Source organism: Aliiroseovarius sediminis (genome assembly GCF_022678485.1).
GTDB lineage: Bacteria > Pseudomonadota > Alphaproteobacteria > Rhodobacterales > Rhodobacteraceae > Aliiroseovarius > Aliiroseovarius sediminis.
Genome location: NZ_JALBYP010000039.1, coordinates 1 through 54,815, shown reverse-complemented (window position 1 = coordinate 54,815; position 54,815 = coordinate 1). Strand labels below are relative to the sequence as shown.

The following is a 54,815-nucleotide window of genomic DNA, read 5'->3' as shown; positions in this document are numbered from 1 at the left end:
TCCTCCGTCTAGACGCAGGTTTTGTCCCGTCATGTAGCTGCCATCTTCCGACGCGAGCCATGAGATGAGAGAGGACACCTCTGACGCGAAACCATAGCGTCCCATGGGAATACGCGCCTTGCGGTCTTCGGTTTCAGGCAAGCTGTCTATGAAGCCCGGAAGGACGTTGTTCATGCGGATATTCTCAGGCGCATACTTGTCCGAGTAGAGCTTTGTGAATGCGGCAAGCCCGGCTCGGAAAACGCCGGAGGTTGGAAAAAGCGGGTCGGGTTCGAAAGCCGCAAAGGTTGAGATGTTGATGATTGCCCCTCCGCCATGCTCCTGCATCACGGGTGTGACCAGCCTTGTCGGACGGATCACGTTCATCAGGTAGACTTCCATTCCTTGATGCCATTCGTCGTCGCTGATCTCGAGGACCGGCCCCTTTGGTCCGTGACCGGCAGAGTTCACCAATACATCAATACGGCCCCAACGATCCTTCGCACCCTCGACCAATGCGTTCAGCGCTTCTCCATCAAGATTAGAGCCCGTTACTCCAAAGCCGCCAAGTTCGTTGCCGAGCGCTTCGCCCTTGCCGGACGAAGACAGGATGCCAACTTTGAAGCCATCGTCCGCCAATTTGCGGGCTGCATCCGCACCCATGCCGCTTCCGCCGGCCGTGATAAGAGCTACTTTTTCTACTGTCATTTCGAGCATCCTTTCTTGGTTGACCCGAATATGATGATTTCTTGAACAAACTTCGATTCAGAATTGATGTTGTATGGCAGTAGAAATACTGTTGCAGAATGACTGAACTTCCCCCGCTCAACAGTTTGCGTGCTTTTGATGCAGCAGGCCGCCGCCTAAGTTTCCGCTCAGCCGCTGATGAATTGGGTGTTACGCAAGGGGCCGTTGCGCAACAGGTGCGCCAGCTCGAAGCGCATCTTGATGTGGTCTTGTTCGAACGGGTACCGAAGGGCCTGGCATTTACGCCGGTCGGGCGCAGCTATCACAACCGAATTACTGGAGTATTCGCAGACCTTCGGGCTGCAACTGCCGAATTGAAACCAGAGCCGAAAAAAGTTCTCATCAGTGTCACACCGACCTTTGCCGCGAAATGGCTGATCCCCAATCTACCGGACTTCACCGCAGCACACCCGGATATCGATTTGCGGATCGTGGCGACCGAAAGAGTTTCCAGCTTCCAAAGCGACGGGATAGACCTTGCAGTGCGCCAGGGATCGCCGCCGTTTGGCGCATCACTGGACGTAACGCTCTTGTTCAGGCAATCGCTGATCGCGGTCGCCGCGCCGAAGTTTGGGGACAAGGGTGACACTCCTCTTTATCCAGCAACCCTTGCCAAACAACCGAAGATCCATGACACCCACAACCAATGGCCCAGCTATCTTGCGCATTTGGGTGTAAAGGACCAGTCGCCTCGGCACCTTCGTCTGAGCCAAACGTCTCTTGCGGTCGATGCAGCCATCGCCGGACAAGGTTTGGCCTTGGTAAGCCGGTTTCTGGTGGCTCATGACCTTGAGGCAGGACGTTTGGTTGAGGTTGGTGCAGCTTGGGAGGTGGGCGGAAGTGATTTCTATGTCCTCATGCCGCGAACAGCCAAAAACAACGAGACCGTCATCAGTGTCGTAACGTGGCTTAAGGCGCGCTCAGCTGAAGATACCTGACCGCCTTGACACATGAGCGGCCATTCAGATCATTTGGACGAACGGCAGCAAGGTCCGCTCTGCCGACCTTCACCCTCCGAAAATGCTGCGCGATGGACGAATGACCGGTTCGACGAAGCTGCGCCGCAGCGCCCGGCTAAGAAGCGAACGGCAGCAACGGGCCGTCCTCGAGGGCAAGGGCCCACTACCCGAAAGCGGATGCTGCGGCGACCCTAACCTCCACCAATTACCCTTGTGCGAAGATCACGAGTTTGCCATTCGGGTTCCAATCAGTTGCCAAACGTCAAATGGTGCTTAGTTTTGAATTGATCAAGCCATCGTAGGAGAGCATCTTTGGATTGGGAAAGAGTTAACTCATGGACTTCAACTCTTTACACCATTCTGTATGCTCTGGAACAGGCGAGGAATGATCACTTTTCAAAGAAGGATAGCTTGACCGCCACTGTGCATGCTTGTGGCGATTGGGTCGATCCCGTTTGTTCGTTCTCGTCGCCACTTCTAGAAGAGGAATTTGGGAATTCCGTGATCACCTTTCGAAGGGATCCCACAGCTCACTTCAAGTCAAACGCTCAGAACACTGTCAAGATGCTGTTGCAGGACCTCGTAGTCATATTTGATGAAATGATGACCGAGGCGTTATCGGAGTTATCAGTGGGTGCCGGAGGTTACCCACAAAGCAAGGTAGAGAAGCTCTATACATTCGTGGAGCCCGAATACGAATGGTCCCGAGATGCATGTCTGGAGATGATTGCCGTTCGGAACGTGCTTTGTCACTCTGGCGGCCGTTGGAATGAACGGTCAATCAAAATAGTAGATGGGTTTGTGAGCCCACCACCGAGACCTGGTGATCGACTGCAAATCGGAACGCCCATGCTCTTTCGATATCGGAAAGCTGTGCGCACATTCCTGAATGAAGTGAAGAAATCGTTTCCCAAGTAAGACCGCGTCGCCTCAGAGAGGTCATCGTCACGATGCTTACTTCGAAACCCCTTCGTCCTACCGAAAAGGCGTCCGCGAAGGTCGGCTACCTCTAGCCGCATCGCAGCAACGTAGTTCTCTAGACAACGTCCGCATTGGGCCGTGAGAGACTTGGGCGATCGGTCAGTTCCGACCGCAACATTGCTTGTATTTGCGGCCCGACCCACAGGAGCATGGGTCGTTCCGCCCGGGCCGGGGACCGGCGTTGAACGGCATCTCGGAACGATTTGCGGGCTCCATGCGGGAAAGCTCGGGACGAGACTGATAGAGTATCGTCGCAACGCAGTTCGGGATCAGATTGGGTGCTTCAAGGTCGATTTCGTCGATCTCCTCATCCGTGAACTTGCTGTGGCCAGTGTATATTTCCTGAAGCGCCATCAAGAAGATCATCGTCGTCCGCGTCTCTTCGTCGGCCTGAGCGAGCAGTCGATCCCAAGCATCCGGTCTTAGCCCCATAGCGCGAGTGAAGCCATCGATCCAAGGCTCCCACATCACCTCATCACTGTTGGGGTCAACCTCGTAGATGGGTTCGATCCAAGGTGAGCGGGTCATCGCCTCCGCAACCGAGTTGTAGTGAGCCATGACCGCACCGACCGTGGCTTCGGCGGTTTTCTGATCGGGAAAATTTGCCTCACCTGTCTCTCCCCAGACATGGGACATCCATTCCGAGGGCGGGATCATATCCGGGCAGGCAAGAACACCGACTACGTAGCCATCAAGTTCACTGAGCGTCATGGGCATGTTCTCGATGGGCAGCGCATGCAACAGCGCGCTGAGACGCTCGAGTTCCTGATCGGACTGGTCCATAAATACCTCCCGGTGTTGCTCGGAATTTTTTACTCTGCGCGACGCCAACCCGCAATCCGCGCGAAGCCTGCTTCAAGCTCGGACAGGAAGATTGCTGCAGGCACCCCGAATGTCCGCAGTGGTGAAGCCGCGACGTAGCATCAGATCGTCGCGCCAACGTCTGCAAAGGGCCGTCACCGTCGCCCAAGCCGTCCCAGTCTCGCCAGCTGCGCCAGCATTTTTGATCCCGAGTCTGCGGATCCTGTGCCGCCTCCGGAACCCGTCTGTCCCATGCCTTGCCGCACTGGCATTTGCTGTACGCCAAAGAACTGCCGCGCCCTGAGGGCTGCGTATTCTGCGCCACTGGCCCCGCCGATGAGGTAGCGATTGTAGGCCTGCTGGCTTCCCATGGCGGCGCGGGCAAAGCTGTAGCCGCCGCCGAGGCCACCGGAGAGGGCGGGCATCATGATGTTGCCGGAGATCGCGCGGACGATGAAGGGCGTGGCGATAATGAAGCCCTTGGCCATGAGCACCATCATGAAGAAGGGGATGAGCGCGCCGATGTTTGAGGCTCCTTCGGGATCGCCTAGTTCACCGATGAGCGCGGAGGAAACGCCTGTGATCGTTGCGAACACGCCTGCGACGACGATGGGGTATAGCGCAAAGGAGATCAGCGCGGACAGCCAGCGCGCGAAATAATCCTTGGTGACCTCGAAGAGGGTCAGGAAAATCATCACCGGGGCGATCCCGATCAGAAGCGCGATCATCAGTCGGGAGGCCACGAGGATGAAGGCGGCCAGTCCGCCGAGGATTGAGAGCAGAAGCACACCGACGATGTCAAGCATGGCGCCAGCCATCCAGTTCAGCTCGGACCCGGCAGCGTTTAGATAGTCGCCCAGCTCCGCGATCAGCCGGTCGAATTCCTCCGCGAAGGTGCCTGAAGGGCCCGGGCTGCCGCCGCCGACGGAGGCCACGAGCGCGCCCGCGATACTGTCGATCCCATAGAGAATGGCAGATGAGAACGCGTTGAACTGCATCCAGTTGGTCGCGAATATCCCGATGAGCCCGATCTTGACCGCGAGCCAGAAGGCTGTGTGCCCATCCATGGCCCGGTATTGATAGATCATGTTGATTCCGACGAGGATCACCACCAACGTTGTCCCCAAAACCAGGAGCGTGCCGACCGTTGCCGCAACCGCACCAAACTGGGTCTCAGCGGCGGTGTCGAGATAGGCCTGGGAGGTTTCAACGAAGTAGGTGACGACACTCATCGCGGGATTGCCTTACCAATTGCCTGCGGCGTCGCAGATGGCCTTGGCGGCAGTTCGGGCGGCGTTGGCGCGGCGATTGTAGCCTTCCGAGGCTTCGAGCATTTCCCACCGTTCGTCGCTCGCGTAGCTCTCCCGAAACATCGCCTCGGCCGCGTCCCAGGACGGGAACCGGGTCGCGCAGTCGCAGTTGCCGATCTCGACGACCCGCTCGAGGTTCTGGGCGCGATAGATGTCCTGAACCAGAACCCGCTGATAGGCTTGGCGCAGGGGGATCTCCTGCATCCAGACGGGCTCGGCGGGCCGGTCCGGACAGACGTCAAAGCTGCGATCGAGGGTTGGCACTAGGTCGCGCTCGGCAACGGCGAAGGCAGGCGTCAGGCTTAGGGCCAGTGCGGCCAAGGCGAGGTGCTGCGCCTGCCTCATGCCGTGGCTCCAGCGGGTGTGGTTTCGCGTTTCAGGAAAACGGTGTGCCCGATATTGGCGAATTCCGAAGTGCTGATCGACACCACCTCCCACCCGTCTGCGCCCTTCTCGTTCAGGCTGGCCTGCATGTCGGCAAGGCTGGTTTTGCGGGTCATGGGAAAGGACAAGATATCGTATTCAAAGGTCTTCATGAGGAAGTTCCAATCTCAGTTGCGCCGGGGAGGTAGAATTCGGTGATGCCGCGTTTGCCGTCATGGCGGCCGGCCTGGATGATCACATCGATGGAATTTTCGATGTACTGGATCATGTCGGCATAGGTCATCGGGATTTCGGTCTTGAGTGCCGCGATCGCGAGCCGCTGCACGGCGAGTTGCGGGGTTTCGGCATGCAGTGTGGTCATGGACCCGCCATGGCCGGTGTTGATGGCTTCCAGAAAGGTCATGGCCTCCTTGCCGCGCACCTCGCCTAGGATGATCCGGTCGGGGCGCATGCGCAGCGTGGCGGTGAGAAGCACATCGGCGGTCTGGAATTCCGCGTCACGATTGGCGATGAGGGTCACGGCATTTGGCTGGGTCGGTAAAAGCTCGGCCGCTTCTTCGATGGTCACGATGCGTTCCTCGGCCGGTACGTGAGAGAGGATCTTGCGCGCGGCGACGGTCTTGCCGGTGGAGGTGCCACCCGAGACGATCATGTTGAGTTTATTCTCGACGCAGAAGGCAAGCGCATCATCGATCAATCCGGCAGCCACCACGGCGCGCAAGGCGCGCTTCTTTTCCACGCGCAGGTCTTCGAGCTTGCGCTCTTTTCCGTAGAGGAAATCGAGCGCAATGCCCTCGAGTGGCAGGCTCGAGAAGAACCGCAGGCTGATCGACATGGCCGAGAGCACGGCGGGCGGGGTGATGACCTGCGCGCGGATCGGGCGCCCCTTGTAGGTGATCGAAACCGAGACGATGGGGCGGTCCTTGCTCATCGTGGTATTGGCCGATGAGGCGATCTGGTTGCCGAGGTCCCTGACCTGAACGCCGGTCAGCCTCTGGTCTAGCGCGCGCATGAAGTGATCGCCCTGGAATTCGCCCCAACAGGTCCCGTCGGGATTGATGCAGATCTCGATGACGTCGTCGCGAGCGGCGGCGTTGATCCGGTCGAGCGAGGTTTCGAGATAGCTCAGAGACATGGGCTCAGAATACCTCCAGATCGCGGTCGACCATGACCGTGACGCGGGCGCCCTGGTCGACATAGATGACGGGGCCGATGGAGAGGTAATCGCCTATGACGCTGTCCGTGGCATCTGCCAGATCATCGCCAACGTCTTCGAGAGCGTCGGCGGCAGTCTCATCCTGGACTTCGGAGGCGGCGGCACTGGGTGCTGCGGAGATCAGCGAGATCAGGGCGGCCGACCCGAAACGCTCGGCGAAGCGTGTGTCCACGAAGCCGGTGACGCCAGAACGGCCCAGTTCATCACCTCCGAAGGAGCTGATCTGGACGGTCTGGTTGTCGGGCAGGATGATCCGGTCCCAGGCGATCGTGACGCGGCGCTGCGCGATATCGACGCCAGCGCGGTAGCGCCCGACGAGACGGGATCCGCGGGGGATCAAGAGGCGCACGCCATCGACGCTGTAGACATCCTCGGACACCACGGCACGGGTCTGGCCGGGCAGGGAGCTGTCAAGGGCGGTTTCCATGACGGCCTGGATCATGGTGCCCTGTAGAATCGTGTTGGAGGGATTGGCGATCACCTCGGCCTGCGTCACCGTCGAGGGCAGCGCCCCGTTCAGCACGAAATCCGTCACCTCGCCAAAAGTGCGTTCGGTCAGAGCCGTTTCATTCGCTCCGGACGTGCCGCCAAACGCGATGGTGGGCGAGGCGATGCGCCGCTCCTGGAAGGCGCGTTCCTCCGCGGCGCGGCGCTCCAGATCGGCCATGCGCCGGGCTTCTTCCTCCCGGCGCAGTCGCTCTTGTTCGCGTGCGCGCAACTCATCTTCCGTGGGGCCCGCTGGGGCAGGTTGGGGTCGGCTGGCCTCGAGTTGGGCCAGTTCCAGATCCATGCGGAGTTGCTCAAGGCTGCGATCCCGTGCCGTCAGTTCATCCTGAAATCGTTGCTGTGCGGCTTCAGAGGCGGCTTGCAGCGCAGCGATCTGGGCGGTCAGCGCGTCAATAGCCTCTGCGGCGGCGGTGTCTTCCTCGACGACCGGTTCGGGGGCGTTGCGCAATTCCTCGATCTGAGCCTGCAGCGCGGTGATCTGCGCCAGAAGCTCCGCGTTGGGCTCGACGGGGTCCGGTCCGACAAACACAACCTCGGGCTCGGGCGGGGGCAAGGTCTCGATAGCGCCAAAGCCGTCCCCCTCGTTTTGGAAGACGTCCGGAGTGGCCGTCGGCAAGGCTTCCTCTTCGTCGGGCTGTGAGAGGAGATAGAGCAGGGCACCACCTGCGCCGATGACGAGGACCACGATCAGCGCGAGAAGGGGCGACCGGCGCTGCGACGCCGTGGGGGCGCGGGCACTGCCTTTCTCAAGGGCGGCGAGGCGTTTTTCCAGCTCGGTGTTCTCTGTATCGCTCATGAGGTCACCTCCGCGGGCGGGATCGCCTCGATGCAGACCACCTCTTCGCCAAGTCGCAGGACCCATTGGCGGTTTACGCCGCTGACGCGGATCACACCGTCCTCAGGGGTTTGCGTGTTGACCGTGCGTTCACGGCCGCCCGCGTAGCGGAAGATCGCTGGCACAGGTGCGTTTCTTGGAAAGGCGAAATACGTGAACGTCCCGTCATCCCAGATGCGGGTTGGCGTGAACTCGGTCCGCGCGCTGGCACCGTAGTTGTAGTTCGGCGCTTGGGCCGCGATGGCCCGGGTCGGGCGCGCAGCGTCGTCTGGATAGCGGAACTGCACCACGTAGAAGGTTGGGCTGCGGACCTCCTCGACGTTGAAATAGTAGCTGCGCCTGTTCGTGTAGACCGTCACATTGGTATGGACGCCGCGCGCGACGGGCTTGATTGCAAATGCCTGACCGCCCGGGACGCCGTCGATCTCGAAGCCCTCGGTGTCGCCCGCGATGATCGAGCGGATGCTTTCACCCTCTCCAAACTCGATGGTGGTGACATGGGTGAGCGAGACGCTGAGGCGGTAGACCTGGCCTTCCTGGTAGGTGGCCAGCCGCACACGACTGTCATTTGGACCACCGCGCGGGATCGCTTCGGCAAAGGCAAGGCCGGGCAGCAAAATAAATATGGCAGCAACAAAGAACCTATTGATCAAACTAGTTCTCCAATCTGTCGGAGCGGATGGAATATTCGAGCACGGTAAACCCAAACGGATTGGTCCAGACCTCGTCGATGGAGCGACGGGTTTCGGGGCGGAACTCGAAGAGAAGCGTGGCGGTGAAGAGCCCGGTCTGGGTGCCGTTGATGGAGGTCAGCCGCTTGCGCAAGCGCACGGTGGCGCGGTTGGTGCCGATGCGACTGATGCTCAGGATTTCCACGTCGAGCCGGGCATTGGGGCCATAGACGGTCGGCGGATAGTTTTCATTTGCGCTGTTCCATATCTGGCGCAGCCTGCTCTCGGCGGCCCCGTCCGAGCGGCGCAGGACGCTGCGGATGCGCAGATCGTTATCGAGCTGATTGTAGATCTCCCGGTCGGTCACATAGCGGAAGACCTCCGCCTCGATGATCGCCTGGTTGGCGGTCACCGAGGAAGCGCCCACCGAGGCCTCGGGGAGTGCAAAGCCGGTGGCGGGATCATAGGGGACAACGACGGGGGGCGGATCGACATCGAGGATCGAGACAGCCGCGGCACTCAGACAGCCGATGATGCCGAAGACAAGGCCTATCAGGCCAAGACGCTGCCAAAGCCGTTCACGGCGCAGGGCACCGTAGACCAGCTCTTCCTCGATGATCTCTTGTTCACTCGCCACGCGTCACACCCCGCACTCACTCGGCCCGCAGCTCGGGCAGCGTGAAATCCATGAAGCGCTGCTCCTCGGCGATGGTGGCGGCATCGATCACGCCGCCGGTGCCATCGCCCACCGTTTGAATCGCTTCCAGCTGCCACATCGCCACGAGGGCGATGGCCAATTCAGCTGTCACGCGCGTGTTGAGATCGACGCTTTGCTTGAGTTCTTCCATGTCGTCGATGAGCCCGACGAGGCGGTCTACCCGCTCGAGCGATTGGCCGGCATCTTCATAGCTGTTCTGGGCGGCGGCTGAGACGAGTGCGCCGGTTGTGGCCTGCGTGGCCACACGGTTGGCCCCGGGATTGCCGCTGGTGGCCATTTCCGAGAGCGTGTCTTCATCGAAGCCGAGATCGGCCAGCACCCGGTCCATCTGGGTTTCGATTTCGCCTGCGCCGGAGCCCGAGAGGCCCGAGAAATCCCCAGTCTTGATCGCCTCAATCGTGGCTAGGATGTCCCCGAACTCCTGGTCGAGCAGACCGTTCAACTCGTCTTCCATTTCCGTCCGGATGATTTCGGGAAGCTCGGCAAGTCGGGTGAGCGCTTCATAGGTTCTTTGCAGCTCCGCGAGTTGATCCGTGAGAAGGCCGAGCTGTTCACGGAGCTGCGTCAGCTGCTCGTTTTGCAGGATCTCGTCTTCGATCATCTGCCGTAGCTGCTGGATGTTTTGCGCGATGTTCTGGGTATCGACGACGGGCACGCCTTGCGCGAGGGCAGGGGATAGGGCGCCAAGATGCAGACCAACCCCAAGTGTCGTGGCCAAAGCTGTCCTCAAGAGCAGATGTCCCATCATTCAATCTCCCTGATCGTAAAATCCATGAACGCGCCTTCGGCCATGCGGGCGCTGGCCTGGGCCAGCTCCTCGGCAGAAAGGACGCGGGTTCGTGCCGCCTGAAGCCGGATGCGTGCAGCGACGAGGCGCACGAGTTCGGCGCGGGCATAGGTGTTGAGTGCGATGCTTTCCTGCACATCCTCGGTCTCGGAAATCCGTTCGACGATATCGCGGATGCGCATGGCGGCTTGCCTGATCGCGGCGGGTGAGTTGCTGCCATAAAAGGCCGCGCCGTGCCCAGTGAGCGAGAGGTTGGCATTGGCCAGAAGCGCGGGGTCGATCGTGCCAAGCGCTTCGATCCCGCCAATACGGGTCAAATAGAGGTTATAGCGTTCGGGGATCACCTGGACGTAGTGCTGGGTCTCGCGGAAGGGTGGCACGCCGCCATACTCGAAAACCCGGCCGGGTCCGGCGTTATAGGCCGCAAGGGCGTTGATGATGTTGCCATCGAAGGTGTTGAGCTGTGTCGCGAGATAGCGTGCACCGCCATGCACCTGCAGGTAGGGGCTGTCATAGTATTCCGGATTGATGCCCAGATCGCTGGCGGTACCGGGCATGATCTGGGTGAGGCCAAAGGCGCCGACGGGTGAGCGGGCGCCAATCGTGAACCGGCTTTCCTGCCAGATGAGCGCCTGTAGGAGTGCGCGCCATTGGACCGGGGAGAGGCCCGCGCGGCCAACGCCGGCAAAGCCGCTGGTCTCCTGAGCCACGCGGATAATGAGCTGCTCGATGTTTTCCGCCGCATCCCCGAACATCTGCGCACCGCCGGGATTGGGATCAATGTCACCCGTGCCATAGACCGCCTCGACAGAGCGGGCTGGATCGCCACTGCCGCTTTCCAGGCCCGAGACCATCGCCGGCAGTCCTTGACCGCCGAAGCTGGTTTGGGCATCGAGGATGCGTTGCAGGGTTTCCAGCTGCTCCCGTTCGATCTCGGCGATGAGTTCGCGCACGGCAAGCTTGTCCGCCTGAACAGCCAAGTCTGCCTCGCGATCGCCGGTCTCGACGATGTCACGCGCGGTCAGCCCACTGTCATTGGTCGGCACGCCTTGAGACAAGGCGAGACCGGGCAGCAGGCAAAACGCCAGGATATGAGGCAGGCTAGACTTCAATGTCGCCCTCCGGGGTGCCAAGGGGCGTGAAGTCACAATCAGGCGCGACAGGTGCTGTGGACGCAAGGAATGTGAAGCAGTTCGCCTGCGGCTCCCGGTACTGGGTGCAGGAGGCCAGTGCGCCGAGCGCAGCCAAAGCGACAAGAATACGGATCATGAAAGCCTCCAAAAATCTGGGCGGTCGCGGTAATCGGAGCCGACAAGCGCTTCGCCCTTTTCCATGCCGCCAAGGATGGTGAGATTGGGTCCAAGCGCGCTCAGATCGGCATCGACGACGATCGAGCCCTGATCGTCGCGGATCAGCGCCAAACGGCTGTTGCTGCCCGTGTTGAGAAGGACGTCGAGCTCCTTCTCCGTGAGGTTCAGCATGGCGTAATCCGCAGGCTGCGCGCGGATATTGGGCAGCAGGATCTGCGTCGGAACGGCTTCGACGATGGTCTTGCCGGTCCGGGTGCGCTCAAGCTGGCTGGCATATTGCGTCATCATCACCGCGACGGTGTTCTGCTTGCGCGCAGTCACGAGCCAGTTCGACAACCGTTCGGCGAAATATGCGTTGTCGAGCGCCTTCCAGGCCTCGTCGATCACGATGATGGTGGGGCGGCGGTCCTCGATCTCGCGCTCGACCCGGCGGAAAAGATAGGACAGGACCGCCATCCGTTCCTTGTCGGCCTCGCTGTCGAGAATGCCGGTCAGATCGAAGCCCACGACATCGCCCTTGAGCGAGAACGTGTCCTCGAGGCTCTGCCCGAAGATCCAGCCGTAGCGGCCGTCTTCGGTCCACTCGAGCAGGCGCTGGTGCAGATCGCCGCCATCATCGGTGGACACAAAAAGCGATGCGAAATCCCGCCAGTTCCGCAGTGCCGGATTGGTGGCCTGGGCATTCTGGCGCACGACCTCCTGGATGCGGTTGGTCTGCGCCGGGGTCAGGGGCTTGTCGGCGCGGTAGAGAAGCGTCGCGAGCCAGTCCGAGAGCCAGGCCGTGCCGCGCGCATCGGTCTCGGTCCAGAGCGGGTTGAGGCCTGTGGGCTGACCGGCGTTCAGGGACGCGTAGCGCCCGCCACCCGCGCGGACCGCCATCTCCATACCAAGACGGTAATCGAAGACGAAGATCCGCGCCCCTGCGCGACGGGCTTGGGTCATCAGAAAGGCCGAAAGCACCGATTTGCCCGACCCGGGCCGCCCCATGATCAGGGTATGGCCGCTGGTCGGTTCTTTGTCGGGCGATCCCTGCTCGTGATAGGAAAATCGGTAGGCGCTTTGCTCGGGCGTAGGCAGATAGGTGATGACCCGGCCCCAGGGGGTAAGTGCTGCGGGTTTGCCGAGCTGCGTTCGGTGGAAGGCCGCGAAATCCGCGAAGTTGCGATTGGTGACGGCGCTGGCACGCACGCGCTTGGGCTGGTTGCCGGGATGCTGGCTGAGGTAATGGGCCTTTGCGGCGACCCGCTCACCGATCATCTTCACGCCTTCGGTCGCGGCGGCGTTCACGATTTCGGCGCTGAGCGTCTGCAGCTCATCCAGCGTTTCGCAGAAGAGCGTCACGACCATATGGTGTTCGCCGAAGCTTTGGCGCTTGGCCTCGAGATCATCGGCGGCGATATCGAGGGCTTCCAGGAGCGAGAGGGCCGCGTCCTGGCTGGCCTGCATCTGGCGCTTTTGCCGTTTGATGCGGCCCGCCATGAGGTTCGAATTGATCGGCGTGAAGGAGTGCGTCACGATCATGTCGACCGGCAGGTTCAGCATGTCGAACATGGTGCAGGAGGTGCCTTCCGAGTATTCCCCGATGGTGAAACTCTTGCCGTAGCGATGCCCCACGACGCCTTCGGAAAGCTCGAAATGATCGCCATGAAACGTCACGCGGGTATTGGCGACGTTGAAGGACAAAAAGCCGTAGGTGTTTGCCGGATAAAGCGGCAGCTCGGTGCCCGTGTTGAGAGCCCCCAGAAACCCCACCAACTCCCCCGATGCGGCCGACAGCAAGCGCGGTTTGAGCTCGGCGAGGCCAGACAGAAAGACGTTCACGGCCTCGCCCAGGCGCTGCTGGCGTTTGCGGGTCTCTTCTCTCAGGCGGTCCGGCGCGCTGCGGCTGAGGAACGGCAAGAGGCTTTTCGGGGGCGGGCGGTGAATGACGGTGAGCGTCAGTGTCTTGTCGCGAAGCCCGCTGGTTTCGAGTTTGGCGCGCCAGCGTCGGTCCACCTCGCCTGCGAAGCTGTCCTCACGAATTGGGTCGAGATCTGGTTTGATGGCCTTGGAGACCTTGTGGACGTAATAGCTGAATTCCGGCCCGAGCTGCGCGACGATGCGGGCAAAAAGTGCCGTCACCTTGTCGAGATAGGCATCGTCGGTCGTGTAGCTGTTGATCCCCTCGAGCCGGATGCACCGGAAGAGTTCGTTCACCCGGGTCCGCACGGTCTGGTCGTCGACGAGGCTCACATAGGGCAGCATATGCGCGAGGCGGGTCTCGCGCGCATACCAGTCCGGCGTCATTGTGCGGGGGGCGAGCGCAGCATCACGGGCGTCATCACGGGGCATAGCTGTCCCCGCCATGGATGCTGCGGTTTCGCGTGGGTGGCGTTTCCTGCAGCGCCGTCATCATCACGTCGATGAAACGCGGGTCCCAATCTGCGGCCTTCCACAGCACCGGATAAAGAAGGGCGGCCACGCCCAGCACCGCGATGTGCTGGACCCAGACGAACAAGAGCACCGAGCCAAAGAGCCAGACCATCGCGTACATGATGGGCAGGCCCAGAAGCTTCGGCGGGCGCACGAGGCCGAGAAAGAGAGGCGCGCGCTCAGCCACCGGCAAAGACCGCAGCAACGATCGTCGGGGCAGCCGCGACACCGGCAATGCCGACGAGAACCCAGAGCGCCTGGCGCAGGTCGATGATGTTGAAGAACCAGCTGAGGAAAACGCCGAGGACCGCGAGTGTGGCGATGACAACGCCGAGTGGGCCGGTCAGCGCATCGACAATACCCTGCAACAAGCTCTGGATCGGGGAGAGATCGATGCTCTGTGCAAGGGCGGGTTCGGCAATCAGCAGGAATAGCACCAGCGAGGCGACAAAGTGGGTTGAAATCTGTTTCATGAATTTGATCCTTCCAATCGGGCCACGACGGCCATGACGCGGGCCACGTGGTTCTGGGTTTCTCGGTAGGGGGGAACGCTGCCATACTGGCGGACCGCATCGGGTCCGGCGTTGTAGGCAGCCAGCGCCAGGTGCGGATCGCCGAACGTCTCCAGCATCATCGCGAGGTAGCGGGCGGAGCCGTCAAGGTTCTGCAGCGGATCACGCGGGTCGACGCCCAGATCACGCGCAGTTGCTGGCATCAATTGACCAAGGCCAATGGCACCCGCACTTGAAATCGCATCCTGCCGGTAGGCGCTCTCAACCTCGATATTGGCGCGGTAGAGAGCCAGCCAATCCCTCACGGAGAGCTCTGCGCGCCGCAGGCCCGGATGGCCGGCATAGCGCAGGGCCGTTGCCTCGATGCCTAAGAGAACGTCTGCGCGGGGCAGGGGTGCTGGCTGGGCGAGTGCCGCAAACCTCAGCGCGTCAGGTTCGGAAGCTGCTTCAGTCTCGCCAAGAATGGCCAAACCATCGGACGCCGATCCCTGACCAATGCCGTCATTGTAGTTCCGGGCAAAACCGCTCTGAGAGCGGGAGGGGGTCAGAGAGCCGTCGCTCTCCATGACCAGGACCATCTGTGCGGAGGCAGGTGCTGCGACCAGCCAGAGACAGACGAGGCTAGGTGTCAGCGCCCTTGTCTGATGGGACTTTGTCTGGCGGGGCGAATTTGTGCGTACGGCTTGTCCCCGCCTCAAGCGGCAGGTCGACATGCGCAAAGCCAAGGCCAATGAAGAATGACACCACGCCAGAGATCGTCTTGAACTCGCGGATCTTGATATCGTTGTAAGTCGTCCGCGTACGGGCGGTGACGAGGAGCTTTTCCACGCCATCATCAGAGACAACGCGCATGATCCAGACCCCGTAATAGCTGGGGCCCTTCTTGTGTGCCGACTCCTGGCACAGGATTTCTGCGCTATAGCCGCTTTCCACGAGCTCGCGGAACCTGGCTTCCGTAACCACATTTGGTGCTTCGATGTCCCAGTTCATGGCCCGGCTCACGCTTTCTCCAATGGCGCGACCCCAGGCATTCCCACTTGAAGCCCAGAGTTACGATAGTATACTATCAGCCGCAAGATGTAATATCGTGCTTTAGCTGTAGTTTGGTCACGCAAACACTAGTCACGGCCAGTGTCTGCGATCAAGGAGATAACAGGTTTGAGAAACCCAAGGTTGACAGGCCTGCTCCCATTGCAAGCTATGGTCCTTCTGATCTGCGTTCCCGGGCAGGTTTTGGCGGAATCCTGCTTCGCCCCGGCCCGTCCTTTCGTGCCAAGCGATTCGCAGGCAGCGCGGGACTATGCAGACATCATCCGTGGCGATTTCGAAGACTACATCCAGGATATCCAGAGCTACTTCCGTTGCCTCGACAGCGAACGCGCCCGCGCCTTCGAGGAAGCGCGCGAAGTCAGCGAGGACTACGGCCGGTTCCTGCAATTGGTAGGGGATTGATGGGCAACCTCGGGAGCATCAGACTTGCAGCCCATGGAAACCAGACGCCGATAACACCCTCATATATCTACTTTTTAGATAACAGATTTCATCCGCTAGCGACGTCACAAAAGGTATGTGACGCGTGGCAAAGACAATCAGAAGCACGGGACAGGTGGCACTCTGCCAAGCATTGGTCGACGCCCGCATCAAGGCGGGCCTCGGTCAGGAGGACTTGGCGGTCAAGCTCAAGTGCCATCAATCCCTCATTGCCCGCCTTGAAAGCGGTCAGCGCCGGGTCGACGTCGTCGAACTGGTCGTTCTGGCGCGCGCCATTGGCTTTGACCCCTTCAAGGTTCTGGCGATCGTTGAAGCCGCCACGGAGCCCGACCACCGGATTTGATCCATTTCATCTTTCGAGAACACGGGAGCTGACTTCTCCCGGTGTGAATTCGTTACCGCGAGGACGAACAGTAACCGATTTTAACGAGGCCCGGCACACGGTTGCAGCAAACGCTTTGGATCTGAGCTGCTATCCGCAACGCCAAATTGCAGGAAGTCAGTAAACAGTGAACGAAAATGAGGTCGAAGGCGTCGCGATCGCCAATTTGATTGCAGCCGATGAAGAAACCATTGTCGGCTGGGTATATCGCTGGAACACAGGTGCTCTGGCAATCCGGTGGGACATCCATGGCCCGCAGCGTGTCTCAAAGATTTACCCGGAGCTCTGCGATGCGGATAAAGCTCAAATTGACTTCGCGTCTCTCATGCAGCTGCCCTGTCGCAACGACTGACATGGTAGAATATGGCCTTTATGGCCCTCGATTGTGTGAGTGTGCCTGCGTTGCAGGTTTGATTTCGTACAAGGCTCTGCGGGACACCACCGGTTGAAGTCGTCGAGTTGGTTCAGAACAGTCAGACGGCGGCGGCGCTTTCTGCCCGGAACCGAGATCAAAACTTCATGGCGGGCTTTTGCGATATCAATCGCCACCAGGACAGGCTCGGCCTGTGCAATACTGGCATTGGTCATAGTCGGTCTCCCTTGCGGTGTGGTTTGTGCAAAACCACTGTAGGGACCTGAGCTCGGCTATGATCACCTGCTGCGCTATTTGGGGGCTGCGCAGGCAATCATAGCCTCTAAATCAACGCCATTCCGAAGGTGTTACGGCACTGAATACGTCAGTGGAACGCTAATGGAATGGGCCGAACAAAAAGGCATCGCCCTGGCCCATATCCAGCCCGGGAAACCGCAGCAGAACGCCTATGTCGAGCGCTACAATCGGACGGTCCGGCATGAATGGCTGGACCTCCACATCTTCGAAACTATCGACCAAGTGCAGCAGATTGCCACCGAATGGCTCTGGTCTTACAACAACGAGCGCCCCAATATGGGCAACGGCGGCATGACGCCCGTCCAGAAACTGAGAATGGCCGCGTAAATTCTACGACCAAGCCCCCGTAAAAACGGGGAGATTACCCAATCTGCCGCCCGCTCAATCCATCCTGAAAATGAGCACGACGGACCTTCAAATACAATTCCACGGTGAATATCCTCACGCCCTCCCAAAACAGAAAGGGCAAAAGTGGACGACTTTTACGCCGCCCGCGACAACACAATGCCGCCGCTACCGTGGCCGAGTATTGCTCTGCCGATTACAATTGCTCATAAAAGGGTGCAACTATACTGTATTAATCTACGTTTGTTACTTATTTTTCATGTGTTTTTATTAATATCGTTACAATAGCTGTCTATTCCGTACCCTGATGAAACTGCAATTAATATTGCAAAAATGGGTGTTGAAATGATTGCACGTATCAAGAATATTACAAGCGCAGGGCTGTTGGCTTTGCTGGGATCAACGACTTTAGCCGCGGCGGATGTGACCGTTGAATTCTGGCACAGTTTTGGTGGATCTTCTGGTGATGCGCTGAACCGTATCATTGAAAATTTTGAAGCGGAAAACGCTGATATCAAAATTGATGCGCAAGAGATCGGCAACTACAACGACATCGTCACGAAACTTCAAGCGGCGATCCCTGCGCGGCGCGCGCCTGATGCGGTGATCATGGAAGTCACACGATACGGTTTGTTCGCGGATCGCGATGTGTTGAAAGATTTGACAGCCTATGTTGACGCAGATCCACTCAAAGATGATCTGTTCAACTTCGCCCGCGAAGTCGGCGTGTATGAAGGCAAAAACTATATAGTACCGTTTAATTCCTCAACACCTGTTTTGTATTTCAACAAAGCGATTTTCCAACAGGCCGGCCTTGACGAAAATACACCTTTGAAGACTTATGATGACCTGTTGGCTGCCGCTCAAAAAATTACACAAACACTTGGCGAAGACGGCATTTCTGGTATCGCCGCTCCCGGACAATTTGCGCGCTGGGGTTTGGTCATGGACAATGACAGTGATCTGATCGATAGCGTTTCTGGTGATATTTTGCTCGATGCGCCAAATACGATCGAAGCCTATGAATTCATGGCGTCGCTGGTGCATGAGCACAAGGTTGCTTCGCCCGATGGCGTGACCCAAGAAAACAACGGTCGTGATGCATTTTTGGCTGGCAAAGTTGGTATGATGATCAACTCGACTGGCAACTACGGGCGTTCGACGTCAGCTTTGGGTGACGATTTGGCTGTCGTGCCGATGCCGTGCAATAAAGTCTGCGCCGTGCCAATCGGCGGGGCAGGGATCGGTATTTTGTCTACATCTGAACAAGAGGTTCAAGACGCGGCATATAAATTCATCAGCTTTGCGGCCTCTCCTGAATCCAATGCTATATGGTTTTCAGAGACAGGTTACATGCCGATCAATAAAAACACTGCAGAACAACCTCTTGCGATAGAAGCACTGGCTGAAAAGCCCGGCATCGATGTGGCTATCAACCAACTTGATGTTGCTCGCGGACGCCCTCGTCCTCCGGTCGTGACATGGATGCGCGCCTCTGAATATGATCTATGGCAAGCTATGGCATTGGGCCAACGTGAAGTACCAGACGTCTTGAACGAGTTTGCTGAACGCACGCGCGCAGAAGCTGATCGTCTTAAAAAATAATCCGGAACTCAACAAACAAGCGAGGCTCCAATGCGTTGGGGCCTCGTTTCATGATTTGGAAGGCCCCTTTATGTTGCGCCGTATGACGCCCTATCTTTTTGTGCTGCCGCTGCTCGGATTCATCGCGGTCTTCACCTACATCCCGATCGCTCAAAGCATGAACCTTAGCCTGCGCGAATGGGACTTTCTATCGCCGACCAAGCCTTATGTCGGGTTTGATAATTATCGCCTGCTTTTGGACAGTCGTGAATTTTGGAACGCTCTGCGTGTGACGGCGATCTTTGCTATTATATCAGTGCCGCTGCGTTTGCTTTTGGCACTGTTCATCGCCAATCAACTTTTACGTGAAACTTTGGTATCGCGCTTGATGCGAGGCGCGCTGTTTTTTCCATCTGTCACGTCGACCGTTGCCATCGGCGTGGTGTTTTCTTGGGTCTTTTCGACAGATTACGGCATGATGAATGCGCTGCTGTCGAGCTTTGGTCTGCCAAAAGTGGCATGGTTGCAAGAACCGCATGTTGCCTTGTGGGTGTTGATCTTTGTCAATACGTGGAAGCAACTTGGCTACGACATCATTATATATATCGCGGGCCTGCAAGCGATTGCGCCTGAACTGTATGACGCAGCGGCTGTTGATGGGGGGCGCAAGGCCCATGTCTTTCGCCGCATCACTGTGCCGCTTGTGATGCCGACAACGTATTTCTTGCTGATGATTTCAGTGATCGAAGCTTTTCAAGTTTTCACCATAGTTGACGTCATGACCAAAGGCGGACCTGCGGGGGCGACGGATTTGTTGGTCAATATGTTGTACCGCGTGGGGTTCAATCTGTTCGACATCGGTGTGGGCTCTGCCTTGGCGGTGTTGCTATTCGCATTCCTCATTACATTGGCGGTGGTTAAATCCCGCGTTATTGGGCGAAAGGTACATTATGAAGCCTGAAAATCCATTTGTGGCCGTCTTAGCGTTGGTCGCTGGGCTGCTGTTTTTGTCGCCTGTTTTGTATTCCATCTGGATGTCGTTTCAGACGGCTGATGCTTACTACACGGGCAATATCGACTTTACGTTTCGCAACTATGAGATGGCGATCGGACAATATAATTTTGCGCGCTATCTGGTGAATTCGGTGATCGTGTCCGGACTTGTGACGCTCATTGGTTTGGCAGTGGCTACCTGTGCCGCGTTTGCCTTTGCGCGCTATACATTTGCGGGAAGTAATCTGTTGTTTGGGGCTGTCGTGGCGACATTGATGATCCCAAGTCATATCACTTTGATCCCGAACTATCTAACGCTGGCTAAGGCGGGCCTGCTGGATACCTATGCGGGATTGGTTTTGCCTGCGGTATCTAATGGATTTGCGGCCTTTTTCTTACGTCAATTTATTCGCGGCATCCCGCGTGCGCTGGATGAAGCGGCCTATATGGATGGGGCATCGCCTTTGAAGGTGCTGTGGCGGGTGATCATTCCGCTGTCAAAGCCCGCTATCCTGTCGATGGGGCTCTATATTTTCATCTCGGAATGGAACAATTATATTTGGCCGCTTGTCGCGATTGGACGCGAAGATCTTTACACATTGCAGATCGGTTTGGCACGCCTGTACCGTGTGAATCCAGGCGAAGATATCATCGATTGGCCACTGGTTATGGCGGCCTCAACCATCACCATATTACCCGTTCTTGTTGGTTTCATCTTGGTCGAACGTCATTTGATACGCGGCATGATGATGGGAGCAGTAAAGTGACGCACACTAGGATTAGTAATATGACACGCATTGCATCGCATCGTGGTGGCACGCTGGAGTATGGCGACAGCACGCCTTTTGGGTTTCGTACAACGGCATCCCTGCCGCTGGACGAGGTCGAGTTTGACCTGCACCCAAGCAAAGACGGCGCTATCATGGTGCATCATGACCCGACACTTGACCGCACAACAGATCGTACTGGGGCGCTGAATACCCTTACAGAGGCCGAAATTCGTGCCGCAAACATCGACTATGGCATTGATGAACATCCCATATCGCTCAAAGAGCTTTGCGCGTTGTATCAACATAGTTCGGTGAATTTCAGGTGTGAATTTAAGCCAGATCAAAACGGCGCGCCTTATGCAAATTTTGTGCCGAAAGTGATCGAGAAATTGTTTCACAACGCCATGTTGGAACGTACAGTTTTTTCGTCTTTTTTGATTGCCAACCTCGATGAGGTCAAGCGCCACACAGCGCGTCCTTGTTTATGGCTTGTCAGTCCTGCGGTGCAGAAACAACTGGGAATGGCGACAGTGATTGACGTGGCAAAACAGCATGACATCCCTGAGATCGGATTGAACATTGATCACGTCAGTGAAGATGTGATGATGCAGGTAACGGATGCTGGTCTAAGCTTTGGGTGTTGGGCCGCACATACCGAACCCCAGATCAGAAAAGCGTTGGCTATGCGAGCCAAAGTGTTCACAACAGACCGCCCCAATCTGGCGATTGCGGTGCGCAAAGCATTTATGCAAGAGGCAGCCCAATGAGCGCGATCACTTTGAAAGACATTCGTAAATCCTATGCGGGTGGGCCACAGATTTTGCATGGTGTATCGATGGATATCCAGCACGGCGAATTCATTGTTATTGTTGGTCCTTCGGGATGCGGAAAGTCCACGTTGCTGCGGCTATTGGCGGGGCTTGACCCTTGTGAGCAAGGTGAACTTTTGATTGATGGCAAACGGGCGAATGACCTGCCGCCACAAGATCGCGATATCGGGATGATCTTTCAAAACTATGCGCTGTATCCGCATATGACGGTTTTGGAAAATATCGCTTTTGGATTAGAACTGCGCAAAGTGCCAAAAGTGGAACGCCTAAAACGAGCTCGATCTGTGGCGGAAACATTGCAGCTTACATCGTATCTGGATCGCAAACCTGGCGCGCTATCTGGTGGGCAACGCCAGCGGGTTGCTATGGGGCGTGCAATGGCGCGTGATTGTTCGACGTTTTTAATGGATGAGCCTTTGTCAAATCTGGACAATGCTCTGCGGGTTGCCATGCGCACTGAAATTAAAGACTTACACCGTCAACTTGGGGCAACGATCATCTATGTGACACACGATCAAACCGAGGCACTATCATTGGCTGACCGTGTCGCGGTGATGAAGGACGGGCATCTACAGCAGTTCGATACTCCAGATATGATTTACGATCAGCCGGTCAATCGCTTTGTTGCTGGTTTTTTAGGCTCGCCTGCCATGAATTTTGTCCCATCTGACTGTATTGATGATTGGGGTGGCGCGCGTGATATCGATGTTGGGTTCCGGCCTGAGGCCTTAAGCTTAAATCGCAGTCCTGTCAGCGGGCCTTCCATTGCTGCGCGCGTCGTTCTGACTGAAATGACAGGGGCGACTTTCATCGTACACTGCGAAAGTGAAGCTGGCCGACTGTCAGCGGTTGTGGCGCGAGGCGAAGAATTGCCGCATGAAGGGGATAAGATATGGCTGTCATTAGATCCTTCGCAAGTACTGTGCTTTGATGCTATATCTGGGGTTAGATTAGACCTTCCAGTGGTGCATCACAGTCAGATGCCCAAAACGCATGTGAAAGAGACTGCCTGATGCTCCGCAGCGGGGAAATTCATTTATGATTGATCGACGCAATCCCCCTACGGACCTCGCTCAACTTATCACTCAACATTTCGGAAAATTAACGGATGCTGATACGCGCCTTCTTAAGGCTTTAACCAGCGACCCGATCCGCGGGGCTGTCTGACGTCAGCACCTGTGGGACAGATTTGTTGGGTGGTGTCTCGAATCTGGTGGAAATTCTCCGGCGGCCGTCCTCCGAGCATGATGATTTGGGCCTGATCAGGCCGCGAGGTCAAGGCTGATCGGGGCGATGGGCTGAGCCAGCGTTTCCCAACCGTCCACTTTCCGCATCTGGATCTGGCTCGATGCCATCAGCGCCCAGAGCAGCATCGGCACGGTTTCGGCGCAGGGCAGCACGGTTTGGGTTTTGATGCGGCGGCGGAACTCCTCGTTCAGGCGCTCGATGGCGTTTGTCGTGCGGGCTGATTTCCACTGCGGCGAGTCCAGCCGGGTGAAGGTGAACAGCTGGTCTCCGGCCTCTTCCAGGCTGTCCGCCACCGCGCGGCATTTCAACCGCCATTTGCGCAGGAAGGCCTTGCGACGCTTGTCGATTTCAGCCGCATTTTCGGCATAGATCATGTCGCGATAATCCTCGGTCAACTCGTCCTGCATGGGTTTCGGGGCGTGGCCGAGAAGATTGCGATGCTTGTGAACCGTGCAGCGCTGGATCGGCAGGTCCTCTCCCCAGAGCGCGACAAGAGCGGCCTCAAGACCGGGGGCGCCGTCGACAATGACAAATTCCGGTCGCTTCAGGCCGCGCGCGTCGAGATCGCCGAGAAACTCGGCCCAGGCAGCCTTGCTTTCACCGCCCATATTCATGATCGAAAGCAGCACCTTCTGCCCGTCCCGGCGCACTCCAATGGCCGCCGGCACCGAGATGTTGGTGGCTTTCTTGTCAATGCGCGTCTTGATCACCGTGCCGTCGAGAATCAGCCGGACGATGTCCTCATTGGCCAGGTTGCGCGCCACCCAGGCATCCCAGTCGACCTTCACCTTGCGCCAGGCCCGGCTGACCACATCCTTGCTGACCGCGCCTTCGAATAGCCCATACAGCGCCCGTTTCACGCGCCGCGTGTTCGTGCCTGCCAGATAGACCGAGGCAATCAGCGCTTCAGCCTTCTTGGTCAGCCGCTGATAACGCGGCAGCGCCTTCGAGCGCCATTCCGTGGACTTGCCGGTCTTATCGACGGCGCGGGCACGCGGCACGCTTATCGTCTCGGTCCCAAACGTGCCAATCAACTGACGCTCCCGGTGGCCGTGCCGGTAGCCCGTGGGTTTGTCGGTGCTGCGGTCATAGCGGCAGCGCCCCAGAAACGCCTCCAATTCCTCTTCGAAAACCGCCTCGATCGTGGCGCGGATATTTTCTCGAAGGCGATCCTCGATCGGATCATGGCCCGTTTCATTGGACAGTAGCAAAAGCGTGGCAGTGTCAGTATTGTTCTTCATGGCGTGATCTCCCTGGCGGTGTCAGCCGCCGGTTGGGTGGGTTCAAGTCACCCGCAGATTACGCCACCTTCGAATTTCTACCACCTTCGCGACACGACCGACGTCGCTGCGGCGCAACAGTCAGTAATTGACCTGCTCGAAGCCGTAATTCCCGTCATAATCACGCCACTCCACAAAGACGGATCTGTGATAAATGCTCGGGCAGTGCTCGCGCCATCGCTCGAGACCGGCATGCGCAGCCGGAAGCGCTGCGGGTGACGACGCCCTCCACGAAAAGTCGCCCTGTGTACCGTAGGTTCCAAGCACGACGGTCGCGCTCCGATTGCAATCTCCATCCTCTCCGGATTCCCGTTGCCATGCATATCGTACATCGAACACGCGAATGGAGCGCACGAAATTGAATTCCGGCCCGCTGATATCGATGTCGGCGCGGTCTTCTACGAGATGGAGGGCGTAATCAGCCCTTACGAGGTTGTCCCAGGCCGCATTTGAACCTTTGGGCTCGAGCATGCCGCCTGCTGTGGCGGCCTGATCAAAGAGCGGGGCTGAAGAGTTTGATGCGGTTCCTGAACCACCATATAGGGCATCGAAGATCCGGTCCGTGGGGCGCGACCTGGCAGGCCCATCGTAAGACGCACCCATGGGGCAGCGCCAAATCTGCAGCGGTGGCTCCACTGGCCAAGGTGTGATGCGCCGGATGAACTCGGCCCGCGCACGTGCGCAGGGCACGGAAGCTGGCCATCCACCGGACAAACACAGTAGGATGGCACAATCGATCTGATAGGTTTGGGCGCGTGCTTGCGTCGCAACTGTTGGGCCGGTCAAGGCGAGAGCTAAAAAGGCCACCAGAGGGAGGTTTTTGAATTCGAAACGCATGGCAAGGACCCTTGACGATCTTCACCCAGCATACATACGAAAATATACTATTGCAACATTGGTGATGCGTATTGCGGTTGCGTTGGTCGGCAAGATCGCGATCTTACAGCCTCGCCCGTCGTCATCCACCACGTTGCGCGCGGCGCCAGTCCCACGGCATGTCAAAGCGTCCGGACCAGATATTGCGCCGTGCGGATCTGGCTTCGGTCTCATCGCGGATGTAGTCGCGGCTGTATCGGCGATAAGCCACGGCCCACCCTTCACGCACAAGCCAGGCGTTCAGATCGGTACCGTCTTGATGACAGGCCGCGCAAGCCGTGTAGTAGGGGACAGAAAGGGTCTACGGGTTCACGCCACAAGGTCGAAAGTGGCGATTGCCCCCCGCGGTCGGGGAGGTCGAACGCGGTGGGGTCGGGAATACAGGGCAAGCCTGCCGCAACCGAAAAGGACACACGGCCTGCTTTCGAGGAAACTCAGCGCCGTGTTACAATGTTTTCACGAGAATGATGAGAGATTGTTACAAACCCGACGTACGAGGGCGTATATCAGAATACAACAATGAGGATCACCATGATCAAAACTACAAGCATCGCGATCGGTTCCATACTGACTGCAACGACCGCAATTGCCGCCACTGATATCAGCTGGTGGCACGGTATGGGAGGCCGTAACGGCGAGGTCATCAACGAGATTTCGCAGCAGTTCAACGACGCACAGGATCAGTGCAACCTTACGCCGATCTCGCGCGGAACCTACGAAGAGGCATTGTCGTCGGGCATCGCCGCCTTCCGGTCGGGCGAGCAGCCCAACATTCTGCAGGTTTTCGACGCAGGTGCTGCGACGATCATCTCGGCCGAAGGTGCGACCATCGCCGCAGAGGACCTGATCCTCGACGCGGGCGAAGAGTTCGACCGTGAAAACTTCATCCCCGGCGTCCGGGGCTTCTACGCTGACTCGGACGGCAAGTTCATCGGCATGCCTTTCAACTCGTCGGCGCCGATCATGTACTACAACGCCGCAGCCTTCGAAGAAGCCGGTGTGCAGCCCCCGGAAACCTGGGAAGAGTTCGAAGAGATCGCGCCCGCGCTGAAAGAGGCCGGCTACCTGCCGTTGACTGCCTCGCAACTGACCTGGATGATGGTCGAGAACTTCAAATCGCGGAACAACCTGCAGTTCGCGACCAATAACAACGGGTACGACGCCGTGGACGGCACAGAGATCATCGTCATTGATGAAAATCAGGTGATGATGTTCGAGAAACTCAAGGAATGGGCCGACGAGGGTCTTTTCGGCTTCTACGGCGCCGGCTGGGGCGACAACCTGCGGCCCTTCGAAGAAGGCGAAAGCGCGATGTGGATCGGCTCATCGGGGTCGTTCGGCGGGCTTCAGCAGTCTATGTCGGACGACTTCTCTGCCGTATTCTTGCCTTACTGGGACAGTATCGAAAGCGCCGGCACGCAAAGCTTCATCGGTGGCGCCGCGCTGTTCGCGATGGCCGGGCATCCGGACGAAGAGAACACCTGCACCGCGCAGTTCTTTACCTTCCTGACCTCGCCCGAGGTACAGGTCTACTACCATAAGAACACGGGCTACGTGCCGATCACCGAAGCTGCCTACGAAATGGCGCGCGACGCAGGCTACTACGAAGAGCAGCCCGTCGCCGAGGTCGGCATCAAGCAACTTCAGCTGGAAGGCGGCGAGTGGACCTCGGGCTACCGCCTGGGCTTCTACCCGCAAATCCGCACCGTGATGGAGCGCGAGTTTAACCGCATCTTCTCGGGCGAAGTCGAAGTCCGCGAGGCCTTCGAGACCATCGAGGCCGAGGGCAACCAGCTGCTGGAACGTTTCGGCCGCACCGCGTCGAACTGATCCTGCCACAGCACTGGGGCGGAGCGTCTGCCGCTCCGTCCTTTCTTTCATTTCGACTTTCGGGAAACCCACGTGAGCAACACCCATTCATCCGCCCAAGCCCCGCGCCGGCCCTTCGCGCGGCTTATGCGCGGCCTTGCACGGGCCGGCGTCTCGTCGCCGCAGAAACGGGTCCAGTTCAACCGGCCACTGACGCCGTGGTTGTTCCTGGCCCCGCAGCTAGCCGTGGTCGTGATCTTCTTCTACTGGCCCTCGGTCGAGGCAGTGCTGTCGTCGTTCTACATCGAAGACCCCTTCGGCTTCGGCGCGACCTTCGTGGGGACGGAGAACTACACCGACGCGCTGACCAATTCGCGCTACCAGGCGACCGCCGTTTTCACGGCGTTCTTTTGCGTCGTCGTCACCGCTCTGTCACTGGGCATCGGTCTTCTGCTTGCCGTGAAGGCCGACAAGGTGATCCGCGGGGCGGGACCTTACAAAACGGTGCTGATCTCGGTATACGCCATCGCGCCGCCGGTCGCAGGGATGATCGGCATGATGATCTTTGACCAGCACATCGGGCCGATGACCGATCTCTTCGCCTTCTTCGGCCACGACCTGCGGGTCGGCGTGAATTACTGGGACACCGCGATCGCGGTCACCACAATCTCGGTCTGGAAACAGATCCCCTACAACTTCATCTTCTTCCTGTCGGGGTTGCAGACCGTGCCCGTCTCGGTGTGCGAAGCCGCGCTGATCGACGCGCGGTCGGGCTGGCGGCGGTTTCGTGATATCGTGATGCCACTTCTGGCGCCCACCGCGTTCTTCCTGCTGATCATCAACATCACCTATGCGATGTTTGACACCTTCGCGATCTTCGATGTGGTGGTGAAGGACAAGCCCGCCAACAACCCGATGACGCTGGTCTACAAGGTCTATCTCGACGGTTTCAAAGGTAACGACATCGGCGGATCCTCGGCCCAGTCGGTGATCCTGATGGTGGTCGTCGCGGCGCTGACCGTGGTGCAGTTCCGCTTTATCGAACGCCGCGTCCACTACGGGTGATGAAATGCAACGTGTGAAACCTTTCGACCACCTTGTCCTCATCCTTGGCGCGCTCTTCATGGCGCTCCCAGTGATCGTGGCGTTCATGTCCTCGACCCACTCAGCGATCGAGATCCATAGCAGCGGCCTTTACCTCACGCCCGGCGACGACGCCGCGCAGACCTACACCAAGGTTCTGACAGCGCGTGGCGGCTTCACCGGTGACGTCACCGGCCTTCTGATGTTGGGCAACTCGATGATCATGGGGATCGGCTTCGCGGTGGGCAAGATTGTGCTGTCGATGAGCGCGGCCTATGCGCTGGTCTATTTCCGTTTCCGCTTTGCCACGCTTATGTTCTGGGCGATCTTCACCACGCTTCTACTGCCGCTCGAAGTGCGGATCATGCCGTCCTACCAGGTGATGTCGACGCTGGGACTCCTGAACTCCTACACCGGGCTCATCGTGCCGCTACTTGCGTCGGCGACCGGCACCTTTTTCTTCCGGCAGTTTTTCAAGTCCGTCCCAGACGAGCTGCTCGAAGCCGCACGGATCGACGGGGCGGGACCGTGGAAGTTCTTTCTCGACGTGTTGGTGCCGCTTTCGAAGACGATGATGGCGGCGATCTTCATCATCATGTTCATCTACGGTTGGAACCAGTACCTCTGGCCGCTGATCATGACGACCGACGAGTCGTTCTACACCCTGATGCGCGGAATCAAGTCGATCCTGCAGGTTTGGGTGGGCAGCCAGATCCCCGATTACAACGAAGCCTTTGCACTGGCCGTGCTGGCCATGATCCCGCCCGTCATCGTGGTGGTGGTGTTCCAGCGCATGTTCATCAAGGGCCTAACGGAAAGCGATAAATAATGGCAACTGTAACCCTTTCGAATGTCGGTAAGACCTATGCGGGCGGCGTCGATGCTGTGCGCGACGTGAGTGTCGATATCCAAGACGGCGAATTCGTCGTGCTGGTTGGCCCCTCGGGCTGCGGCAAGTCCACGCTTCTGCGCATGGTCGCGGGGCTAGAAACTGTGACCGAGGGGAATGTGCGCATTGGCGACCGAGCGGTCAACACGCTCGACCCTGCCGACCGCGACATCGCCATGGTGTTTCAGAACTATGCGCTCTACCCGCACATGACCGTGCGGGACAATATGGCCTACGGGCTCAAGAACCGCCGCACGCCGAAAGACGAGATCACACGGCGCGTGGAAGAGGCCGCGCAAATGCTGGAGCTTGGCCCATACCTCGACCGTAAGCCGCGCGCGCTCTCGGGTGGTCAACGCCAGCGGGTCGCGATGGGCCGCGCAATCGTGCGCCAGCCGGCGGCGTTCCTGTTCGACGAGCCTCTATCGAACCTCGACGCCAAGCTGCGGGTGTCCATGCGGGGCGAGATCCGACGACTGCAGAAACGGCTGGGCACCACGTCGCTATACGTTACTCACGATCAGCTTGAGGCGATGACGCTCGCTGACAGGTTGATCGTCTTGCGTGACGGCGCGGTGGAGCAGATCGGCGCCCCGCTAGAGATCTATCGCCGCCCGGCCTCAGCCTTTGTCGCGGCCTTCATCGGCTCGCCCGCGATGAGCCTTCTGGACGCCAAGGTGGCCGAGGGCCGAGTCTGGATTGGCGACAAAGCCGTGGCGCCCACCGCCGTTCCTGCGGGTGAGGTGACGCTGGGCCTGCGGCCCGAGGGTCTGCGCATCGCCTCGGACGGGGCGCTGTCGATGCGCGTCGATTACATCGAGGAGTTGGGTGCCCAGCGGATCGTTCACGGTTTCGTCGATGGCCAGAAAGTCGCTGTGACTGAAACCGGAGCAGAATCGCTACCAGCTGATCTGCGCCTTGCCGTCGATCCTTTGGCGCTGCACTTCTTTGACCTCCAAACCGGGCACCGCGTGCCGCAGGCCGCCACTCAACCTGTCGCGGTGCCCGCGTGATCCGCGAAACGGTCGCCACGCTTCCCGTCCCGAGCGCCGCGCAGCGCGACATCGACGGGCTCACGCGCGACGTAGCCACCCATGACGCCCATGCCTCAGAAGTGGCGGCCCTGCATGCCATCGAACTACGGCAGGGGCCGGCGACTGCGCCGCTTGCACTGCCGTTCAGGGTCGGGGCCTGGAACCTCGAACGTTGTCTTTTTCCACCTGCTTCGGCTGCACATGCCAGCGATTGTGATGTGCTGCTGCTGTCCGAGATGGATTGCGGCATGGCGCGCACCGGCCAGTCCCACACCACGGCGGAGGTCGCCGGCAAACTCGACATGGGCTATGCCTACGCGGTCGAATTCGTCGAAACCGGGCTGGGTTCGCCCATCGAGGCGGAATTTTGCGCCGATACTCAGAACGCTATCGGCTTTCACGGCAATGCTGTGTTGTCGCGGGCAGACCTGGGCGCACCATTCGCCCTGCGCCTGCACGGCCATCGACAGTGGTTCGACGACGCCGAACAGCCGCGGGTGGGTGAACGCATCGCAATTGGTGCTCGGGTCGAGACTGCGGCGGGTCCCATGCTATTGATTGCCGCCCACCTCGAAAGCGCCTGTTCCGCCGCCCATCGTCAAGCGCAGATCGCCGGGCTGATCGACGCGCTCGACACCGAGTTCCCGGGGCTTCCGGCGCTGATCGGCGGCGACCTGAATACCGGCAACCATGCGGGCGGCAACTGGCGCGCCGAGGGATTATTCGCGCTGGCCGAAGCTGCGGGCTTCACCCGTCATGGCGGGGATGAAGCAGTCCCCACCACGCGTCCCAGCCTGATTACCCGCTGGCCGGAGCGCGCAATGAAGCTAGACTGGTTCCTAGCCCGGGGCGTCACCTTGGGTCCGGTCGAGATCCGGTCTTCGATCGCTCCCGACGGCACGCCACTTTCCGACCACGACATGATCGTGGCGGACGTCCTGAGACTGAGCCTCGGCAAATGAAGCATTGCAAGGTCTGGAGCGCTTTTCTCCCGCATAAGGCCTCACTACTCTGAATCTGGAGGGTTCTGTGAGGTCCGCGAGCACAACACCGATGCTACCGCACGTGTTTCGGACGAACTGGACCTGTCGCGGTTTGATGCCGCTCCTTTGATAGCATTTACTGCACCAAAGGAGACTGACTATGGGACTGAAACGGACGGACGAATTTCGTCAAGATGCGGTGCGCATCGCGCTGACAAGCGGGCTAACGCGTAAGCAGGTCGCTGATGATTTGGGTGTCGGCATGTCGACGCTGAACAAATGGATTATGGCGCACCGGGACACTGATGTGGTGTCGAAAGAGGATTTAAACCTCGCTCAAGAGAATGACCGGCTTCGACGTGAGAACCGTCTTCTCAAGGAGGAGAGGGAGATCCTAAAAAACCGTTCCGGGTTGGAGCCCGCCTGCGCGCGGTAGCAACAGCCTGTGCTATGTTGCGCTATGAAGGGCAGCGGCCGTTCGCTTATTGGTGATCCGCCTAAGGGCGGAACCCCGTTAAAAAACGTGGTCCATGGGTTGGTGCGAACTTGAGAGTGGTGACGCCGTTTTGCGGCGATCCCGGTTAGGAAGATGACGGATTTGCATAGCCCACGCCCTTCTGTTGCCGACAGGAGAATAGATGATGGCAAAGCAAAAGACCGAACGGCCCCCTACCATTGAGACCGTCAACATTGGCGCTGCCGCTGTTGATATCGGTTCACGAGAACACATGGCTGCGGTGAACCCTGACGTGACAGATGCACCCGTGCGTGCGTTTGGAACTTTCACGCATGATCTGCATGATTTGGCCTATTGGTTCAAATCGCACGGTGTGACCAGCGTCGCGATGGAATCCACGGGCGTGTATTGGATCCCAGCCTACGAGATACTCGAACAGCACGGCTTCGAGGTTATACTGGTCAACGCCCGCTACGCCAAGAACGTCCCAGGTCGGAAGACGGACGTCAGCGACGCAAGTTGGCTGCGGCAGTTGCATTCATATGGGCTCCTGCGTGGCAGCTTTCGACCAACGGCTGAGATTGCGACGTTGCGGGCTTATCTGCGCCAGCGCGAACGGTTGGTGGAATATGCAGCTGCTCACATCCAACACATGCAAAAGGCTCTGATGGAGATGAACTTGCAGCTGCATCATGTCGTCTCTGATATCACCGGCGTGACGGGGATGAAGATCATCCGTGCGATTGTTGCGGGCGAACGGGATTTGGACGTGTTAGCCGCGTATCGCGACGTGCGTTGCAAGGCTTCAACAGAGACAATCAAAGCCGCGCTCAATGGCAATGATCGCCCCGAACACATCTTCGGGCTGACCCAGTCGCTCGAACTCTATGACTTCTATCAGGCCAAGATGCTGGAATGTGATCGCCATCTTGAGACGACGCTTGCGGCATTGGGCGCAGATACCGAACATGACCCAAGTGAGTTGCCACGCCCGCGCACAAAGGCCAAGCAAGTCAGCACGCCTTCGTTTGATGTACGGGCCGCACTGTTCGCCGTCCTTGGCGTTGATCTGACCCAAATCCACGGGATGGGGCCGTCTCTGTCACTCAAATTGGTTGGCGAATGTGGCACTGACCTGCGCGCATGGCCAAGCGCCAAACACTTCACCTCGTGGCTCTGCCTAGCACCGGGGAACAAGATATCTGGCGGTAAGGTGTTGTCATCTCGAACGCGGCGATCATCCAGCCGCGCTGCAGCCCTCTTGCGTTTGGCTGCGGTTACGATCGGGCGCAGCGATACCGCTCTTGGGGCTTTCTACCGCCGACTGGCAGCACGCGCGGGCAAGGCCAAAGCAGTCACGGCCACCGCGCGCAAAATTGCCGTTCTATTCTACAATACCCTCCGACACGGCATGACCTACAAAGATCCCGGCGCATCCCATTATGAAGAACGATACCGCAATCGAGTGCTTGGCAATCTCAAACGTCGAGCCAAGTCATTCGGGTATGATTTGCAAGAGTTACCACTGGAGGCCGACATGGCTGTTTCTTAGGAAGGCCACCCAGTTCTTCGCGGGTCAAAAGCCATGAGGTTTAGAGTCATCGAGGAACACATCACCAGCTTTCCAATCAAACGATTGTGCAGTGTCGTTGGCGTCAGCCCGCGCGGCTTGCGGGCCTTCCGCAGTCGGCCTGCCAGTCGCAGACAGCGGTCTGATCTGGTCACGTTGGCCCACATCAAGGAACAGTCCCGTTTCAGTTTGGGCAGCTATGGTCGCCCACGAATGACAGAAGAGCTGAAGGAGATCGGCTTGGATGTTGGCCACCGATGTGTTGGCAGATTGATGCGCCAGAACGGCATATCTGTTGTTAGAACCCGCAAACACAAGGTCACAACCGACAGCGACCACAAGTTCAATATCGCACCGAACTTACTGGACCGTGACTTTACCGCTGATATGCCAAACCAAAAGTGGGCTGGTGATATCAGTTACGTTTGGACCCGTGAAGGCTGGTTGTATCTTGCTGTGATCCTGGACTTGCATTCCCGTCGTATCATCGGCTGGGCGGGGTAGTGCCCCCGGTCGTGGTGTAGGAGGCCGCGCGCGAAGCCTTTGGCTTAGCGCAGCGCGCGGCCGGTCTGGCGGCCACCGTGTTTTTTCGTAGTCTGAGGTTGTTCAAAGACCAACGACGACGAAGGAGAACACGATGACCAATTCTATAATCAACCTTCCTGAGGTAATCGCCAAGAGCGATGACGCTGATTTTTTGCGCGACCTGATCCAGGATGCTGCCCAACGACTGATGGATATTGAGGTGGCCGCCGTCTGCGGCGCCGGGCACGGTGAGCGCAGCCCGGAGCGAGAGAACCAGCGCAATGGCTACCGGACGCGTCGATGGGATACCCGCGCAGGCACTATTGGCCTGAATATTCCCAAACTCCGAAAAGGCAGTTATTTCCCGACGTTTCTTGAGCCGCGCAAGACTGCCGAGAAGGCGCTTATGGCGGTGATACAGGAAGCATATGTCCAAGGGGTTTCCACGCGCGCCGTCGATGATCTGGTGCAGGCTATGGGTATAACGGGCACCTCGAAAAGCCAGGTGTCTCGCCTCTGCGAGGAAATAGATGAACGGGTGCAGGCATTCCTGAACCGCCCACTTGAAGGCGACTGGCCGTTCCTGTGGCTCGACGCCACCTACGTAAAGCTGCGCGAGGGCGGGAGGATTGTGTCCATGGCGGTTATAGTAGCCGTCGCGGTCAACACGGACGGACGTCGTGAGATCCTTGGCATCACTGTCATGCCATCCGAGGCTGAAACCTTCTGGGCCGAGTTCCTGCGCTCGCTGACGCGGCGTGGCCTGCGCGGTATACAGATGGTGATCAGCGACGCGCATGAGGGTCTGAAGGCGGCGGCACGTAAGGTTCTGGGCGCCGGGTGGCAGCGCTGCCGCGTGCATTTCCAGCGCAATCTCCTGGCCCGCGTTAACAAAGCCAACAAGCCCGTGGTCAGCGCCGTGGTGAAGACCGTCTTCGCCGAAAAGGACCGCGACCAGGCCCACGCCCGGTGGCGCGAGGTAGCCGATAATTTGCGCGATCGGTTCCCGGACGTTGCCGAACTGATGGATGAGGCCGAGCATGACGTGCTGGCCTACATGGCCTTCGACGAGAGTCTGCGCAGCAAGTTGCACAGCACCAATCCACTGGAACGTATCAACAAGGAGATCAAGCGGCGCACCAACGTGGTCGGGATCTTCCCCAACCGTGATGCCGTCATCCGGCTGGTGGGCGCGCTGATGCTAGAGCAAAACGATGAATGGGCTGTCTCCCGCCGCTACATGCCGGTGGAAAAGCTGACCGCTATATGTAACCATGACGATGAGACGGCGATGATCGCCGCTCAGTGAACGAGCGACACCAGCTATGAAGAAGCAGGTGGACGCCAGCTCCTACACCATCTCCCGGGGCACTACCATAAAATTTCCTGAACCGGCCGAGATCGCCTGTCTGCTTGGGCTAGCCAAGCGCATATCCTACGCCACGCACTGTCCGAAGCGGATCGGCACCACCATACTGTGATAGTGCTTTTCTCAGACGGCCAATGTGGACATCTACCGTGCGAGTATCGACGTATAGATCCCGCCCCCATACACGGTCGAGCAACTGCTCACGGCTCCAGACGCGCCCGGGTTTTTCCATGAACGTGGTGAGCAGCCGGAATTCCGTTGGCCCCAGCTTCAGTTCATCTGGTCCGCGGGTGACTTTGTGCGTTTCACCGTCCAAAATAATATCGTCAAATGCAAGCTGTTGGCCAAGCGAAGAAGGCCGCACGCGGCGCAGCTGGGTCCGCACCCGCGCCATCAGCTCAATCACCGAGTAGGGCTTTACTACGTAATCATCCGCGCCCGTTTCCAAACCGCGCACCTTATCCACTTCTTCAGAACGCGCAGAGAGCATGACTACCGGAATAGAGCGCGTCTCGGGCTTGCTCTTGAGGCGCCTGCACACTTCGATGCCAGACATATTCGGCATCATCCAGTCCAGCACAACGATGTCAGGAGCGTCTTCAGTGATAACCAAAAGCGCTTCTTCGCCGTTTCTCGCACGGCTTACAGCAAACCCTTCAGCTTCGAGATTATAGGCTAATACTTCCAACTGAGCTGGCTCATCCTCTACGACCAAAATACGCGGCTGATCAGTGGACATCTGCTTGGTCTCCTTAGCTTGGCGATGATGTTTTGTCGCCTTTGGCGCGCGCCTCATCCGGGATCGCGCCAGTAACGAGGTAGACAACCTGTTCGGCAATAGAGGTCACGTGGTCCCCCATCCGTTCAATATTTTTGGCGATAAAATGCAGGTGCATACAGGCGGTGATATTGCTAGGATCTTCCATCATAAAGGTCAGGAATTCCCGGAAAAGCGCATTGTACATTTGATCGACCTGAATATCGCGGTCGATCACGTCCTGAGCTAGTTCGGCATCCCGTGCGACATAGGCATCCAAGGCGTCTTTCAGCATCCCCTCGACCTCTTTGGCCATGCGGCGCAAGGCACCCGCACTGCCATTCACAGGCTCCATTTGGTAAAGGACGCCCGTGCGCTTGGCGAGGTTTTTAGCGTAATCCCCAATGCGCTCCAAGTTGGCACTAACTTTGATGACAGAGAGCACGACGCGCAGGTCAATGGCCGTAGGCGCACGCAAGGCGATCACACGCGCGGCCTCTTCGTTGATTATTTCTTCAAGGCCGTCAATCGCTTTGTCTGCGACGCGCACCGCTTCTGCACGCTCTTCGTCTCGCGTCTCAAGGCTGATCGCGGCCTCAAGTATGGCATTCTCTACCAGCCCGCCCATTTTCATAATCTGTGCCTGGATCGCTTCAAGATCACGGTCGAAGGCTGATGCGATATGTTTATCGTGCATTTTTAACTCCTTAGCCGATACGGCCAGTGATGTAGCTTTCGGTGCGTGGATCGACTGGATTGGTAAAGATGGTGGTCGTCTCACCATACTCAACAAGGTGGCCGAGGTGGAAAAAGGCCGTTTTTTGGCTGACTCGTGCTGCTTGCTGCATTGAGTGTGTGACTATCACGACCGAGTAGCTCTTGCGCAGGTCGTCAATAAGCTCCTCGACTTGGGCCGTGGCGATAGGGTCAAGGGCCGAACATGGCTCATCCATCAACAGTACTTCGGGCTCTGTTGCGATAGCACGCGCAATGCAAAGACGCTGTTGCTGGCCACCGGAAAGGCCCGTGCCTGGCGCATGCAGGCGGTCTTTTACCTCATCCCAGATCGCACCACGACGCAGGGAGTTTTCGACAATGTTATCCAAATCTGCTTTGTTCTTGGCCAGACCGTGGATTTTGGGTCCATAAGCCACGTTGTCGTAGATGGATTTCGGAAACGGGTTCGGTTTTTGGAACACCATGCCGACTTTTGCGCGCAACTGCACAGGATCGACTTTCGGGTTATAGATGTCTTCGCCATCGATCATGATGTCTCCCGTCACACGGCAGATATCAATCGTGTCGTTCATCCGGTTAATACAGCGCAAAAAGGTCGACTTGCCGCAACCCGAAGGCCCGATAAAGGCTGTCACAGTCTTGTCTTCGATTTCGACGCTCACGTCCTTGATGGCATGGTTGTCGCCATAATAGACCTGTACGTCTTTCGCTGCGATCTTGACCTCTTTGGTGTCCACTTTTCTCTCCATAATTCTCATATCGTTCATGTTCCCGCTCCCTACCATCGACGTTCAAAACGCCGCCGCAACAGCACGGCAATCGCGTTCATCGTGATCAGGAACAGCAACAGAATGATAATGCCGCCCCAAGCTTTCTCATAGAACCCCGGGTCTGCGCGGCTGGCCCATGTATAGATTTGCGCGGGCATGGCCGAGTTGGCGTCGGTCAAGCCGCCGAGGAAGGTCTCGGGGTATTCGCGTGCAACAAAACCAACCATACCGATCAGCAGGAGTGGAGCCGTTTCACCTAAGGCCTGCGCCAGCCCGATGATTGTTCCGGTTAGGATGCCCGGCATAGCCAGCGGCAGCACATGGTGGAACACAGATTGCATCTTGGAGGCCCCTACGCCCAAGGCCGCATCACGGATGGAGGGCGGCACAGCAGCCAATGAGGCGCGTGTTGAAATGATGATTGTCGGCAGCGTCATCAGGGTCAGGACAAGCCCGCCGACCAGCGGCGCAGACTGCGGGAAGCCCGCGAATTGGATAAATACAGCCAGTCCAAGGATACCGAACACGATGGAAGGCACGGCGGCAAGGTTCGAGATGTTTACTTCAATCAGATCGGTCCAGCGGTTCTTGGGGGCAAATTCCTCAAGGTAGATGGAAGCAGCCACCCCGATGGGCAGCGACAGGAACAAAACCACAAGCATCATAAAAAATGAGCCGATCACAGAGGCCCCGAGCCCCGCCCCGCCAGGGTTGTCCACACCAGAGTCCGTGCCCGTGATGAAGTTCCAGTTGAACGCGCCCTTCACGATCCCCGCATCTTCAAGCGCGTCCACCAGATCAAGGTCCGCCGCCATCAAAAAGCGGCTGTCCACCAGCGTATCACGCGTGATCCGCCCATTCATGTATCCGTCAACACGCGATGATGCGGCAAGCTCGAAGGACACAGGTGTGCCGATGCGGTCGGGGTTTTCAAGAAAGAAGCTGCGGATGGTGCCGCCGGGCTTGCCCACAATTCGCTCAATCGCTTTGCCGTCGAACGCAACGTCCAACCCGCTGGCATCAAGCTGCTCGGTCAGCGCATTCACGAATATCTTCTGATATTCGCCCGTCTTGAGCATCTTGGATTCTGCCGTGTCAAACTGCTCTTGGGTCATCGTAAATTCGATTTCCACCACGGTCTGGGTAAAGGCCGGAAGACCGGACCGAAGAATAGATGTAAACAAGAATACAAGAAACAGCAGGCCCACACCAATCGCGGCCATGCCAAACATGCGGAAACGGGTTTCAGCAGCGTTGCGCTGGCGCGTGCGCGCATCCTGAACAAGCAGGCTGGATTTCTTCTTCGGGGCGGTGGCGGGTGTCATGCTTGCGTCAGTCATCAGTCATACTGCTCCCGGTATTTGCGCACGATATAAAGGGCAAAGACATTCAGCCCTAGCGTAAGGACAAAGAGGGTCATGCCGAGGGCAAAAGCCACAAGCGCCTCGGGCGAGGCAAAATCGGCGTCACCCGTGAGCTGGCTCACGATCTTTGCGGTGATGGTGGTCATGGCCTCAAACGGGTTGAGCGACAGCCGCGCTGCGGCCCCAGCCCCCAGCACCACGATCATCGTCTCGCCAATAGCGCGCGAGGCCGCCAGCAGGATTGCACCCACGATGCCAGGCAGAGCTGCGGGCAGGATCACCTGACGGATCGTCTCGGATTTCGTCGCACCAAGCCCGTAAGACCCGTCGCGCATCGCCTGAGGCACAGCATTGATAATGTCGTCAGATAGCGAGGATACAAAGGGAATGAGCATGATGCCCATCACAAGGCCAGCCGTCATCACGGCGGTGCCACCCTGCATCCAGCCCAGCGTATCTTTGCCAATCATGCTCGCCAGCAGCGGGCCAACAGTCAGCAATGCAAACAGCCCGTAGACGATTGTGGGAATACCCGCGAGAATTTCGATCAGCGGCTTTGCGATACCGCGCACTTTTGGGCCTGCATATTCCGACAGATAAATCGCGGAGAACAGACCAATCGGCACCGCGACCAGAAGGGCAATGAAGGAGATATAGAACGTACCCCAAAGCAGCGGCAGAACGCCAAGGTCAGACGCCCCGCCACGCCCGGAAAAGCTGGGTGCCCAATTGGTCCCAAAAAAGAAATCGGCCGCAGGATAAAGCTTGAAGAATTCGATCGTGTTGAAAAGCAGCGCAAACAGAATGCCGATGGTGGTCAGGATCGCGACAGAAGCAGCGGCGATTAACAGTGCCAGAATACCACGTTCAACCGTGTTTCGGGCGCGGAATTGAGCGTTGGAGCGAGAGTAGGAATAGGCCGCGCCACCAAGTGCAATAAGCAGGACAACCACGGTCATGATCGTAGAACTAGTCGCATTCAGCGCGCGATAAAGCTGCGCGCCCTGCAGAACTTCAGGGCTTACGTTGGATCCGAGGGCCACCCCAACTTCACCGAGAAGCTCGCGGACATCAGAAGTCTCCGTGCTTATGGATGCAGCCTCCTCGCGGGTCATGGCAGCCTGTTCAACAGCTGTATCTAAACCGTCAGCAACCCGCCGCACATCACTCATCACAAGACCGATGGAACTGCCTTCGGATACCATCGTATCGGGAAGTGTCCCAAGAACGCGTGAGTTTACGAAAAACGGCTGCGCCAGCATCCAGATAATGAGAACGATTGCAGCGGGCACAATAGCCCACATAGCCACATTGGAGCCGTAATATACGGGTAAGGAATGCAAATCCCGACTGTCACCACCCGCACTTCGAAGTGCGCGGTTGCGGCCCGTTATAAAACCGACCGTGGCGATGGTGATAAGGATCAATACCAGCCATGTAAACGGCATGTCGGCTCCAATCGTCGAGATATCCAAAGTAGCAATGCCTCAATCGAGAGGCATCATTTTTGTGAGGTGGAGATGGCGCTCTACGCCATCTCCAGTTTTGTGACGCTTAGCTACCGCCACCCATTGGTGTTTCTGCTTCGATAGCAGTTTGTGTCGCGGCCAATTCGGGGTCTGCGACCAGACCATAAGCGGACAGTGGGCCATCAGGTCCTGCGATTTCGTCAGCTACGAAGAAAGACGCGAACTCTTTGAGGCCCGGGATCACGCCGATGTGCGCTTTTTTCATGTAGAAGAACAGCGGGCGCGATACAGGGTACTCACCCGTGGAGATGGTCTCTGTGGAAGGTGCAACACCGCCCATTGTCGCCACTTTCAGCTTGTCCTGGTTGTTTTCGTAGAACGCCAGACCAAAGATGCCGATACCGTTTGGGTTGGTGTCGATGCGCGCCAGCGTTTCGGTGTAATCGCCGTCGATGTCAACGGATGCGCCGTCTTGACGCACATCGATGCAGGCGTCTTCTGCGTCATCCTCAGACATGCCAGAGGCCATCATCGCTTCCATAGCGCCTGTCACTTCACAGCCTTCAAGCAGCACCTTGTCTTCAAATACTTCGCGTGTGCCGTGCTTGGTGCCAGGAATAAATGCCAAGATGTCTGCTGCTGGTAGGTTGGCGTTGAAATCTGCCCACTGGCTATGCGGGTTATCGACAATCGTACCGTCCACAAGAACCTTGGAGCCCAGAGCATTAAAAATGTCGGCAGGCTGGAACGCAGTATAGGCAGGGCCATTGATCTGGCTTGCGAATACGATGCCATCATACCCGATACGTACTTCAATAATGTCAGTTACACCGGCTTCGGCACATGCAGCGACTTCTTTTTCACGGATTGCACGGGATGCGTTGGCAATGTCGATAGTGTTTTCGCCAACACCTTCGCAGAACCGCTTAAGGCCCGAGCTTGAACCACCGGATTCAACAACGGGCGTGGGGAAATCAAAGTTTTCACCAAACGCTTCGGCGACGATTGACGCGTAGGGCAGCACAGTGGACGAACCAGCGATTTGCACCTGATCCCGTGCTGCAGCAGTTGTTGCGGCCATCGCGGACAGTGCCAGTGCGGAAGTTGCGAGTTTTGCGAAAGACATGCTTGTCTCCTGTTTGTAGATTAAGAAGCGACCCCCCCATGGGAATCTCCCGCTCCGTCTACGGAGGCTACGTAACGTCTTTATGACAGTTACATTACATCTTTATGACAATGGGCGAAATGCCTGACTATCGCTCAAGAAATTTCTTGAATAGGTAGAATAACGGTAAATGTTGTGCCTTGACCCAGTTCGCTTTCAACACGCAGGCGGCCGCGGTGACGGTTGATGATGTGCTTAACGATCGCAAGCCCAAGACCGGTCCCACCAAGCTCCTTGCTGCGGTGGTCATCAGCGCGGTAGAATCGCTCGGTGAGACGCGGCAGATGGATCGGATCAATGCCCGCGCCATAGTCGATGATCTGGATGCGCACGCCCGGCGCACGCAAAACTGGCTCGCGGACACTCTCGATCACCCGAACTGTTACGCACCCCCCCGATCCGCCATATTTTATCGCATTCATAATAATGTTGGTGAAGACCTGTTTGAGCTGATCCCCGTCCGCAATCATATAGACAGGATTTTCTGGGTATTCAGTCTCAAAAGTGACCTCCGCCTTGCTTGCCAAACTCTGCAAGGTGTGCAGCGTCGAATTTAGAATATCATTTAACACCACACTTTGTGTGGGCCGCACGCACTCGTCCCCCTCAACCCTGTTGAGAGACATCAGATCACCCACAAGGCGGTTCATCCGCTCTGCCTCGGTTTTCATAATATCAAGGAACCGTGCGCCCGCCTCTGGATCATTGCGCGCAGGGCCGCGCAGCGTCTCAATAAACCCCATGAGCGCCGTCAAAGGCGTGCGCAATTCGTGGCTGACATTTGCGACAAAATCGCGGCGCATCTGGCTCGCCTGCTCCTTGTCTGTCATATCCTCGAAGGTAACAAGCACGACGCCTGCCGCGTCTTGGCCAAAACCCCGCACCGTGCGACAACTGACCCGAAACGTCGTGTCCTGTGCACCATCATTACTGAGATACTGTGTTGCGCGCGCGATGCCGTCCGTCAGCGTTGCCTCGATCGCCTCAAGAAGGGCCGGCTGACGCAACATCGTGACATAATTCTGGCCCCGCGCCTGTTGTCCGATGAGTGTCAGAGCATCAGTATTGGCCGCGATGATGCGCTCGGAACCATCAATGGCAAGGCTGGGGAGCGGAACAGCAGCCAAAAGAGCATTAAGAATTTCATCATTCATCTTGGACCTCTCCAATACAGGTGCCGCCTGATTGCATTCCTGAATCCATTCCTTAGGGCATCCATAGCTTTCAGTCCAACCAAGAGACAAACAAGTTTCGGGTGTGCGATTTGATGTATGTTCCAGCGCACCCACCAATAAAAGCAAAGCTCCAAAGGCACTGTCACAGTATCTTTGCTCAATTGTCATGAAACTGAATCGTAGCCGTCGCAAGTCTGTGATGTTCGTCGCGTATTCGCCCCCCAAACATGGGGGCGATATGCTTAGAATCGATACACTAACGAAACGCTTCGGAGACAAAACAGCCGTTGATTCGGCCAACATCTCCGTAGACGCACCATCCATGATCGGCATAATTGGGCGGTCAGGTGCGGGAAAATCCACTCTTTTGCGGATGGTTAATCGTCTCAGTGATGCGTCATCCGGTACGATCACATTTGAGGGCGAGGACATTACATCTCTGCGCGGTGCCGCGCGACGCAACTGGCAATCGCGTTGTGCGATGATCTTTCAACAGTTTAACCTCGTACCACGCATGGACGTTGTGTCTAACGTACTCCACGGCACGCTGAACAAACGCTCGACACTTGCGACGCTGTTCAACCTCTATCCACAGGCTGATATTCACAAAGCAATCGAAGTTCTCGACCGCCTTGGCATCGCTGAACAGGCGCCCAAGCGCGCCGAGGCCTTGTCAGGAGGCCAGCAACAGCGCGTGGCGATTGCCCGGGCATTGATGCAGGATCCCAAGATCATTCTCGCAGACGAGCCGATTGCCTCTCTTGATCCAATGAATGCGCAAGTGGTGATGCAATCACTGCGCGCCATCCATGAGGCAGACGGGCGCACGGTCATCGCCAATTTGCACACACTGGATACGGCGCGCCGCTATTGCGACCGTGTGATCGGCATGCGCGATGGCAGGATCGTGTTTGACGGCGCGCCCGAGCAGCTAACCACTGGTGTTGCCCGCGATATCTACGGCGCAGGCGCGGATTTTTCCGAAGCGGCCACCTCTACCGAAATTGAAACATTGGACAGACCAGAGGTTCGCGAGGCTGGAGCCTACGTCTGAGCCAGTTTCTACCCTCACATAACCAGCCCTCAAAGCCGTTAGGCACTCGGGCAATCAACCACGGAGAAAACGATGAAAAAGACACTTGCACTGGCACTTGCCGCTACAACAGCGCTCACCACGGGCGCTGTTGCCCAAGAGATCACCGAATTCCGCATCGGCATCCTTGGCGGTGAAAACGCCCAAGACCGCATGAACAGCTATCAGTGCTTGGCGGACTACACGACCGAAGCCCTCGGCGTCGAGACAAAGCTCTTTGCCCCTGCCGACTATAACGGTGTGATTCAGGGCCTGCTGGGCGGTAACATCGACATGGCTTGGCTCGGTGCCTCCGCCTATGCCGCCACATTCCTGCAAGATCCGGAAGCCGTAGAGCCTGTGCTGATCAAAGTGAACGTAGATGGCTCCGTCGGCTACCACTCTATCGGCTTTGCCCGCAAAGACAGCAGCGTGACATCACTGGACGACATGGAAGGCAAAGTATTCGGGTTTGGTGATCCGAACTCCACATCAGGCTACCTGATCCCCTCCATCGAGATCCCTCAGCACAAAGACGGCGTGACCATGGAGAGCGGCGAGTACTTTGGCGAAGTGAAATTCACGGGCGGTCACGAGCAAACCATCGTAGCCGTAAACAACGGTGACATTGACGGCGGCGTGACATGGGCCGACGCTCAGGGCAACTGGGAAGACGGCTACAACTCGGGCGCGCTTCGCAAGGCCGTTGATGCGGGTCTCGTTGACATGAACGACATGGTTCAGATCTGGAAATCCAAAGTGATCCCCGAAGGCCCAGTTGTTCTGCGCAAAGCCTTGCCAGCGGACGTACGGACAAAGATGACTGCGCTGGTTGATGGTCTTTTTGAAGCCGATCCTGAGTGCGCCTACGGTGTGGCCTCTGGTGACACGCTCGGCTTCCAGCCCGTCACACATGATACCTACATTTCAATCGTCGAAGCCCGCAAAGCGAAGATCGGCGGCTAATCAATTTCTATGGCGCATCCGGTAGCCCTTCGGGGCTGCCGGAATTTTTTTGTCTGGGGGCAACATGGCAGATATCTCACTCAGCGGCGCGGCGCAGACGGTGCGCACAATCCAGTCCAGCTATATGGCGCAGGTGCAGCGGCGCAGGCTTTATAGTGGTCTCACGCTTCTTATATTTGTGATCCTGATGGTCTCGGGATTCAACATTGCCGATGATCGCAACGCTGGCGGCTTTTGGAACGGGCTGCATCAAGTTGGTGACTATCCCGCCGATGTTCTGTCAGAGGCTTGGGAGAAACGTGCCGACCTGCCTGCCCTGACTGCAAAATATTTCCCCGCGTTGGTCGAGACCTTGAACATCGCCGCCGTCTCCACGCTGATTGGGGCCATCGGTGGGCTGTTCCTCTCCCTGCTGGGCACCAGAGGCTTGGCCAAATGGCCCTGCCTGATCCCGCTGTTTCGCCGTATCTCTGACATCATGCGCGCCGTGCCCGAAATCGTGATCGCGCTGGTGCTGATCTTTGTGCTGGGCGGCGGGCCTGTACCTGCGATGTCCGCCATTGCTATCCACACGGCTGGGGCATTGGCAAAGATGTTCTCCGAAGTCTCCGAGAATACCGACCTTAAAGCAGTCGAGGGACTGTCCTCGACGGGGGCGACATGGCTCCAGCGGATGCTGCTCGGCGTGCTGCCGCAGGTCGCTCCAAATTACGTGAGCTACACACTCCTGCGCTTTGAGGTCAACATCCGCGCCTCTGCCATTCTGGGTTTTGTGGGCGCTGGTGGTCTGGGTTACGAGCTGCGCAATGCCATGGCGTGGGGGCCGGGCCGTTTTGACGAAGCGGCGGCGATCTTCATCCTGCTCTTCGGCACGATTATCTTCTTTGATCAGGTTTCAAGCCGCTACCGCAACAAGCTGACCGATGGTCAGACACATTAAGCATTGAAGGACCAAGCCCATGACCGCTATTGATCTGGACACCACCAAGCTTACAGCCGACAGGCTGTTTCAGCGCAAGCGGCTGATGGGTTTTGCCATTCCGGCCGTGATCCTTGCCTATCTCACCTATATTTTCTTCGCCTTCGACCTGCCAGGTCTGGCCGGACGCGCCAATATGGACAACGCCGTCACGCTGGTCTCGGACAGCTGGTCTCACAAGGTACATGTGACCCGTGACAACCGCTCGGGCGAGATCAGCTATGCCGTTGAGGGCGAACGCAAGGGCCGCTACCCCGAAGGCGCGCGGCCCGCATGGGTTACCGGCGACGAGGTCATCACCATTGATCTGGGCGGCGATCACATCGTTCGCTACCTGCCTGACAACCGGACCGAGATTGAAATTCCAAACTTTCCGCTGATCGAGGTGCAGGCAGAGGGTCGGGCCCTGACCACGAACCTACCTGATGACTTGCCTGACTGGATTTCAGCCTCAAGTCGCCGCATCGGCATCACCACGCCCGAGGGCCGCATTACCCTGACAGGGGCGCGCACCGAAGTGTTCAACTATTTCCCGGGTTGGGAGTTGTTCTGGTTCACCCTCGACAGCCCTTACCACGGTCAAAGCCTCTCAACGATCCTGTTCGGAGAGCGTGTGGACCCTGCGCGCCCGAATGTCTCGGGTGCGATATCTGACTGGTGGAACAACGCCATGTGGCGGCACAAGGACGTGGCTTGGGCCATCGGTGAGACGATCCTGATGGCGTTTCTAGGCACCATGGGCGCTGCGATCATCGCACTGCCGCTGGGCTTTCTCGCGGCCAAGCGCTTTTCACCAATTATGATCCTGCGTGCCGCCACCCGCCGCCTGTTCGACTTTATGCGCGGTGTGGATGCCCTGATCTGGACAGTAGTTTTGGCTCGCGCGTTCGGCCCGGGCCCTTTGACAGGCGCACTGGCAATCCTGATCACGGATACGGGCACCTTTGGCAAAATCTTTTCCGAGGCTTTGGAAAACGTGGATCAAAAGCAGATCGAAGGGGTCTCCTCCACAGGGGCCAAGCCGTTACAACGCTACCGTTTTGGCGTGATCCCTCAGCTGGTGCCTGTGCTGCTGGCGCAAATCCTCTATTTTCTGGAATCAAACACGCGCTCCGCCACAATTATTGGTGCCATTACGGGTGGCGGTATCGGGCTGATGCTGACCCAAGCGATCCAGACGCAAAAAGACTGGGAAGAGGTCGCCTATTACATCGTGCTGATCATTGCCATGGTGATGTTCATGGACTGGCTCTCGGGCTGGCTGCGCGGCAAGCTGATCGGGCGCAAAGACTGATGGCACGCATCCTGATCACAGGCAGCAATCGCGGCCTCGGTGCCGCACTCGCCACCGAGGCAATGCCCTTATTGGTCTTCTAACGTTAGTGTGACCCGATCCCCTGCAAACCATGTGCGACCGTATTCTACTGGCTTACCAATCGCACATGTATTGACACTTGACGATCTCAGCAAAGGATCGCCTTCACCAACATTCAAAAGTAGCGCATGTGTTGCGGTAGCGCGGACTGCCGTCAGCCGGGTTGAGGCACGCGTATAGTCGTCGATACCCACAATACTCAGCGCTCGGGTGACGCCACTTGTTTCTGTCAATGCCGCGGTAATTCCTGGGAGCCTCAGGATCGGGAACAGGCTTTCAAATACGGCAATTGGCTGACCATCTGCCAATGAAAGCCCATGATAAGCACAGACCGGATTGCCCGCCTCAATTTGCAACGCCTGAGCCTCGCCAATCGTCGCAGCGCGCTCGCCCAACGCGAGCATGCGCTTTTCCGGTCTGCGGCCTGCGGCGATCAGGTTTTCGTGGAACCGCACCCGATTGCCAATCGGATAGTCGGTCGGTGTGGCCGCGACAAAGGCCCCTGCACCGCGACGGGTGCGCACCAGCCCTTCCTCAACCAATACCGAAATCCCGTGGCGCACCGTGTGGCGGTTCACGCCAAAGCGGTCTGCCAGCGCAGCCTCAGTCGGCAACTTGTCCCCCGGCGCATAGCGTCCTTCAGCCAAGTCACTGCGCAATGCGTTAGCGATGGCCTTCCAGATCGGGGTTTTGTCGGAACTGTCACACAAATTTCACAAAACTCTTCTGTCAAGAGGACATCAATATAATAAGATATGTATAGTTGTATAGGAAAGAGACAAGTTGTCGAGATGAAAGACACTGTGAGCGAACATAATCCCCGCAAGGCGTGGATGGGTCTGCTGGCTAAAGCGCCCGAAGGCCGTGTGGCTACACTTTTGGATGCTGAAATATCGCGCCCTGCTTTTACGTGGCTGCGTGCACCAGAGATTGGCAGCACGATGGTCCGCGGACGCGCTGGTGCCACCGGCGCACCCTTCAATCTGGGCGAGATGACTATAACCCGCTGCGCTTTGACGTTGGAAACCGGCGAAGTCGGGCACAGCTACATTCAAGGGCGTAGCAAAGCAGATGCCGAGGTCGCCGCTCTAGTCGATGCGCTTATGCAGACCGCAATGGCAAGTAGGCTGCGCGAGACGCTCCTTGAGCCTCTGGAAGCAGGGATGGCCACCATGAAAGCCGCCCGCGCGACCAAGGCAGCCGCGACAAAGGTTGATTTCTTTACCATGACCCGAGGAGAAGACTGATGCAGGCAAACACCCTGTCCGGCGGCTTTGCCGATCCAGCCACCCAGTCAGCCCACGCCTTTCGCAGTGTAATGGAGGCCATGGCGCGTCCGGGCACCATTCAGGATATCGAAGGGGCAGCACCCCCTGCCCCGCTGTCGCCCGCGATGGGCGCCGTTCTGCTGACGCTCTGCGATACGGAAACACCGATTTATCTGGCTGGCGATATGGATTGCGAAGCGGCGCGGGCTTGGCTGGCCTTTCACACAGGTGCCCATTTTGTTGGCCCCGCGCATTGTATGTTTGCGGTTGGCAAGTGGGACGCGCTCGCGCCGCTCGCGGTCTATCCGATCGGCACGTCCGAGTACCCTGACCGCTCGACCACGCTCATCGTCGAATGTTCCGAACTTGCGGCAGGCGCAACTTTGACGGGTCCCGGCATCAAGGATCAGGCAACGCTTTCCTTGCCGGAAGTGGAAGCGTTTCAGGTCAACCCAACCCTGTTCCCGTTGGGGCTGGATTTCATTTTCACTTGTGGCGAACGCCTCGCGGCTTTGCCCCGGTCAACCAAGGTATCCTGAGATGTATGTAGCAGTCAAAGGCGGAGAGCGGGCAATCGAGAATGCCCATGCCTGGCTCGCCGAAGAACGCCGCGGTAACACGGATATCGCGGAGCTCAGCATTGCGCAAATCCGCGAGCAACTAAGTCTTGCCGTCAATCGCGTCATGGCCGAAGGGTCGCTTTATGATCCGGACCTTGCGGCACTTGCAATCAAGCAGGCGCGTGGCGATCTGATCGAAGCGATCTTCCTCATTCGAGCCTATCGCACCACTCTGCCGCGCTTTGGTGCGTCCGAGCCTGTCGATACCGGCATTATGGCCTGCGACAGGCGCATCTCGGCCACGTTCAAGGACCTGCCCGGTGGGCAGGTCCTGGGCCCAACATTTGACTACACGCACCGTTTGCTTGATTTCAAACTGGCCGCTGATGGCGAGGTGCCCAAGGCTCCATCTCGTGGCGCCGAGACAGGCACTGTCCCGCATGTCACCGAATTCCTGAACCGCGAAGGGCTGATCGAAGAGGCCCCCCATGACGATACGCCGCCCCCAGACCTGACCCGCGAACCGCTGGAAATGCCCGCCGAACGCGCCCTGCGCCTGCAAGCGCTGACCCGCGCGGACGAAGGTTTTACCCTTGGCCTCGCCTACTCCACGCAGCGCGGCTACGGGCGCAACCATGCCTTTGTGGGCGAGCTACGGATCGGGTCGGTGCCGGTTGAGATGGACATCCCCGAACTGGGATTTGCCGTTGAGATCGGAGAAGTGATCCTGACCGAATGCGAGACGGTCAACCAATTCACCGGCTCGAAAACCGAGCCGCCGCAGTTCACGCGCGGCTATGGGCTGGTCTTTGGCCAGACCGAGCGCAAGGCAATCTCCATGGCCTTGGTCGATCGCGCGCTACGCTGGGAAGAATTGGGCGAGGATAACGTTGGTGCACCCGCACAGGACGCAGAATTCGTTTTGTATCACGCCGACAACATTCAGGCGACAGGGTTTCTAGAGCATATCAAACTGCCCCATTACGTCGATTTCCAGTCCGAGCTGGAACTGGTGCGCAAGCTCCGTCGAGAAGCGGGTGCGCAACAGGTGCAGGAGGCAGCGGAATGACCGAGTATAACTTCGCCTATTTGGACGAACAGACCAAGCGCATGATCCGCCGCGCAATCCTTAAGGGGCTTGCCATTCCCGGCTATCAGGTCCCTTTCGCCTCTCGTGAGATGCCAATGCCCTATGGCTGGGGAACAGGTGGCGTGCAGGTGTCGGCAGCGGTGCTGACGCCCAAGGACACGTTCAAGGTGATCGACCAAGGGGCCGATGACACAACAAACGCAGTTTCAATACGGACTTTCTTTCAGCGGACAGCAGGTGTTGCGACGACCACTGCGACAAGTGATGCCACTGTGATCCAGACCCGGCACCGCATCCCCGAAGAACCGCTGCACGAGGGTCAAATCCTTGTTTATCAGGTGCCGATCCCCGAACCGCTGCGTTTTCTTGAACCCCGTGAAAGCGAGACACGTAAGATGCACAGCCTTGAAGAATATGGGCTGATGCATGTGAAACTTTACGAAGATATCAGCCGCCACGGTCATATCGCCACCTCTTACGCCTATCCGGTCAAGGTCGAAGGACGCTATGTGACGGATCCGTCGCCGATCCCCAAATTCGATAATCCCAAGCTGGGTGATATGGCCGCAATCCAGCTTTTTGGCGCAGGCCGCGAGCAACGTATTTATGCGCTGCCCCCATATACCCAAGTGGTCAGCCTCGACTTTCAGGATCATCCGTTTGAGGCGTCCAAGGCTGATCACCCCTGCGGGATGTGCGGTGCGACAGACAGCTATCTGGATGAGTTGATCATTGATGACGCAGGTGGGCGGATGTTTGTCTGTTCCGACACTGATTACTGCGAGGCGCGCCAGGCGGCTGGCCACAAAGGAAAGGACGCAGCATGACACCTTTGCTTTCCGTTCAGGGCATCACCAAGCGATATGGTGCGCATATTGGCTGCACCGATGTGTCGTTTGATCTTTACCCCGGCGAGGTAATGGGGATCGTCGGCGAAAGCGGGTCAGGCAAATCCACTTTGTTAAATTGCATGGCAGGGCATCTGACCCCTGATGCGGGACAAGTGGTATTCGACACTCGCACCGAGGGCCCGCGCGACACAATTATCATGTCAGAGCCGGAGCGGCGGATGCTCGGTCGAACCGATTGGGCCTTTGTGCACCAACACGCCCGCGACGGTCTGCGCATGGGCGTCAGTGCCGGCGGCAATGTGGGCGAGCGCTTGATGGCCGTGGGCGAGCGCCACTACGGCGATATCCGCGACAAGGCTACGGACTGGCTGGGGCGGGTCGAGATTGATGCGTCCCGTGTAGATGATCGCCCGACAACATTCTCGGGTGGGATGCAGCAACGCTTGCAGATCGCCCGCAACCTCGTCACGGGCCCGCGTCTGGTGTTCATGGATGAACCCACTGGTGGTCTTGATGTGTCGGTTCAGGCGCGACTGCTTGATCTGCTGCGAGGGCTTGTGCGCGACATGGGGCTGTCAGCGATCATCGTGACCCATGACCTGGCTGTGGTTCGCTTTCTGGCGGACCGCCTGATGGTTATGAAATCAGGCCGGGTGGTCGAGGCGGGCCTGACAGATCAGGTACTGGACGATCCGCAGCATGCCTATAGCCAGCTTCTTGTCAGTTCCGTTTTACAGGTTTGAACCATGATCAATCTTAGCGACGTTTCCAAAACCTTTACCCTGCACAATCAGGGCAGTGCCGTGATCAAGGTGATCAGCAATGTGTCCTTCGCGGTTGTCCCTGGCGAATGCGTGGCGCTCACTGGCGCCTCTGGTGCTGGTAAATCCACCCTAATGCGGATGATCTACGGCAATTACCTGACACAGGCAGGTCAAATTCGCATTGGCGGTTTGAACATCGTACAGGCCGAGCCGCGCGACGTTATCAAATTGCGCCGTGATGTGTTGGGTTATGTTAGCCAGTTCCTACGTGTCGTGCCGCGCGTGCCAACGCGGGACGTGGTTGCAGAGCCGCTGCGCGCGTTGGGCATACCAGAAATCGACGCGCACGACCGCGCATCGGCGCTTCTGAAACAATTAAACATTCCCGAACGGCTGTGGTCTTTGTCCCCCACAACCTTCTCGGGCGGCGAGCAACAGCGCGTCAATATCGCCCGTGGTTTTGCCCATGCCTATCCTGCGATGCTGCTTGATGAGCCCACCGCAAGCCTCGACGCTGCGAACCGCGAGGTTGTGCTGTCGCTCATCGAAGACGCCAAAGCCCGCGGCGCGGCCATCATCGGAATTTTCCATGACGAAGCGGCCCGCGCCCAAGTCTGTGATCGCGAAATTGATGTTGCCCAATTTACCCCCGGATTGGCAGCGTGACGCTTACCTCAAAAACTGGGGGGCGCCTTATCGCGGTTGTGGGCCCATCAGGTGTCGGCAAAGACAGCGTGATGGCGGGACTTCAGAGTGTCATGCCAGATTTGCATCTTGGCCGCCGCATAATCACACGTGCGCCCGAATTGGGCGGCGAGGATTATGATGCGGTTTCAGAGTTGCAATTTGATGCCTTGGTTAAAGATGGGGCTTTTGCTGTGTTTTGGCGCGCGCACGGACTGCACTATGGAATCCCGATCACCATCAAGTATCAACTTGGCAAAGGTACCGATTGCCTTGTCAATTTCTCCCGCAAAGCTCTGGCCCAAGCGGCCGAGATTTTCCCGCGCCTCGTCGTTCTCAACATCACCGCGAAACCGGAAACGCTTGCGCACCGTCTCGCTGCGCGGGCCCGCGAGACAGAGGAGGAGATCAGCAAACGCCTTGCCCAGGCTGACAAGCCCTTGCCGACTGGGCTCAAGGTGATCAACCTCGCCAATGATGGCCCGCTGTCCCAGACCATCGCTCGGGGGGCGGCGCTGCTTCAACCGGCGAGCGTGTAGCGATGCAACATCTCGAACCGACCGTCTTCCCGTTCACCGCACAAGGCGATCTGATCAAGGACAAAGGGCGTGGGCAAGTCGGGCAGAAATCGGCTTACATTCTCGGTCCAAGTTGGGATAGCAGCGTTGGGCAAACGCACCGACAGGGTCAAGTGAAACCTGAACTCTTCCATCACGTAAGGGTATCCCCACTCAACGAGCAACGCGTCCTGACGTCGACTCAACCCTGCCGCGCGGCGACGCGCCATCTCTTGCTCCCCGATCGGTGCGCGGAAACCGTCAAGATCATGAAGGCAAGTCTGCGCAACGCGCTGTACGGCCTCTTCTCCACCCTGTGGCGTCAACGCCAGAAACCGGCCCAGCGTCGTCAGCTGCAAACAATCGCAGATCGCGGGGGCAAGCGATGCCGCCATTTCCGAGGTAGCCTGCTCCAATTCCCTAATTGTGTGCGTTTTGACCAGGCTAAACGGCGGCTTCAACGTTCCGTGAAACCCATATTTGCGCGGTGTCATCGTGATGTCACGCAAACCGTTCAAACTTGGCTGACGCGCCTCGCAGCCCTGAACAACATCCCAGCCCAGCCAAGACGCTCCGAAATCGGCCAAGGGCCCTACCGGCGGCACATAGTAAATTGCGAATCGAGAGTATGACATGAATTCCCCTTTTCCCACGACCTCTTTGACAACGGCTTGTGACAGCGATGTGTCAAGCAACCTATGTCTCGCCAATGCACAGCTTGTGTTGGAAGATCAGGTGCTCACTGGTGCGGTAACAATCGAACAAGGCGTCATTTGTGACATTACTGAAGGGGATCATGTCCCAACCGGTGCCCTGGATTGTGCTGGTGATCTCGTTATTCCCGGTCTTGTCGAACTGCATACAGACAATGTCGAACGCCATATCGAACCGCGCCCAGAGGTGGACTGGCCTGGTCTCCCTGCGCTTCTTGCCCATGACGCCGAGCTGGCATCCACAGGCATCACAACGGTGTTTGACGCCATGCGGGTCGGATCCATTCATGATACTGGCCAAGACCGCTGTATCGAGTACGCCCGAAAGCTGGCAGACGAACTCTTGGCGGCGCGTGATCAAGGGTATTTCAAAATCAGTCACTTCCTCCATCTCAGGGCCGAAATCTGTTCCGGGACGTTGCTTGAAGAATTGGCGGCCTTCGGACCCTCAGACAGGGTCGGCATCGTCAGCCTGATGGATCATACCCCAGGCCAGCGCCAGTTCCGCGATCTGACTGCGTTGAAAACCTATGTCGCCAAGAAACGCGGGATGAACGACGCTGAGTTTGCCGAACATGTTGAGACCATGTTGGGTCTGCAAAAACGCTTTGGGTCAAAGCACGAGACGGGCGCAGTGCAAGAGGCCCGCCGCTTGGGTGCAGTTCTGGCCAGCCATGATGATACCACGGCCGATCATGTTGGAACCTCTGCGGAAAACGGCGTGGGTTTTGCCGAGTTTCCCACAACAGTTGAAGCCGCAGCCGCCTGTCGCATCCACGGCATTGCCGTGATGATGGGCGCACCCAACCTGATCCGCGGCGGATCCCACTCCGGCAATGTTGCAGCAGAGGCTCTCGCAAAAGCCGATCTTCTAGACATTGTCTCGTCTGACTACGTGCCTTCAGCGCTGCTTTTGTCAGCCTTCCGCCTTGCAGATATTTGGAATGATCTGCCCCGCGCTATTGCTACCGTGACCAGCAACCCTGCGCGTGCCGTACGGTTAAATGACCGGGGTGCTTTGAAAACAGGATTGCGCGGTGATGTTCTGCGTGTGCGCAAAATCGGCGAAACGCCTCTGCTCCGCGGCGTCTGGAGCCAAGGCAACAAAGTTGGTTAAGGTTTTTTGGAGGTGCGAACGCATACGTCACAAAGGTTTGATGAAACTGTAGCGCCATTGATACGCACCCGAATTATTCATCCAGATGATCAAACCTGGAGGGTGCTATGAAACTGAAATCCTTTTTGCTGGGTGTAAGCCTAGCCGCTGTGTCTGCCTTTGCAGCAACAGCAGAAACCTGGAAACTTGCCGTCACGGATGTTGAAGGCATGGAACGACTGCAACTGGAATGGGGTCCGTTCAAGGATGGGGAATGTCCCGCTTGATGTTGAAACTCGCCTGAGCGGCGCTGCTTGATGCGAGGTTATGCGGCGTCCTTCATCTGGTCAAGCTGGGCCTTTTGGCGGTGGTCGATAAGGGCCTGCTTTAGGATTGGCAGCTGCTTGTAGGCCTTGAGGCGCCGGCAGCCCTTCTTGGCTTCGAACATCCCCGCGGCGGTCCAGCGCAAGGCCATCTTGGCATTCCGCCAGCGTTTCACATTCCGGCAAACCTGCCGGATGACGCTGTTCATGGAATCGATGATACTTGTGCTGGCCAGTGAGCGCCGGAGTTCCAGCGGCAGCCCAGCCTGACCACGGTGGACCTGTCGCGCTTTAGTGCCGCCCCAAGTGCTCGTTTAGGCCACTTTCCGTTCGAAAGCGACTGGGCTTTTCCAGCCCAGTGCTGAGTGTCGGCGGCGTGGGTTGTAGAAGCCGTTGATGTATTCGAAGATCGCCATTTCAGCTTTCCGCCGTGTCTCCCAAGGATGCCGCCAAATCAGTTCAGCCTTGATGGTCTTGAAGAACGTCTCGACGGCGGCATTATCGTAGCAATTACCCTTACCGCTCATGGACACCTGGAAGCCCTGCTGGCGAAGGATTTTCTGATAATCGTGCGAACAATATTGCGACCCGCGATCCGTATGATGAATGCAGCCTTTGGGTGGCTGCCGTGACCTGCCCCCCGCTGGTCCCTCGTTCATAACGAGAATCTGCGGGTTTGATTTTGATACTCATGGGTTTCGGTTTGGGCAAGCGCGCCGGGCGCGGAGCCCTCAAATTGCTCAAGCGCTCGGCGCGCTTGCA

General features: G+C 57.9%; 59 protein-coding genes and 6 pseudogenes (1 of these 65 running past the window's edge). 33 read left to right on the top strand and 32 right to left on the bottom strand.

Going from position 1 to position 54,815, the window contains the following annotated elements; genetic code table 11:
* A protein-coding gene (locus tag MN186_RS15890) for an SDR family oxidoreductase (RefSeq protein WP_242115341.1) crosses the window boundary here: on the bottom strand, positions 1–687 show its 5' portion. It extends 18 nt beyond the left edge of the window; only the first 687 of its 705 coding nucleotides appear in the window; it begins with the start codon at positions 685–687; the stop codon falls past the left edge of the window.
* Between the two features lie 98 nt (positions 688–785).
* On the opposite strand from MN186_RS15890, the gene MN186_RS15885 reads away from it, so the two are divergent.
* Positions 786–1,664, top strand: a complete 879-nt coding sequence (locus tag MN186_RS15885; RefSeq protein WP_242115340.1) for a LysR substrate-binding domain-containing protein — start codon at positions 786–788, stop codon at positions 1,662–1,664.
* 333 nt (positions 1,665–1,997) lie between these two features.
* The gene (locus tag MN186_RS15880) at positions 1,998–2,603 is read left to right on the top strand and encodes a hypothetical protein (protein WP_242115339.1); all 606 of its coding nucleotides are present in this window, start codon (positions 1,998–2,000) and stop codon (positions 2,601–2,603) included.
* 162 nt (positions 2,604–2,765) lie between these two features.
* On the opposite strand, the gene MN186_RS15875 is transcribed toward MN186_RS15880, so the two are convergent.
* The 16 genes from MN186_RS15875 to MN186_RS15800 all read right to left on the bottom strand — a co-directional run bounded on the left by MN186_RS15875 (position 2,766) and on the right by MN186_RS15800 (position 15,119).
* Positions 2,766–3,449 (bottom strand): UPF0149 family protein, encoded by a 684-nt coding sequence (locus tag MN186_RS15875; protein WP_073061664.1) that lies wholly within the window; start codon positions 3,447–3,449, stop codon positions 2,766–2,768.
* A gap of 173 nt (positions 3,450–3,622) precedes the next feature.
* On the bottom strand, positions 3,623–4,699 hold the full coding sequence (locus MN186_RS15870) for a TrbL/VirB6 family protein (RefSeq protein WP_056037075.1): 1,077 nt from the start codon (positions 4,697–4,699) through the stop codon (positions 3,623–3,625).
* Positions 4,700–4,711: 12 nt separating this feature from the next.
* Entirely contained in the window at positions 4,712–5,122 is a 411-nt protein-coding gene (locus tag MN186_RS15865) for a hypothetical protein (protein WP_108693660.1), read from the bottom strand.
* The gene (locus MN186_RS15860) at positions 5,119–5,313 is read right to left on the bottom strand and encodes a DUF4177 domain-containing protein (protein ID WP_108693659.1); all 195 of its coding nucleotides are present in this window, start codon (positions 5,311–5,313) and stop codon (positions 5,119–5,121) included. Before MN186_RS15860 ends, MN186_RS15865 begins: the two co-directional genes overlap by 4 nt.
* The gene (locus MN186_RS15855; protein WP_242115338.1) at positions 5,310–6,296 is read right to left on the bottom strand and encodes an ATPase, T2SS/T4P/T4SS family; all 987 of its coding nucleotides are present in this window, start codon (positions 6,294–6,296) and stop codon (positions 5,310–5,312) included. The genes MN186_RS15860 and MN186_RS15855 overlap by 4 nt, the downstream gene beginning before the upstream one ends.
* Positions 6,297–6,300: 4 nt before the next feature.
* On the bottom strand, positions 6,301–7,680 hold the full coding sequence (locus tag MN186_RS15850) for a TraB/TrbI/VirB10 family type IV secretion system protein (protein ID WP_138578396.1): 1,380 nt from the start codon (positions 7,678–7,680) through the stop codon (positions 6,301–6,303).
* A complete protein-coding gene (locus MN186_RS15845) occupies positions 7,677–8,372 on the bottom strand; it encodes a TrbG/VirB9 family P-type conjugative transfer protein (protein ID WP_242115337.1) in 696 nt (231 codons plus the stop codon). The genes MN186_RS15850 and MN186_RS15845 overlap by 4 nt, the downstream gene beginning before the upstream one ends.
* A 1-nt stretch (position 8,373) precedes the next feature.
* The gene (locus tag MN186_RS15840) at positions 8,374–9,027 is read right to left on the bottom strand and encodes a VirB8 family type IV secretion system protein (RefSeq protein WP_108693655.1); all 654 of its coding nucleotides are present in this window, start codon (positions 9,025–9,027) and stop codon (positions 8,374–8,376) included.
* Positions 9,028–9,043: 16 nt separating this feature from the next.
* Positions 9,044–9,853 (bottom strand): type IV secretion system protein, encoded by an 810-nt coding sequence (locus MN186_RS15835; protein WP_108693662.1) that lies wholly within the window; start codon positions 9,851–9,853, stop codon positions 9,044–9,046.
* Positions 9,853–11,007, bottom strand: a complete 1,155-nt coding sequence (locus MN186_RS15830; RefSeq protein ID WP_196778434.1) for a lytic transglycosylase domain-containing protein — start codon at positions 11,005–11,007, stop codon at positions 9,853–9,855. Before MN186_RS15830 ends, MN186_RS15835 begins: the two co-directional genes overlap by 1 nt.
* Entirely contained in the window at positions 10,997–11,164 is a 168-nt protein-coding gene (locus MN186_RS15825; protein ID WP_170317860.1) for a hypothetical protein, read from the bottom strand. Before MN186_RS15825 ends, MN186_RS15830 begins: the two co-directional genes overlap by 11 nt.
* Positions 11,161–13,536, bottom strand: coding sequence for a VirB4 family type IV secretion/conjugal transfer ATPase (locus MN186_RS15820; RefSeq protein ID WP_242115336.1), 2,376 nt, complete (start codon positions 13,534–13,536; stop codon positions 11,161–11,163). Before MN186_RS15820 ends, MN186_RS15825 begins: the two co-directional genes overlap by 4 nt.
* The gene (locus MN186_RS15815) at positions 13,526–13,804 is read right to left on the bottom strand and encodes a VirB3 family type IV secretion system protein (protein WP_012187324.1); all 279 of its coding nucleotides are present in this window, start codon (positions 13,802–13,804) and stop codon (positions 13,526–13,528) included. The genes MN186_RS15820 and MN186_RS15815 overlap by 11 nt, the downstream gene beginning before the upstream one ends.
* The gene (locus tag MN186_RS15810; protein ID WP_242115335.1) at positions 13,797–14,090 is read right to left on the bottom strand and encodes a TrbC/VirB2 family protein; all 294 of its coding nucleotides are present in this window, start codon (positions 14,088–14,090) and stop codon (positions 13,797–13,799) included. The genes MN186_RS15815 and MN186_RS15810 overlap by 8 nt, the downstream gene beginning before the upstream one ends.
* Positions 14,087–14,707 (bottom strand): lytic transglycosylase domain-containing protein, encoded by a 621-nt coding sequence (locus MN186_RS15805; protein ID WP_242115334.1) that lies wholly within the window; start codon positions 14,705–14,707, stop codon positions 14,087–14,089. Before MN186_RS15805 ends, MN186_RS15810 begins: the two co-directional genes overlap by 4 nt.
* 43 nt (positions 14,708–14,750) lie before the next feature.
* On the bottom strand, positions 14,751–15,119 hold the full coding sequence (locus MN186_RS15800; protein ID WP_242115333.1) for a hypothetical protein: 369 nt from the start codon (positions 15,117–15,119) through the stop codon (positions 14,751–14,753).
* Positions 15,120–15,329: 210 nt separating this feature from the next.
* Here MN186_RS15800 and MN186_RS15795 point away from each other — a divergent pair, with 210 nt between their 5' ends.
* From MN186_RS15795 to MN186_RS15785, 3 genes are all read left to right on the top strand, one after another.
* Positions 15,330–15,581 carry a hypothetical protein gene (locus MN186_RS15795; RefSeq protein WP_242115332.1) on the top strand — a complete coding sequence of 84 codons (252 nt, stop codon included), beginning with the start codon at positions 15,330–15,332 and terminating at the stop codon, positions 15,579–15,581.
* A 124-nt stretch (positions 15,582–15,705) separates the two neighbouring features.
* A complete protein-coding gene (locus MN186_RS15790) occupies positions 15,706–15,963 on the top strand; it encodes a helix-turn-helix domain-containing protein (protein WP_242115331.1) in 258 nt (85 codons plus the stop codon).
* Positions 15,964–16,129: 166 nt separating this feature from the next.
* Positions 16,130–16,354 (top strand): hypothetical protein, encoded by a 225-nt coding sequence (locus MN186_RS15785; protein ID WP_242115330.1) that lies wholly within the window; start codon positions 16,130–16,132, stop codon positions 16,352–16,354.
* An 89-nt stretch (positions 16,355–16,443) separates the two neighbouring features.
* Here MN186_RS15785 and MN186_RS15780 read toward each other — a convergent pair.
* Positions 16,444–16,590: pseudogene (locus MN186_RS15780) on the bottom strand (IS110 family transposase); the annotation flags it as partial.
* Between the two features lie 136 nt (positions 16,591–16,726).
* Between MN186_RS15780 and MN186_RS15775 the strand changes: the two are divergent.
* The 6 genes and pseudogenes from MN186_RS15775 to MN186_RS15750 all read left to right on the top strand — a co-directional run.
* Positions 16,727–16,999 (top strand): annotated as a pseudogene (locus tag MN186_RS15775) (transposase); the annotation flags it as partial.
* A 351-nt stretch (positions 17,000–17,350) separates the two neighbouring features.
* Positions 17,351–18,622, top strand: coding sequence for an ABC transporter substrate-binding protein (locus tag MN186_RS15770; RefSeq protein WP_242115329.1), 1,272 nt, complete (start codon positions 17,351–17,353; stop codon positions 18,620–18,622).
* Entirely contained in the window at positions 18,579–19,562 is a 984-nt protein-coding gene (locus MN186_RS15765) for a carbohydrate ABC transporter permease (RefSeq protein WP_242115328.1), read from the top strand. The genes MN186_RS15770 and MN186_RS15765 overlap by 44 nt, the downstream gene beginning before the upstream one ends.
* Complete coding sequence (locus tag MN186_RS15760) at positions 19,552–20,361, top strand: carbohydrate ABC transporter permease (protein ID WP_242115327.1); 810 nt, start codon at positions 19,552–19,554, stop codon at positions 20,359–20,361. Before MN186_RS15765 ends, MN186_RS15760 begins: the two co-directional genes overlap by 11 nt.
* 20 nt (positions 20,362–20,381) lie before the next feature.
* Positions 20,382–21,131 carry a glycerophosphodiester phosphodiesterase family protein gene (locus MN186_RS15755; protein WP_242115326.1) on the top strand — a complete coding sequence of 250 codons (750 nt, stop codon included), beginning with the start codon at positions 20,382–20,384 and terminating at the stop codon, positions 21,129–21,131.
* Positions 21,128–22,207, top strand: coding sequence for an ABC transporter ATP-binding protein (locus MN186_RS15750; RefSeq protein WP_242115325.1), 1,080 nt, complete (start codon positions 21,128–21,130; stop codon positions 22,205–22,207). The genes MN186_RS15755 and MN186_RS15750 overlap by 4 nt, the downstream gene beginning before the upstream one ends.
* 249 nt (positions 22,208–22,456) lie before the next feature.
* Here MN186_RS15750 and MN186_RS15745 read toward each other — a convergent pair whose 3' ends face one another.
* The 3 genes from MN186_RS15745 to MN186_RS15735 all read right to left on the bottom strand — a co-directional run bounded on the left by MN186_RS15745 (position 22,457) and on the right by MN186_RS15735 (position 24,842).
* On the bottom strand, positions 22,457–23,683 hold the full coding sequence (locus MN186_RS15745; RefSeq protein WP_242115324.1) for an IS256 family transposase: 1,227 nt from the start codon (positions 23,681–23,683) through the stop codon (positions 22,457–22,459).
* 120 nt (positions 23,684–23,803) lie between these two features.
* A complete protein-coding gene (locus tag MN186_RS15740) occupies positions 23,804–24,559 on the bottom strand; it encodes a hypothetical protein (protein WP_242115323.1) in 756 nt (251 codons plus the stop codon).
* A 121-nt stretch (positions 24,560–24,680) separates the two neighbouring features.
* Entirely contained in the window at positions 24,681–24,842 is a 162-nt protein-coding gene (locus MN186_RS15735) for a thermonuclease family protein (protein WP_255744440.1), read from the bottom strand.
* Between the two features lie 287 nt (positions 24,843–25,129).
* On the opposite strand from MN186_RS15735, the gene MN186_RS15730 reads away from it, so the two are divergent.
* From MN186_RS15730 to MN186_RS15690, 9 genes and pseudogenes are all read left to right on the top strand, one after another.
* Positions 25,130–26,428 (top strand): extracellular solute-binding protein, encoded by a 1,299-nt coding sequence (locus tag MN186_RS15730; protein WP_242115321.1) that lies wholly within the window; start codon positions 25,130–25,132, stop codon positions 26,426–26,428.
* Between the two features lie 126 nt (positions 26,429–26,554).
* Positions 26,555–27,472 (top strand): ABC transporter permease subunit, encoded by a 918-nt coding sequence (locus MN186_RS15725; RefSeq protein WP_242115805.1) that lies wholly within the window; start codon positions 26,555–26,557, stop codon positions 27,470–27,472.
* Between the two features lie 4 nt (positions 27,473–27,476).
* A complete protein-coding gene (gene ugpE / locus MN186_RS15720) occupies positions 27,477–28,319 on the top strand; it encodes a sn-glycerol-3-phosphate ABC transporter permease UgpE (RefSeq protein WP_242115320.1) in 843 nt (280 codons plus the stop codon).
* Entirely contained in the window at positions 28,319–29,392 is a 1,074-nt protein-coding gene (gene ugpC / locus MN186_RS15715) for a sn-glycerol-3-phosphate ABC transporter ATP-binding protein UgpC (protein ID WP_242115319.1), read from the top strand. The genes ugpE and ugpC overlap by 1 nt, the downstream gene beginning before the upstream one ends.
* Positions 29,389–30,375 carry an endonuclease/exonuclease/phosphatase family protein gene (locus MN186_RS15710; protein WP_242115318.1) on the top strand — a complete coding sequence of 329 codons (987 nt, stop codon included), beginning with the start codon at positions 29,389–29,391 and terminating at the stop codon, positions 30,373–30,375. The genes ugpC and MN186_RS15710 overlap by 4 nt, the downstream gene beginning before the upstream one ends.
* 181 nt (positions 30,376–30,556) lie before the next feature.
* A pseudogene (locus MN186_RS15705) lies at positions 30,557–30,796 on the top strand (transposase); the annotation flags it as partial.
* Between the two features lie 241 nt (positions 30,797–31,037).
* Entirely contained in the window at positions 31,038–32,405 is a 1,368-nt protein-coding gene (locus MN186_RS15700) for an IS110 family RNA-guided transposase (protein ID WP_242115317.1), read from the top strand.
* Positions 32,406–32,921, top strand: a pseudogene (locus MN186_RS15695) (IS3 family transposase); the annotation flags it as partial.
* 139 nt (positions 32,922–33,060) lie between these two features.
* Entirely contained in the window at positions 33,061–34,257 is a 1,197-nt protein-coding gene (locus MN186_RS15690) for an IS256 family transposase (RefSeq protein ID WP_242115316.1), read from the top strand.
* Positions 34,258–34,366: 109 nt separating this feature from the next.
* On the opposite strand, the gene phoB is transcribed toward MN186_RS15690, so the two are convergent.
* The 7 genes from phoB to MN186_RS15655 form a co-directional block, all read right to left on the bottom strand.
* Positions 34,367–35,056, bottom strand: a complete 690-nt coding sequence (phoB, locus tag MN186_RS15685; protein ID WP_242115315.1) for a phosphate regulon transcriptional regulator PhoB — start codon at positions 35,054–35,056, stop codon at positions 34,367–34,369.
* A 13-nt stretch (positions 35,057–35,069) separates the two neighbouring features.
* Positions 35,070–35,771 carry a phosphate signaling complex protein PhoU gene (gene phoU / locus MN186_RS15680; protein WP_242115314.1) on the bottom strand — a complete coding sequence of 234 codons (702 nt, stop codon included), beginning with the start codon at positions 35,769–35,771 and terminating at the stop codon, positions 35,070–35,072.
* Positions 35,772–35,781: 10 nt separating this feature from the next.
* Positions 35,782–36,579 carry a phosphate ABC transporter ATP-binding protein PstB gene (pstB, locus tag MN186_RS15675; protein WP_242115313.1) on the bottom strand — a complete coding sequence of 266 codons (798 nt, stop codon included), beginning with the start codon at positions 36,577–36,579 and terminating at the stop codon, positions 35,782–35,784.
* An 11-nt stretch (positions 36,580–36,590) separates the two neighbouring features.
* Complete coding sequence (gene pstA, locus MN186_RS15670) at positions 36,591–37,922, bottom strand: phosphate ABC transporter permease PstA (protein WP_242115312.1); 1,332 nt, start codon at positions 37,920–37,922, stop codon at positions 36,591–36,593.
* Positions 37,922–39,394 carry a phosphate ABC transporter permease subunit PstC gene (pstC, locus tag MN186_RS15665; protein WP_242115311.1) on the bottom strand — a complete coding sequence of 491 codons (1,473 nt, stop codon included), beginning with the start codon at positions 39,392–39,394 and terminating at the stop codon, positions 37,922–37,924. The genes pstA and pstC overlap by 1 nt, the downstream gene beginning before the upstream one ends.
* 106 nt (positions 39,395–39,500) lie before the next feature.
* Positions 39,501–40,541: a substrate-binding domain-containing protein gene (locus MN186_RS15660; RefSeq protein ID WP_242115310.1), complete on the bottom strand. Its 1,041-nt coding sequence runs from the start codon at positions 40,539–40,541 to the stop codon at positions 39,501–39,503.
* A 134-nt stretch (positions 40,542–40,675) separates the two neighbouring features.
* Entirely contained in the window at positions 40,676–41,734 is a 1,059-nt protein-coding gene (locus tag MN186_RS15655; protein ID WP_242115309.1) for a sensor histidine kinase, read from the bottom strand.
* A gap of 259 nt (positions 41,735–41,993) precedes the next feature.
* On the opposite strand from MN186_RS15655, the gene phnC reads away from it, so the two are divergent.
* The 4 genes from phnC (at position 41,994) to phnE (MN186_RS15635) (ending at position 46,066) form a co-directional block, all read left to right on the top strand.
* On the top strand, positions 41,994–42,809 hold the full coding sequence (gene phnC, locus MN186_RS15650; RefSeq protein WP_242115803.1) for a phosphonate ABC transporter ATP-binding protein: 816 nt from the start codon (positions 41,994–41,996) through the stop codon (positions 42,807–42,809).
* Between the two features lie 72 nt (positions 42,810–42,881).
* Positions 42,882–43,793, top strand: a complete 912-nt coding sequence (gene phnD / locus MN186_RS15645) for a phosphonate ABC transporter substrate-binding protein (RefSeq protein ID WP_242115308.1) — start codon at positions 42,882–42,884, stop codon at positions 43,791–43,793.
* A 64-nt stretch (positions 43,794–43,857) separates the two neighbouring features.
* Positions 43,858–44,733 (top strand): phosphonate ABC transporter, permease protein PhnE, encoded by an 876-nt coding sequence (gene phnE / locus MN186_RS15640; RefSeq protein ID WP_242115307.1) that lies wholly within the window; start codon positions 43,858–43,860, stop codon positions 44,731–44,733.
* A 19-nt stretch (positions 44,734–44,752) separates the two neighbouring features.
* Positions 44,753–46,066 carry a phosphonate ABC transporter, permease protein PhnE gene (gene phnE / locus MN186_RS15635; RefSeq protein ID WP_242115306.1) on the top strand — a complete coding sequence of 438 codons (1,314 nt, stop codon included), beginning with the start codon at positions 44,753–44,755 and terminating at the stop codon, positions 46,064–46,066.
* Positions 46,067–46,134: 68 nt separating this feature from the next.
* Here phnE (MN186_RS15635) and phnF read toward each other — a convergent pair whose 3' ends face one another.
* A complete protein-coding gene (gene phnF, locus MN186_RS15630) occupies positions 46,135–46,857 on the bottom strand; it encodes a phosphonate metabolism transcriptional regulator PhnF (protein ID WP_242115305.1) in 723 nt (240 codons plus the stop codon).
* Between the two features lie 81 nt (positions 46,858–46,938).
* Here phnF and phnG point away from each other — a divergent pair, with 81 nt between their 5' ends.
* The 7 genes from phnG to phnN are packed head-to-tail and all read left to right on the top strand — an operon-like array spanning position 46,939 to position 51,903.
* Entirely contained in the window at positions 46,939–47,394 is a 456-nt protein-coding gene (phnG, locus tag MN186_RS15625; protein ID WP_242115304.1) for a phosphonate C-P lyase system protein PhnG, read from the top strand.
* Positions 47,394–47,954 (top strand): phosphonate C-P lyase system protein PhnH, encoded by a 561-nt coding sequence (gene phnH / locus MN186_RS15620; protein WP_242115303.1) that lies wholly within the window; start codon positions 47,394–47,396, stop codon positions 47,952–47,954. The genes phnG and phnH overlap by 1 nt, the downstream gene beginning before the upstream one ends.
* Position 47,955: 1 nt before the next feature.
* Complete coding sequence (locus MN186_RS15615; RefSeq protein WP_242115302.1) at positions 47,956–49,044, top strand: carbon-phosphorus lyase complex subunit; 1,089 nt, start codon at positions 47,956–47,958, stop codon at positions 49,042–49,044.
* A complete protein-coding gene (locus MN186_RS15610) occupies positions 49,041–49,892 on the top strand; it encodes an alpha-D-ribose 1-methylphosphonate 5-phosphate C-P-lyase PhnJ (RefSeq protein ID WP_242115301.1) in 852 nt (283 codons plus the stop codon). Before MN186_RS15615 ends, MN186_RS15610 begins: the two co-directional genes overlap by 4 nt.
* On the top strand, positions 49,889–50,659 hold the full coding sequence (gene phnK, locus MN186_RS15605; protein ID WP_242115300.1) for a phosphonate C-P lyase system protein PhnK: 771 nt from the start codon (positions 49,889–49,891) through the stop codon (positions 50,657–50,659). Before MN186_RS15610 ends, phnK begins: the two co-directional genes overlap by 4 nt.
* Positions 50,660–50,662: 3 nt before the next feature.
* Positions 50,663–51,346 carry a phosphonate C-P lyase system protein PhnL gene (phnL, locus tag MN186_RS15600; RefSeq protein WP_242115299.1) on the top strand — a complete coding sequence of 228 codons (684 nt, stop codon included), beginning with the start codon at positions 50,663–50,665 and terminating at the stop codon, positions 51,344–51,346.
* Positions 51,343–51,903 (top strand): phosphonate metabolism protein/1,5-bisphosphokinase (PRPP-forming) PhnN, encoded by a 561-nt coding sequence (gene phnN, locus MN186_RS15595; RefSeq protein WP_242115298.1) that lies wholly within the window; start codon positions 51,343–51,345, stop codon positions 51,901–51,903. The genes phnL and phnN overlap by 4 nt, the downstream gene beginning before the upstream one ends.
* On the opposite strand, the gene MN186_RS15590 is transcribed toward phnN, so the two are convergent.
* Entirely contained in the window at positions 51,885–52,556 is a 672-nt protein-coding gene (locus MN186_RS15590) for a DUF1045 domain-containing protein (RefSeq protein WP_242115297.1), read from the bottom strand. The two genes, phnN and MN186_RS15590, sit on opposite strands and share 19 nt — an antisense overlap.
* Here MN186_RS15590 and MN186_RS15585 point away from each other — a divergent pair.
* Positions 52,555–53,751 (top strand): alpha-D-ribose 1-methylphosphonate 5-triphosphate diphosphatase, encoded by a 1,197-nt coding sequence (locus MN186_RS15585; RefSeq protein ID WP_242115296.1) that lies wholly within the window; start codon positions 52,555–52,557, stop codon positions 53,749–53,751. The genes MN186_RS15590 and MN186_RS15585 overlap by 2 nt on opposite strands.
* 107 nt (positions 53,752–53,858) lie before the next feature.
* Entirely contained in the window at positions 53,859–54,017 is a 159-nt protein-coding gene (locus MN186_RS15580) for a hypothetical protein (protein ID WP_242115295.1), read from the top strand.
* Between the two features lie 38 nt (positions 54,018–54,055).
* Here the strand turns inward: MN186_RS15580 and MN186_RS15575 are convergent.
* Both MN186_RS15575 and MN186_RS15570 read right to left on the bottom strand, forming a co-directional pair.
* Positions 54,056–54,316: pseudogene (locus MN186_RS15575) on the bottom strand (IS256 family transposase); the annotation flags it as partial.
* A 51-nt stretch (positions 54,317–54,367) separates the two neighbouring features.
* Positions 54,368–54,682: pseudogene (locus MN186_RS15570) on the bottom strand (integrase core domain-containing protein); the annotation flags it as partial.
* Positions 54,683–54,815 lie beyond the last annotated feature (133 nt).

What these genes read in the sequence shown, in the direction of transcription:
- MN186_RS15885 (WP_242115340.1), top strand. Translation starts at nt 786, where the DNA reads ATGACTGAACTTCCCCCGCTCAACAGTTTGCGTGCTTTTGATGCAGCA.
- MN186_RS15875 (WP_073061664.1), bottom strand. Translation starts at nt 3,449, where the DNA reads ATGGACCAGTCCGATCAGGAACTCGAGCGTCTCAGCGCGCTGTTGCAT.
- MN186_RS15870 (WP_056037075.1), bottom strand. Translation starts at nt 4,699, where the DNA reads ATGAGTGTCGTCACCTACTTCGTTGAAACCTCCCAGGCCTATCTCGAC.
- MN186_RS15865 (WP_108693660.1), bottom strand. Translation starts at nt 5,122, where the DNA reads ATGAGGCAGGCGCAGCACCTCGCCTTGGCCGCACTGGCCCTAAGCCTG.
- MN186_RS15860 (WP_108693659.1), bottom strand. Translation starts at nt 5,313, where the DNA reads ATGAAGACCTTTGAATACGATATCTTGTCCTTTCCCATGACCCGCAAA.
- MN186_RS15855 (WP_242115338.1), bottom strand. Translation starts at nt 6,296, where the DNA reads ATGTCTCTGAGCTATCTCGAAACCTCGCTCGACCGGATCAACGCCGCC.
- MN186_RS15850 (WP_138578396.1), bottom strand. Translation starts at nt 7,680, where the DNA reads ATGAGCGATACAGAGAACACCGAGCTGGAAAAACGCCTCGCCGCCCTT.
- MN186_RS15835 (WP_108693662.1), bottom strand. Translation starts at nt 9,853, where the DNA reads ATGGGACATCTGCTCTTGAGGACAGCTTTGGCCACGACACTTGGGGTT.
- MN186_RS15825 (WP_170317860.1), bottom strand. Translation starts at nt 11,164, where the DNA reads ATGATCCGTATTCTTGTCGCTTTGGCTGCGCTCGGCGCACTGGCCTCC.
- MN186_RS15820 (WP_242115336.1), bottom strand. Translation starts at nt 13,536, where the DNA reads ATGCCCCGTGATGACGCCCGTGATGCTGCGCTCGCCCCCCGCACAATG.
- MN186_RS15810 (WP_242115335.1), bottom strand. Translation starts at nt 14,090, where the DNA reads ATGAAACAGATTTCAACCCACTTTGTCGCCTCGCTGGTGCTATTCCTG.
- MN186_RS15805 (WP_242115334.1), bottom strand. Translation starts at nt 14,707, where the DNA reads ATGGTCCTGGTCATGGAGAGCGACGGCTCTCTGACCCCCTCCCGCTCT.
- MN186_RS15800 (WP_242115333.1), bottom strand. Translation starts at nt 15,119, where the DNA reads ATGAACTGGGACATCGAAGCACCAAATGTGGTTACGGAAGCCAGGTTC.
- MN186_RS15795 (WP_242115332.1), top strand. Translation starts at nt 15,330, where the DNA reads ATGGTCCTTCTGATCTGCGTTCCCGGGCAGGTTTTGGCGGAATCCTGC.
- MN186_RS15770 (WP_242115329.1), top strand. Translation starts at nt 17,351, where the DNA reads ATGGGTGTTGAAATGATTGCACGTATCAAGAATATTACAAGCGCAGGG.
- MN186_RS15760 (WP_242115327.1), top strand. Translation starts at nt 19,552, where the DNA reads ATGAAGCCTGAAAATCCATTTGTGGCCGTCTTAGCGTTGGTCGCTGGG.
- MN186_RS15755 (WP_242115326.1), top strand. Translation starts at nt 20,382, where the DNA reads ATGACACGCATTGCATCGCATCGTGGTGGCACGCTGGAGTATGGCGAC.
- MN186_RS15750 (WP_242115325.1), top strand. Translation starts at nt 21,128, where the DNA reads ATGAGCGCGATCACTTTGAAAGACATTCGTAAATCCTATGCGGGTGGG.
- MN186_RS15745 (WP_242115324.1), bottom strand. Translation starts at nt 23,683, where the DNA reads ATGAAGAACAATACTGACACTGCCACGCTTTTGCTACTGTCCAATGAA.
- MN186_RS15740 (WP_242115323.1), bottom strand. Translation starts at nt 24,559, where the DNA reads ATGCGTTTCGAATTCAAAAACCTCCCTCTGGTGGCCTTTTTAGCTCTC.
- MN186_RS15730 (WP_242115321.1), top strand. Translation starts at nt 25,130, where the DNA reads ATGATCAAAACTACAAGCATCGCGATCGGTTCCATACTGACTGCAACG.
- MN186_RS15725 (WP_242115805.1), top strand. Translation starts at nt 26,555, where the DNA reads ATGCGCGGCCTTGCACGGGCCGGCGTCTCGTCGCCGCAGAAACGGGTC.
- ugpE (WP_242115320.1), top strand. Translation starts at nt 27,477, where the DNA reads ATGCAACGTGTGAAACCTTTCGACCACCTTGTCCTCATCCTTGGCGCG.
- ugpC (WP_242115319.1), top strand. Translation starts at nt 28,319, where the DNA reads ATGGCAACTGTAACCCTTTCGAATGTCGGTAAGACCTATGCGGGCGGC.
- MN186_RS15700 (WP_242115317.1), top strand. Translation starts at nt 31,038, where the DNA reads ATGGCAAAGCAAAAGACCGAACGGCCCCCTACCATTGAGACCGTCAAC.
- MN186_RS15690 (WP_242115316.1), top strand. Translation starts at nt 33,061, where the DNA reads ATGACCAATTCTATAATCAACCTTCCTGAGGTAATCGCCAAGAGCGAT.
- phoB (WP_242115315.1), bottom strand. Translation starts at nt 35,056, where the DNA reads ATGTCCACTGATCAGCCGCGTATTTTGGTCGTAGAGGATGAGCCAGCT.
- phoU (WP_242115314.1), bottom strand. Translation starts at nt 35,771, where the DNA reads ATGCACGATAAACATATCGCATCAGCCTTCGACCGTGATCTTGAAGCG.
- pstB (WP_242115313.1), bottom strand. Translation starts at nt 36,579, where the DNA reads ATGAACGATATGAGAATTATGGAGAGAAAAGTGGACACCAAAGAGGTC.
- pstA (WP_242115312.1), bottom strand. Translation starts at nt 37,922, where the DNA reads ATGACTGACGCAAGCATGACACCCGCCACCGCCCCGAAGAAGAAATCC.
- pstC (WP_242115311.1), bottom strand. Translation starts at nt 39,394, where the DNA reads ATGCCGTTTACATGGCTGGTATTGATCCTTATCACCATCGCCACGGTC.
- MN186_RS15660 (WP_242115310.1), bottom strand. Translation starts at nt 40,541, where the DNA reads ATGTCTTTCGCAAAACTCGCAACTTCCGCACTGGCACTGTCCGCGATG.
- MN186_RS15655 (WP_242115309.1), bottom strand. Translation starts at nt 41,734, where the DNA reads ATGAATGATGAAATTCTTAATGCTCTTTTGGCTGCTGTTCCGCTCCCC.
- phnC (WP_242115803.1), top strand. Translation starts at nt 41,994, where the DNA reads ATGCTTAGAATCGATACACTAACGAAACGCTTCGGAGACAAAACAGCC.
- phnD (WP_242115308.1), top strand. Translation starts at nt 42,882, where the DNA reads ATGAAAAAGACACTTGCACTGGCACTTGCCGCTACAACAGCGCTCACC.
- phnE (WP_242115307.1), top strand. Translation starts at nt 43,858, where the DNA reads ATGGCAGATATCTCACTCAGCGGCGCGGCGCAGACGGTGCGCACAATC.
- phnE (WP_242115306.1), top strand. Translation starts at nt 44,753, where the DNA reads ATGACCGCTATTGATCTGGACACCACCAAGCTTACAGCCGACAGGCTG.
- phnG (WP_242115304.1), top strand. Translation starts at nt 46,939, where the DNA reads ATGAAAGACACTGTGAGCGAACATAATCCCCGCAAGGCGTGGATGGGT.
- phnH (WP_242115303.1), top strand. Translation starts at nt 47,394, where the DNA reads ATGCAGGCAAACACCCTGTCCGGCGGCTTTGCCGATCCAGCCACCCAG.
- MN186_RS15615 (WP_242115302.1), top strand. Translation starts at nt 47,956, where the DNA reads ATGTATGTAGCAGTCAAAGGCGGAGAGCGGGCAATCGAGAATGCCCAT.
- MN186_RS15610 (WP_242115301.1), top strand. Translation starts at nt 49,041, where the DNA reads ATGACCGAGTATAACTTCGCCTATTTGGACGAACAGACCAAGCGCATG.
- phnK (WP_242115300.1), top strand. Translation starts at nt 49,889, where the DNA reads ATGACACCTTTGCTTTCCGTTCAGGGCATCACCAAGCGATATGGTGCG.
- phnL (WP_242115299.1), top strand. Translation starts at nt 50,663, where the DNA reads ATGATCAATCTTAGCGACGTTTCCAAAACCTTTACCCTGCACAATCAG.
- MN186_RS15585 (WP_242115296.1), top strand. Translation starts at nt 52,555, where the DNA reads ATGAATTCCCCTTTTCCCACGACCTCTTTGACAACGGCTTGTGACAGC.
- MN186_RS15590 (WP_242115297.1), bottom strand. Translation starts at nt 52,556, where the DNA reads ATGTCATACTCTCGATTCGCAATTTACTATGTGCCGCCGGTAGGGCCC.
- MN186_RS15580 (WP_242115295.1), top strand. Translation starts at nt 53,859, where the DNA reads ATGAAACTGAAATCCTTTTTGCTGGGTGTAAGCCTAGCCGCTGTGTCT.